Genomic DNA, 57,671 nt, shown 5'->3' with positions numbered 1-57,671 from the left:
GCACGGGCCCGCAGGCCGCGCAGGACGGTGGCGAGGAGCGTGCTCATCGCGCCGCCTCCTCGCGCAGGATCGCGGGGCGGCTGCGCTCGACCGGGGCCGAGCGGCCGCGGCCGGCGACGACCAGCACGACCGCGGCGACGACCAGGCCGGCGAGGACGAGCGGCAGCGCGGCGAGGCCGCTGGTCAGGGGCACCGCGTGCTCGGGGACGTCGACGAGGGCGAGGTGGGCGAGCAGGAGCCGTACGGCGAGGACCGCGCCGACCACCGTGGCGAGGACCGCCGCCGCGGCCAGCCAGGCCGCCTCGGCCAGCCCCGCGGTGCGCAGGCGCGCGGCGGGGAGCCCGACGACGCGCAGCGCGGCCACGTCGCGCAGCCACCCGGCGCGCTCGCGCGCCACCGCGGTGACCAGGACGAGCACCGCGACACCGAGCGAGAAGCCGGCGACCAGGGCGTAGACGAGCGCCTGCGCGGAGCCGCTCTCCTCGGCCACCGCGTCGCGGACCCCGGCCAGCGTCCGGACCTCGGCGGGTCCGGAGGGATCGGCGTCGCGCAGCGCCGCGACGCGGTCGGCCGGGGCGTCCGGGCCGACCAGCACCATGACCTCCGCGGCCGGCACCGTCGGCGGGCTGCCCACCGCCGCCCGGGGCAGGTCGGCCAGCACGCCGTCGGCCTCGACCAGCGGCAGCGCGGCGTACCGCTCCAGCACCTCGGCGGGCCGCTCGTCGCCGCCGACGGAGTCCAGCAGCGGCGGCCCGTCGGGCCAGGTGGCGGTCGTGGTCGCCAGCACCGGGGTGGTGGGCGCCTCGGTGGTCCGGACGGCGACCTGCGGCCGGTCGGCCGTCCGCGCGAGCAGGCCGAGGTCGACCGGCAGCGCCCCGCCGGGCCGGCCGAACCGGTCGCGCCCCTCGGGCGCCCAACCTCCGTCGAGCAGGTCGAGGTCCGTGCGGCCCGCACCTGTGACCTCCAGGCCGGAGAGGACGTACGGCAGCGGGCTGGTGCCCGGCGTCCGGTCGAGGACGACCCGCTCGACGAGGCAGCCGCCGGTGCAGCCGGTCAGCGGCCGCTCGACGGTCACCGGCGACCCGTCGAGCGGTACCTCGGCGAAGGCCGGGACGAACCGCTCCTCGCCGCCCGCGTCGCGCAGCTCCAGGGTCACCAGCGGCCGCAGGACGCCCGCCCCGCGCCGGCTGACGCCCTGCACCGTCACCGACAGCGTGCCGCCGGTGACGACGCCCGCGCCGGTGCCGCCGAGCTCGGAGACGCGGTCGGCCACGCCGGCGGCGGGGGTCCCGGCGAGGAGGTCGCCGGCCACGGCGGCGTACCGCTCGGTGTCGAGGAAGACCCGCCGCGCCGGCACGCTGCCACCGCCCGGGACCACGACCGCGCCCATCAGCCACCGACCCTCGGGGTCGAGCTCGTGGCTCACCCGGAGCACCCCGGCGGCGTCGAGCTCGGGGAAGCCGACCGCAAGGGGTGCGCCGGCCCGCAGGCGCGCGGTCTGCTCGGTCCAGTCGTCGACCTCGCTGGCGCCGGTGCCGGCGACCGCGGCGACGACCGCGGCCGCGACCAGCACGCGCAGCGCGTCGCCGGCGTCGCCGGACCGGGCGAGGCGCCGGGACGCGAGGAACCCGGCGAGGGAGCCGCCGCCCCGCGCGACCACCAGCCGGGCGCCGAGCCGGACCAGCAGGACGGCGGCGAGGCCCACGGCCAGGCCGATGAGGGCCGGCCCGGCGAGGACGAGAAGGTCGGGGTCCTCGGCGGGGGCGGTGCCGGTGCCGGTGGAGGCGCGGTACGCCGCCACGACGGCCGCCACCACGACCAGCACGTCGACGAACGTCGCCACCAGCCCGCGCCGGCGCGGCCGCGCCGCCGGGGTCACCTGCTCGCCCAGCGGCCCGCGCAGCGCGCCCGCCATCCCGGCCAGCACGCCCACCAGCCCCGCGAGGACGACCGCGGCCGCAGCCAGCACGCCACCCGGGGTGTACGCCGCCGGCTCGGCGTCGGTCCACGCCGACGTCGCGACCCATGCGCCGAGGGTGCCGAGCAGCCAGCCGGCCACGCCACCGACGACGAGCACCAGCAGCGGCTCGAGCGCGAGGAGCACCTGCAGCGCCCGGCCCTCCAGGCCCCGCAGCCGCGCCAGCGCGACCTCGCCGCGACGGGCGGCGGCCAGCTCGCGGCCGCTGGCGGGCACCGCGACCGCGCCCAGCACGACCAGCGGCACGGCCAGCGCCGCCGACGTGCCCGCGGCCGCCGCGACGCCGAGCACCGTCACGCAGCCCGCGGTCACCACCACGGTCAGCAGCAGGAGCGGGAGGAGCGTGCTGCGGCGCGACCAGGCGCCGCGGAGGGTCCGCCTCACGCGGGTCCCGTCGGGTCGTCCGGGCGCCGGAAGAGTGCGTGGTCCACGTCGGCTGTCCGCGGCGCCGCCGGCTCCTCGGCCGGCTGGGCGGCGGTCTGTTCCGCGGGCTGCTCCGGCCGGCGTGGGTCGCCGAGATCGACGCGGGCCAGCCGGCCCTCGTCGAGGGCGACGTGGTCGTCGCAGGCCTCGACGACGGCGGGGTCGTGGGTGGCGACGACGACGACCGCGCCGCGCTCGGCCTCGCGCCGCAGCTCGACCAGCACCAGGCCGCGGTTGCCCTCGTCGAGCTCGGAGGTCGGCTCGTCGGCGAGCAGCACCTCGGCCCCGACGCAGAGGCCGCGGGCGAGCGCGACGCGCTGCATCTGGCCGCCGGAGAGCTCCTCGACCTGCCGGTCGCCGAGGTCGGCGATGGAAAACCGGGCCAGCGCGGCCTCGGCCCGCTCGTCGGCCTCGGTCGGCTCGACGCCCCGGGCGCGCAGGGCGACCGAGACGTTCTCGCGGGCCGAGAGGATCGGGACCAGGCCGTAGACCTGCAGCACGAACGCGACCTCGGGCCGCGGGTCGCCCGTGCCGAGCCACATCGGCCCGCCGGCGTACGTCGCCGTGCCGGTGGTCGGCTCGAGGAGCCCGCCGGCGATCGACAGCAGCGTGGTCTTGCCCGAGCCGCTCGGCCCGGACAGGGCCGTCATCCGGCCGGCGCGGAGCTCCAGGTCGATGCCCTCCAGGAGCGGGCGGCCGACGACGTGGGAGACGCCGGCCAGGCGCAGCGCGCTCATGCCGGTCCCTCCTGCTCCGAGCGCGAGACGACGAGCCGGCTGGCGTCCTCCGGCTCGATCCGCACCAGCGTGCCGGGCGGCCACTGCTCGGCCAGGTGGGTGGGCAGGTGCACCACGCCCTCGGCGCCGATGACGACGTACTCCGCCCCGTCGCGGCCCTCCGAGCCGACCCGCCCGCCCTTCATGGTCACGGTGCGCGGGAAGGTCGCGGCGACCTCCGGCTGGTGGGTGACGACCACGACGGTGGTGCCGAGGTCGTCGCCGAGGGAGTGGATGAGCGCGATGACGTGGTCGCGGTCCTCGTGGGAGAGCTGGCTGGTCGGCTCGTCGGCGAGCAGCAGCTGGGGCCCGGTGGAGACCGCGCAGGCGAGCGCGAGCCGCTGGCGCTGGCCGCCGGACATCGTCGAGACCACCTGGTCGGCCTGCTGCTCGAGCCCGACCCGGCCGAGCAGCTCCGCCTCGGGCAGGGCCGCCCGGCGCTCGTCGGCGGAGAGGGCGAGCCTGGCGAAGGCGATGTTCTGCCGGGCGGTCGCGTAGGCCAGCAGGTTGCGGGTCGAGCCCTGCAGCATCGTGCTGACCCGGCGGGCACGGACGCGGGCCAGGTAGCGCTCGCCCATCCGCGAGACCTCCTCGTCACCGAGGAAGATCCGGCCGGCGCTGGGCTTCTGGATCCCGCCGAGGAGGGTCAGCAGCGTCGACTTGCCCGAGCCGCTCGGCCCCAGGAACGCCACCCGCTCGCCCGCGGCGATGGTCAGGTCGACGCCCTGCAGCGCGACGACGTCGTGGCCCTCGAAGGTCCGGTAGAGGTGCACCACGCCCTCGCACCGCACCCGCAGCCCGCCCGGCCGCTCCACCACCGCTGTCGTCACGCCCCGCCCCTCGCTGCCCGTCACTACCGCCGTCGGTCCCCGGCTCCTCCTCGCCGCGAGGGACAGGACACCGTAGAGCGTCCGGTCGCGGCAATCGACCGGGCGGGTTCGTCACCGATTCGTGGCCGGGCGTAGGTTTCCGCCCCGTGGCTGGGACGCAGCGGTCCGCGGGGCGGATCCGGGGGATGCTCGCCGACACCCGCCCGCTGCGCGACGAGCACTTCCGGCGGCTGTGGGTCGCCAACATCATCACCGTCATCGGCGCGCAGCTCACGGTGGTCGCCGTGCCGGCGCAGATCTACGCGCAGACCGGCTCCTCGGCGTACGTCGGGCTGACCGGCCTCTTCGGCCTCGTCCCCCTCGTCGTCTTCGGGTTGTACGGCGGCGCGCTGGCCGACGTCTTCGACCGCCGGACGATCCTCGTCGTCACGACGGTCGGACTCATCGTCACCAGCGCGTTGTTCTGGGCCCAGGCGGCGATCGGCGGCATCGACGTGTGGCTGCTGCTCAGCCTGTTCGCGGTGCAGCAGGCGTTCTTCGCCGTCAACCAGCCCACGCGCAGCGCGCTCCTCCCGCCGCTGCTGCCGCCCGAGCTGCTGCCCGCGGCCAACTCGCTGAACATGACCGTCTTCCAGGCCGGCGCCATCGCCGGGCCGCTGGTGGCCGGCGCGCTGATCCCGGTCCTGGGCTTCGAGTGGCTCTACCTCATCGACACCTTCACGCTGCTCGCGACGCTGAGCGCGGTCGTCCGGCTGCCGGCGCTCCCCGTGCTCGGCGCGGTGGCGGGCGCGCCGGGCCTGCGGTCGGTCGTGGAGGGGCTGACCTACCTGCGCGGCCACCCGGTCCTGCTGATGTCGTTCGTCGTCGACATCATCGCGATGGTCTTCGGCATGCCCCGGGCGCTCTTCCCCGAGATCGCCCACCTCGACTTCGGCGGCCCGGACGAGGGCGGACTGGTCTTCGCCGCGCTGTTCGCGGCCATCCCGGCCGGGGCCGTCGTCGGCGGCGTCCTCAGCGGCTGGGTCTCCCGCGTCGAGCGGCAGGGCCGGGCGGTCATCTGGTGCATCCTCGTGTGGGGCGCGGCCATGGCCGGCTTCGGTCTCGCGGTGGGGCTCGCCGACCGGTGGCGCGAGCCGATGCTCGTGGCCGCCCTGCTGATGCTCGTCGTCGGCGGCGCCGCCGACATGGCGTCCGCGGCGTTCCGCACCTCCATGTTGCAGGCCGCCGCGACCGACTCGGTCCGCGGCCGGCTCCAGGGCGTCTTCATCGTCGTCGTCGCCGGCGGGCCACGCGTCGCCGACGTCGCGCACGGGGCGGCGGCGGCCGTCGTCGGCACGGGCGCTGCCGCGGCGGGCGGCGGCGTCCTCGTCGTCGTCGGGACGGTCGTCGCGGCGCTCGCGGTGCCCTCCTTCGTGCGCTACCGCGTCACGCGCCCAGCAACCCCCTGACGTACGCCGCCTGGCCGACGTGCTGGGTGTCGTCGTCGAGGACGCTCACCAGCCGCGCGCCGAGCGTGACCGGCGGGTCCCAGTCCTCGTCGACGACCCGGTCGAGGTCCTCGGCGGTGACGGTGTCGAGGAACGCGACGGTCTGCTCGTGCACCGCGCGGAGGTACGCCGCGAGCAGCTCCGCCGACGCGCGGACCCGGCCCACCGCCTCGGCGTCCTGGCCGTAGCCGGTTGCACCCTCGTCGAACGGCAGGTCGAACCGCTCGGCGTACCCCTGGGCCGTCCACACCGGCTCCCGGCCCGCCACGTCGGCGACGTGGTCGTCCTGCACGCGCGCGAGGTGCCAGACCAGCCACACGATCGAGTTGGCGTCCGGCGCCGGCCGCGCGGCCAGCTGCTCCTCGGTCAGGCCGTCCACGACCGCCGTGCCGCTCTCCACGACGCGACCGAACGCGTCCACCATCAGCTCTGCGGGAGTCATGCCTACCGACGGTACGTCGGATCCGGGGGTACCGGCGCTGCCATGAGGCTCCCGTCCGTCCCCGGCCCCCGCGACGTCCGTTGGTTGGTCGAGCAGGCGCTCGCCGTCGCCCCGCGCGCGGCGAGCCTGCTCGGCGGGGCGGAGGACCTGCTCGCGCAGGCGTCCGGGCTGCTCGGCCGGGTCCAGGCGCTGGTGGTCCGCGTGGAGTCGATCGTGGACGGCATCGACGAGGTCCGGGTCCGCGCGAACGCCTCGATCGACGGGGTCGACGAGATCCGCGGCAAGGCCGACCGCGTGATCGGCGGGGTCGACGACGTGCGCGCCGAGGCCGTGGACGTCGTCGCCCAGGCGCAGCGGATCGCCGACAAGGGCGAGCGTGCGATGGGCGGCCTCGACGACGTCCGGGCCCGGGCCGACGTGCTGCTGCGCCGGGTCGAGGAGGGCGCGGTCGGCCGGATGCTCGACCTCGCCGAGCGGCTCGAGCCGACGCTGCGCCAGCTCGAGCCGGTGGTCGTCCGGCTCGGCGAGACCACCTCTCCGGAGGAGGTCGACGCCGTCGTCGGGCTCGTCGACAAGGTGCCGGCCGTCGAGGCCGCGCTGCGCGAGGAGGTGATGCCGCTGCTGCGCCGGCTCGACAGCGTCGCGCCGGACATGCACGCGATGCTCGAGGTCACCCAGGAGCTCAGCGAGCTGGTGCTCAACCTGCCCGGCATGGGCCGGATCAAGAAGAAGGTCGAGGACCAGCAGGACTGAGCGCGGTCACCCACGCCGGGGTGGGTACCGATCCGGCATGACGCGCTTCGGCTACACCCTCATGACCGAGCAGAGCGGACCGCGGGAGCTGGTGAAGTACGCCGTCGCCGCGGAGACCGCGGGCTTCGACTTCGAGGTCTCCAGCGACCACTACTCGCCGTGGCTGACCGAGCAGGGCCACGCGCCGTACGCCTGGACGACCCTGGGCGCCGTCGCCCAGGCCACCGAGCGGGTCGACCTGATGACCTACGTGACGTGCCCGACGCTGCGCTACCACCCCGCCGTCGTCGCGCAGAAGGCCGCGACCCTGCAGATCCTCGCCGAGGGCCGCTTCACCCTCGGCCTCGGCAGCGGCGAGAACCTCAACGAGCACGTCGTGGGCGCCGGCTGGCCCGCGATCGGCCCGCGCCAGGAGATGCTCGTCGAGGCGATCGAGATCATCCGGGCGCTCCACACCGGTGAGCTGGTCGACTACCGCGGCCAGCACTTCGACGTCGAGTCCGCCCGCGTCTGGGACATCCCCGAGCAGGGCGTCGACATCGGCGTCGCCGTCGCCGGCGAGCGCGGGCTCCAGCAGCTCGCCCCGCTCGCCGACCACCTCATCGCCACCGAGCCGCGGCCCGACCTGATCGAGGGATGGAACGCCGTCGACGGTGCGCCGAAGGTCGGCTCCGGCGGCACGCGCGCCGTCGGGCAGATCCCGATCTGCTGGGGCCCGGACGAGGAGGCCGCGGTCGCGCTCGCCCACGAGCAGTTCCGCTGGTTCGCCGGCGGCTGGAAGGTCAACTCCGACCTCCCCACCCCCGCCGGCTTCGCCGGTGCCACCCAGTTCGTCCGGCCCGAGGACGTCGCGGACTCCATCCCCTGCGGCCCCGACCTGGACAAGATCGTCGAGTCCGTCTCCGCCTTCTGGGAGGCCGGCTTCACCGACATCGCCCTCGTCCAGGTCGGCGACGCCCTCCAGGAGCAGTTCCTCACCGACGCGGCGCTGCCGCTGCTCGAGAAGCTCCGCGCGGCTGCTCCCTCGTCCTGACCTCTCCTGCCGCCTCCCGCCGGTTGAGCAGGCGAGCCCGCGCCGGTCAGCCGCGGAGCTTGTCCAGCCGCTGGCGGAGGAGGCCGGCGCGGTGGGCGTTGCCGTGGAGGTCGACGTACCGCTCACCGAAGACGGCGAGGAGGGCGTCGTCGAGGCGGCGGACGGCGCCCGGCGGGTAGCGGTAGTCCATCCGCTCGTTGAGCGCCATGGCCGCGGTCGGGCGGACCACGTCGCCGAGCTCGTCGAGGGACGTGATGCCGAGCTCGAGGAGCAGGCCGGAGATCCAGGCGTAGTGGTCGGTCCGCGACCAGCCGGCGTCGGCGTACTGGCCGGCCAGGAACGCCGCGAGCTCGCGGGGGTCCAGGCGGGGGTCGTCGTCGGCGACCGGGGCGGGCGCTGTGGGCTCGGCGCGCAGCCGTTCGCGGATGGTGGAGAACTCCCGGTCGGCCAGCTCGAGCAGCCCGGCGGCGAGGGTGAAGCGGCGGTCGAAGTCGGAGGCGTGCTCCTCGGGCACCGATCCCTTGTAGCGGATGTCGTGCTCGAACTCCGCCCACGCGTGCTGCAGCACGGTGCGGACCTGCACCTGCGCGACCCGCCCGCGCAGCCCGGCGTACGCCGCCTGGGACTCGCGCGCGGCGTCGAGGGCGACCAGCAGGTGGCGCGAGGCGTACCCCCACCGTCCCTCGCGGGCGGTCTCGCGGCCCATGTCGCGGTCGTCGTGGACGACGACCTGGTCGGCCAGCAGCCCGGCGACCGCCTCGACGTCGTCCTGGACGTAGGTGATCACCCGGATGCCGAGCTGGTCGGTGATGTCGGTCAGCGGGTCGGGGTAGAGGGCCTGGCCGTCGCGCATCCGCCCCGCCTTCTCCGCGAACGACACGACCGACTTGGTCCGTCCGGTGACGGTCAGGTAGTTGATGCCGGCCTCGTCGAGGATCGAGGTGACCAGCGCGACCGCCTGCTCGCCGGCCGCGGAGAGCTCGGCGTGCTGGGCGGCGTACGCCTGAATCGCCGAGCGGATCGCGGTGCTCTCGTCGGGCAGGGACGGGGTGACGATGTACCCCTCGGCGAGGTCGCCGTAGACGGTGGTGCGGTCGGGGTGGAGGTCGGCGAAGCGGCCGACGTAGGCGCAGACCACCGCGTCGACCTGGTCCTCCACGACCCGCAGCTGGCTCTTGCGGGTCGCGGTCTCGACCGCGCGGCGCAGTGCTGCCCAGGCGCTGTCGGACCCGTCCGGACCCTCGGTGCGCACGACCGCCTCGACGTGCGTCATCAGCGTCAGCAGCTCACCGCGGAGCAGCTCGACGTCGCGGCCGCGCTTGTCCTTGTACTTCAGCGTCCGCTCGAGCCCGAACAGCACGATCGTCGCCGGGTGCGGGTAGACCTCGATCGCCCGGCGCGCCCGGCCCGAGCGCGGGTCCAGGTCGAGCCCCAGCCGCTTGCAGACCCGGGCGCCGCGGGGCCCGTCGCGGAACTCCGGCTTCGACAGGTTCGAGGGGTGGCAGCCGGCCTCGAACCGCCGGAAGTCCTTGGTCAGCGCCTTCTCCGCCGGCCGCGACCCCGTCTCGTTGCGCACGACCAGTGGGGCGTCGATCGCGACCAGGCACGGCCCCTCGACGTACGCCGCCAGCCGCTCGGCGATCTCCTCGTCGGTGCGCACCGCGGAGACGTGCACCAGCACGCCGTCCTCGTCGAGCACGGCGAGCCCGGTGGGCTGGCGCTCGCCCCAGGCGAGGTCGATCCCGATGTGGTGCACGCGGGTCAGCCTGTCAGACCGGCCTGGTCAGCCCAGCGCATCCGCCAGCTCGTCGAGCGAGGCGACGGTCCGTCCCGGGGCGAGGAGGTACGCCGGGTAGCGCTCGCCCGCGCGGTCGACCCAGACCGAACCGAGCCCCGCGCGGGCCGCGCCGTCGGTGTCCCACGGGTGCACCGCGACGAGCGCCGCCTCGACCGGGTCGACGCCCAGCCGTCCGACGGCCCAGCGGTAGCTGCTCGGGTGCGGCTTCCAGACACCGGCGTCCTCCACCGACAGGCAGGCCTCGACGTGCTCGCGGACCCCGGCCCGCTCCAGCAGGTCCTCCGCGACCGACGCGGAGCCGTTGCTCAGGGTGGCCACGCGCACCCCGGTGTCGGCGAGCCGCCGCAGGCCGGTCCGCACGTCGGGGTGCACGTCGAGCGCGAGGAACGCCTCGAGCAGCTCCTCGGCCCGCTCCGGACCGGCGAGCCGGCCGAGGTGGTGACGGGCGAGCTCCGCGAACGGCGCGCTCGCGCCGGCCGCGGCCAGCGCGAACCCGTCGCGCAGCACCGAGGCGAACCACGCGCCGGCCAGCTGTGGCGCCGCTCCCGCGCGCGCGAACGCGTCGGCCATCGCGGCCGTGTCGGACAGGGTCTCGTTGACGTCGAGCAGGAGCAGGCGGGGGCGCACGGGCGACCGGTACCCGCCGGGCTCAGGACCTGCCGACCGGGCCCGGCACCGTCCAGACCGCGATCGCGGTGGTGATCGGCACCGCGAGCACCAGGCCGGTGCTGCTGACCAGCGTGCGGACCGCCTCCTGGCCGATCTCCTCGGTGGCCAGCAGGTCGCCGAGCGGGAGGCCGTAGAGCGAGAGCACCATGAGCAGCACCAGCGCGGTGCCGGCGTAGGCGAAGACGATCGTGTAGATCGTCGAGGCGATGTGGTCCCGGCCGATCCGCATGCCGCTGAGGAACAGCTGCCGCCGGCTCATCCCCGGCGCCGCGCCGCGCAGCTCCCACACCGCGGAGGACTGCGTGATCGTGACGTCGTTGAGCACGCCGAGCCCCGCGACGACCAGCGCGCAGGTGAAGACGTCCTGCAGGTCCAGCCCGGCGACGTACGTCGTCAGGAGGCCCGCGGCCTCGTCGCCGAACCCGGTCAGCCGCGACGCGCGGGTGGCCACCAGGCCCAGGAGGGCGGTGACCACGAGGCCGGCGAGCGTGCCGGCGAGCGCGGCGCTGGTGCGCACCGAGAAGCCGTGGGTCGTGTAGAGGACGACCACCATGATCAGCGTGGAGCCGACCAGGCCCACCGCGAGGCCGGGCTCGCCCGTGAGCAACGCCGGCAGCACGAACCCGAGCAGCACCAGCCCGGCGAAGCCCAGGCCGAGCAGCGCCAGGAGCCCGCGCCACCGCGCGACGAGGAGCACCACCAGCACGAACAGGCCGGCCAGCACCCACAGCGGCCCGTCGCGGTCGGTGCCGAAGTAGACGTAGGTGCGCTCGCCGCCGTCGACCGGCGGCGGCGACTGCAGGCGCAGCGTGTCGCCCTCCTCGAGCCCGGAGGCGGCCACCTCGGGCGGGAGGTCGACGGTGCGCCGGGCGCCGGCGTCGGGCCCCTCGGCGATGCTGACCGAGGCCCGCCCGTCCGCGACCGACCCGATCGTCGCGTCGACGAGCAGGACGCCGGGTGCCTGGAACGACACCTCCTCCTGCAGCGCCGCGGCCGCCGACCGGTCCGGCCACAACCACACCAGCCCGACGAGCGCGACGACGCCGGCCAGCGCCAGCGCGCCGAGCAGCGCCGTGCGCGCGCCGCGACGTACGTCGACCTCCGCCGAGACCTGCCCGTGCCCGTGTCCGTGTCCGTGCCCGGCCGCCGGCCCGGCGGCGTGCCGTCCGCCCACTCCCGCGCCCGGCTCAGGCGAGCAGGTCGCGGGTGATGCCCGCGAGGTCGGTGACCCCGCTGAGCGCCATGGTCAGGTCCAGCTCGGCCATGAGGTGCTCCATGACCGCGCGGACCCCGTCCTCCCCGGCGAGCGCCAGCCCGTAGACCCAGGGCCGGCCGACGAGCACCGCCTGCGCGCCGAGGGCGAGCGCGGTGAAGGCGTCGGCGCCGCTGCGCACCCCGCTGTCGAAGAGCACCGGCACCCGGCCGCCGACGGTGTCGACCACGGCGGGCAGCGCGTCCAACGAGGCGATCGCGCCGTCGACCTGCCGACCGCCGTGGTTGGACACCACGATCCCGTCGACGCCGTGCTCGAGCGCGAGCTGGGCGTCGCGCGGGTCCTGGATGCCCTTGAGCACGATCGGCAGCGAGGTGCGGTCGCGCAGGTAGGACAGGTCCTCCCACGTCAGCGAGGAGCGCGAGAACACGTCGAGGAACGTCTCCACCGCCGCCCGCGGCAGCGGCGAGCGCAGGTTGTCGAGGAACCGGCCGGGGTAGTGCCGCGTCATCGACAGCAGCGCCCGCACGGCCGCCGGCGTCGGCCGGGGCTGGGGGCCCTCGACGGCCGGCGGGTTCGCGGCGCGGTGCTCGACGAGCGAGCGGAAGTGCGGGTCGCTGAGGTACTGGGCGATCCCCTCGGCCCGGGCGAAGGGCAGGTAGGCCAGGTCGAGGTCGCGGGTGCGCCAGCCCAGGACGTGGGTGTCGAGGGTGACGACCAGCGCGTCGCTGCCGATCTCCTCCGCGCGCCGCACGAACGAGTCCACGACGCCGTCGTCCTTGGACCAGTACAGCTGGTACCACCGCGGCGAGTCGCCGAGGTCGCGCGCCACCTCCTCCATCGGCACCGACGCCTGCGTGGAGAGCACCATCGGCACGCCGAGCGAGCGGGCGGCCCGCGCGACGGCGTGCTCGGCCTCGCGGTGGGCCATCTCGAGGACGCCGATCGGGGCGAGGAGGTACGGCGAGGGCAGCCGCCGACCGAACAGCTCGACCGACTGGTCGCGCTCCTCGACGTCGACCAGCATGCGCGGCACGATCCGGTGGCGGTCGAACGCCTCGGTGTTCGCGCGGACGGTCCGCTGCTGGCCGGCGCCCCCGGCGACGTACGACCACGCCTCGGGGCTCATCCGGCGCCGGGCCGCGGCCTCGAGCGCGGCCGGCTCGACCGGCACGACCGGTCGCCGCCCGAAGACGCCCTCGCGGTAGATCCGCGCCTGCACCTCGCGACCCACGCTCGTCGCGGCCTCGACCGCGCGCTCGGCCATCCGGCCCACCCGGGCCACCTGTCCCACCGTCTCGCTCACGGCACTCAGTGTGCCGTGACGTCCCCCACGAGGGCTCGTTGGACGTCGCATGCGGTCCCGCCTGCTCGCGCTCGCCTGCCTGTGCCTGGTCCTCCCGCTGATGGCCCTGCTGCCGCGACCGGCCGCCGACGCGGTGCCGCCCGCGCCGCAGCCGCGGCCGCTCGTGGTGGAGGTGCTGTCCAACCGCGCCGACCTGGTCTCCGGCGGCGACGTGCTCGTCGCGGTCCGGCTGCCGCGCGGCGTGCGCGAGCGGGAGGTGCGCGTGCTCGCGGGCCGGCGCGACGTGACGCGGCGCTTCGCGGTGCGCCGCGACGGGCGGTACGTCGGCCTGGTCACCGGCCTGAGCACCGGGCGGACCACGCTGCGGGTGACGGCCCCGGGCTGGCGCGGCTCCGCGGTCGTCACCAACCACCCCGCGGGCGGGCCGGTGCTGTCCGGGCCGCGCAGCCCCCACTACGCCTGCCAGGAGACCGCGCGGAACGCCCGCTGCGAGGAGCCGGTCCGCTACTCCTACCTCTACCGGTCGACCGATCCGCTGCAGGCGGGCCTCCAGCCCTACGACCCGGCCGACCCGCCGGCCGACGTCGCGACGACCACGACCGACCGCGGGGTGCGGGTGCCGTTCGTGGTGCGCCGGGAGGACGGCTACCAGGACCGCGACCGGTACACGATCCTCACGCTCTTCCGCCCCGGGCGCCCGTGGACCGCGTGGGCGCCGCAGCGCCAGTGGAACCGCAAGCTGCTCGTCACCCACGGCGGCGGCTGCGGCGCGTCGTACACCCCCGACGAGCCGCCCCTGGACGACTACTCCGGCACGATCCCGGCCGTCCCGGGCGTCGAGCCGTCCTACGTCGCCGCCCTGGGCCGCGGCTTCGCGGTGATGTCGACGGCGCTGGCCGACACCGGGCACAACTGCAGCGTCGCGATGAACGCCGAGTCGCTGATGATGGCCAAGGAGCGGCTGGTCGAGCGGTACGGCGAGCTGCGCTACACCATCGGCACCGGCTGCTCCGGCGGCTCGATCGCCCAGCACACCGTCGCGAACGCCTACCCGGGGATCTACCAGGGCCTGGTCACCACCTGCTCCTACCCCGACGTGCTGACCGCGGGGGCGCAGTTCGCGGACTACCACCTGATGCGCCTCTACTTCGAGGACCCGTCCCGCTGGTCCCCCGGCGTGGTGTGGTCGCCGACGCAGATGGCCCAGGTCGAGGGGCACCTCTCCCACCTCAACGCGGTCGTCGCCGACGAGGGGCTGTTCAAGGCGGCCCTGGACCCCGAGCACGCCTGCCCCGGCACCCGCGCGCCCGTCGCCGGCGACCCGGCCACCCGCTACGACTCCGAGACCAACCCCGGCGGCGTGCGCTGCTCGGTGCTGGACCTGATGGTCAACCTCCTCGGCCGCCGGCCGCGCGAGGCGTGGGGCCCGCAGGAGCGTGCGCTCGGGCGCGGGTTCGCGGGCATCCCGTTCGCCAACTCCGGCGTGCAGTACGGCCTCGAGGCGCTCCGCGCCGGGGCGATCACCCCCGCCCAGTTCGTCGACCTCAACGCCGCGATCGGCGGGCTCGACGTCGACTCGGTGCGCACCGACGCCCGCACCACCGGCGACCCCGCGTCGGTGCGCCGCGCCTACCGCACCGGCCTGGTCAACGAGGCGAACCACCTCGACGAGGTCGCGATGATCAACCACGGCGGCCCCGACCCGGGCATCGCCCACGACTACAGCCACGCCTGGTGGACCGAGGAGCGGCTGCTGGCCGACCAGGGCCACACCGACAACCGGGTGATGTGGTTCGGCGCCGTGCCGCTCATCGGGGACCTCGGCTGGGCGACCGAGGCGCTGCTCGCCATGGACCGCTGGCTGGCCCGTGTCGAGCAGGACCGGTCGGCCCGACCGCTCGCCGCGAAGGTCGTCGCCGGGCGGCCCGCGGACGTCACCGACCGCTGCCTGGTCACCGGGCTGGACCCCGTCTGCACCGCGCGCGAGCTCGACGTCCTTCAGACCCGGCTCTCCACCCCGCGCCAGGAGGCCGGCGGGCCCAGCGCCAACGACACCCTGGCCTGCCGGTTGCGCCCGCTGCGCCGCGCCGACCACACCGGCCTCGCCGGTCTCCCGGTGCCGTTCACCGACACCGAGTGGTCGCGGCTGGAGCGCACCTTCCCCGACGGCGTCTGCGACTGGAGCCGCCCGGGGCTCGGGCAGGGACCGGCGCGGACCTGGCTGCGGTACGACGCCCGCGACGGCCGCGGGGCGGCGTACGGCGGTCGCGAGCTGCCGCGTCCGCCCGCCCACTCCGGCGGCGGGTGGGCGAGCCCGGCCTTCGCCGCGCTGCTGCGTCAGTGACGCGGACGGCCCGACGTAGGCTCGGCGCCATGCCGCTCGCCCGCACCGCCGCCCGTGTCGCCCTCGGCTCGATCATGGTCGGCGCGGGGGTGCTGCACCTGACCACGCAGCGCCAGGAGTTCCAGGCGCAGGTCCCCGACTGGTTCCCGGTCGACGAGGACCTCACCGTGCTGGGCTCCGGCGTCGTCGAGATCGGCCTCGGCGCGGCGTTCGTCGCGCTGCCGCGCCACCAGCGGCTCGTCGGCGCGCTGCTCGCGGCGTTCTACGTCGTCATCTTCCCCGGCAACATCGCGCAGTACGTCGAGGGCACCGGCGCGTTCGGCCTCGACACCGACACCAAGCGGTTCGTCCGCCTGTTCTTCCAGCCCCTGCTGGTCCTGTGGGCGCTGTGGGGCGGCGGGCTCCTGGGGCGCCGCTCCCGTGGCTGAGCCCGGGACGCCCCCCGTCGACCTCGCCGCCGTCGCCTGGCCCCGCCCCACCGAACGGCTGCTGCTGCGCCGGGTCACCCCCGCCGACGCCGAGGCGGTCTGGGAGCTGCGCCACCACCCCTCCAGCCACGAGTGGCTCACCTCCGGGCCGCCGGACCGCGCGACGTACGTCGCGGAGTTCGACCGCCCCGAGCGGCTCGACCACCTGCTCGTCGTCGAGCGCGACGGCGTGCTCGTCGCCGACCTGATGCTGCGGATCACCGACGCCTGGGCGCAGGCGGAGGTGGCCGAGCGCGGGCTGGCCGTCCAGGCCGAGCTCGGCTGGGTCGTGCACCCCGAGCACACCGGCCGGGGCTACGCCACCGAGGCGGCCGCGGAGATGCTGCGGATCTGCTTCGAGGACCTCGGCCTGCGGCGGGTCACCGCCGCCTGCTTCGCCGAGAACACCGCGTCCTGGCGGATCATGGAGCGGCTCGGCATGCGCCGCGAGACCCACGCCGTCGCCGACGCCCTGCACCGCTCCGGCCGGTGGCTGGACAGCTACGCCGACGCGATCCTCGCCGAGGAGTGGCGCGCCGCTCGCGGCTGACGAACCCCGGGCGGGCCCGGCCGGGCCGGGCTTCGGGTCAGAGGCTCGGGCGGACGTCGGCGAGGAACGCCAGGACGGCCGACCGGACACGACCGGCGCGGGCCTCGAGCGGCAGCGCGCTGCCGGCGCCCGCGAACGTGCGGGCGGTGACCCGCTCGCTGCGGGCGAAGAGGGACTCCGCGGCCGACTGCCCCAGCGGGCGGACGCGGGCGTCGCGCGCGCCGGACAGCGCCAGCACCGGCGCCTCGACGGCGCGCGCCGTCAACGTGGCGGTGCCGACCCCGGCGAGCAGGCTCGACACGTCACCGCACGGGGTCGGGTTGCGCCGGGCGGTCGCCAGGCGACGTACCCGCTCCGAGGCGCTGGCGAAGAGCAGCGAGCGGTACTCCGCAGCCGTCGCGCCGTACGCCGAGTACCCGTCGCCGCCGAGGCAGCGGCCCAGCTGCTCGGTCACGACGGCGAGCGCCTCGGTGGTGGGCGTCGCCGTCGGCGCCGACATCAGCACGAGGCCGGCGACGTCGTCGAACTCCGCGGCCTCCAGCTGCGCGACCGTCGCGCCCGTGCCGTGGCCGTGGACCACGACGTGGGTGGCGTGCGGCGGGCGACCGGCGCCCGCGCCGCCGTCGGTGAACCGGTAAAGGCCGGCGTAGAGGTGCTGGATGACCTGGTGGAGCATCGAGGCCTGCGCGCCGAGGCAGGTGGCGGTGCCGTCGGCCAGCGGGCTGCGGTCGTACCCGAGGCGGTCCAGCACCAGCGAGGTCTCGCCGCGGCGGGCCAGGTGCCGGGCGTAGTCGACGCCGGGGGCCTGTCGGAGGTTCCAGAACCAGGCGCCGGTGCCGGCGTCGTGCACCAGCACGTTGACGCGCAGGACCGGGGAGGCCCCGGAGAGCGCGCGCCGCGGGCCGACGAGGCGCCCGCGCAGCTCGTAGGCCTCGCCGTCGGAGCTGCAGAGCGCGGTCGTCGTGTTGGCGTTGCTGACCTCGAAGGCGACCTCGCGGCTCCCGACGCGCCTCCCCGCCTGCTTGCCCGCCTGCTCGCCCGCCTGCTTGCCGGCCGGAGCTGCAGCGGTGCGGGCGGGCTGACCCTCCGCTGCCTGGGCCGGGACGGCGAGCGGGCTCGCCGCGAGCGCGAGCCCGGCGATCCCGGCGAGGGCGGAGACGAGGCGCGGGCGCATGCTGTTGAACGTAGTTCAATTGCCTCGGTGTCGGACAGACCGCCGGTATGTGACCTTGCGGACAACCCGGCGCGGTCCGCCCCGGGCGCCGGTCAGCCCTGGCAGGCGGTGACGTCGGCGGCGTACTCCGGGTCCTGCGCGATCCCCCCGCCGCCCGAGTCGCTGATCTCGCCGTCGAGGCGGGCCCAGAAGCGGTCGCGGTACGCCGCCAAGCCGGCGCCGTCCACGCACTGCAGGACCATCCCGGGGTCGATGCCGCCACCGGGCTCCTTGCAGCCGGCGTAGTCCGCGGGCAGCGTCTCCCCCGCCACCCACACCTCGGCGCACCCCGGCAGGCTCGCCACCAGCTCGGCGATGTCGGTGGTGCTCGGCGACGGCGAGCCGTCCGGTCGGGCCGTCGACCCGCTCGACGCGGTCGGCGAGCCGCTGGTGCTGGGTGCGGCCGCCGGCTCGTCACCCCCGTCGTCGGAGCACCCGACGAGGGCGAGCAGGAGCACGGCGGTGACGGCGGGGGCAGCGGGTCCGCGACGCATGGCCCGCAGGGTAGTGCGGCTCGCCGGCGCCCGGGACCTATCCGACCAGGGGCACGGGCCGCTGCTCCGGCACCACGGTCACCGGAAGCCCGAGCGCGTCGGTGAGGTCGGCCTCGAGGGCGGCGCGGTCGGCGATCGGCGGCACCATGCCCACGACCAGCCCGGATCCGTCACCGCACGGCGAGGCGGAGGACCAGTCCTCGCGCAGGCCGCGCTCCACCAGCACGACCTCGAGCCGGCGCTGCGCCTGACGGATGTCGTCCCGGGAATGGGCGACCTCCTCCACGAGCACCTCCACGCCATCGGGGCGCACCCCGGCGAGCGCCTGCACCTGCGGTGGCGCGGGGCGCTTCCACCGGACCACCACCGCGCCGACCTCCGGCGCGACCACCGGGCCCGCGTCGCCCGGGAGGTCCCGGGTCGCGCGGCGCACGTCGGCCAGCGCCGGGCCGAGCAGCCACTGCAGGACCTGGCGGACCTGCCCGTCGGCGTCCACGCCCGTCCCCGCGGCCGCCGGGTCCCACTCGTACACGTGGGCCGCCCCCGCCGTCCGGAGCCGCTCCACGACCTCGGGGTCGGCGAAGTGGTCCAGGTCGCCGCCGTCGTCGACCACGAGGGCCACCACGCCGAGCGGGGTGGGCGCGGCATGGCGGACCTGCACCGAGCTCATCTCCAGCAGCCGCCGCACGACCCGCTGCTGCTCGGCGAGGTCCGCGAGGGTCGTGCTCCGCCGGGGCGCAGCGACCTCGGTCGAGCACCCGGCGCCCGCCACCGCCGACGGCGAGGACGACGGCGAGGACGACGGCGAGGAGGCCGCGACGTCCGGCTCCGTCGTGCGCCGGTCGCCGCCGGCACCGCTCCCGGCCAGCGCGGAACCCGCCACGGCGACGGCGGCCACCAGGCCCGCCGTGCCGACGACCGCACCGGCCGTACGCCGCCGGCGGGACCGTCGTACGCCGGCGTGGACCGTGCCCGCGGCCCGTGCCGTCGGCCGCACGGCCCGCGACATCCGTTCCATCTCCTCGCGAAGCCGGTCCTCGTGGGGGTCGCTCATCGCTGCTCTCCGATCTGCTCGGGGGTCTCCTCGCGGGCGGCCGCCCGCTCGCGCATCCGGGACAGGCCCCGGGAGAGGTGGCTGCGCGCGGTGCCGACCGAGCAGCCGAGCCGCTCGGCGATGCCGGCGTGGTCGAGGTCCTCGAGCACCCGGAGCACGACCGCCGCCCGCTGCTGCGGCGTCAGCGTGCCGAGCGCCTCGACGAGCCAGGGCTCCACCTCGTCGACGACCTCCACCGGAACCTCGCGCTGCGGCACCGCCCCCGGCAGCAGCTCGCGCCGCAACCGGCGGGTCCGGTCGACGTCGAGGCGGACCAGCACGGTCCGCGCGTAGCCACCGGGGTTCTCCGACCGCAGCCGCCGCCAGCGCACGCCCACCCGGGTGAGCGACTCCTGGACCAGGTCCCACGCGTCGTGCGGGTTGCCGGTCAGGGCATGCGCGAGCCCGAGCAGCCGAGGCGTCTCCGCCTCGACGAACTCCTCGAACGACCCGTGCACGCCGGCTCCCCTCTCGCGTCCTGCCCCCCTTCAACGGACGGTGGGGTCAGAACGTTGAGACGCGTCCGGCGCTCTCGCCGCTCCCCTGGCGCGAGGAGGCGCCGGTCAGCTCGATCGCATCAGTGCGCCATGTCGACGAAGCGCGAGTAGTGGCCCTGGAAGGCGACGGTGATGTCGCGGGTGGGGCCGTTGCGGTGCTTGGCGACGATGAGGTCGGCCTCGCCGGGGCGGGTCGACTCCTTCTCGTAGACGTCGTCGCGGTGCAGCAGCACGACCATGTCGGCGTCCTGCTCGATCGAGCCGGACTCACGCAGGTCGCTCATCATGGGGCGCTTGTCGCCGCGCTGCTCGGGGCCACGGTTGAGCTGGGAGAGCGCGATGATCGGGATCTCCAGCTCCTTGGCCAGCAGCTTGATCTGGCGGGAGAACTCCGAGACCTCCAGCTGGCGCGACTCGACCTTGCGGCCCGAGGTCATCAGCTGGAGGTAGTCGATCACCATCAGCTTCAGGTCGTGGCGCTGCTTGAGGCGCCGCGCCTTCGCCCGGATCTCCATCATCGTCATGTTCGGGCTGTCGTCGATGAAGATCGGCGCCGAGGAGACCTCGCCCATCTTGCGGGCCAGCTTCGCCCAGTCGTCGTCGTTCATGTTGCCGTTGCGGATGTGGTTGAGCGGCACCTTCGCCTCGGCCGACAGCAGGCGCATGGTGATCTCCGAGCGCGTCATCTCCAGGCTGAAGAAGACGCTCGTGAGGTTGTTGTGGATCGACGCGGCCCGGCAGAAGTCCAGCGCCAGGGTCGACTTGCCCATGGCGGGACGCGCCGCGACGATGATCATCTGGCCCGAGTGCAGACCGTTGGTCAGGTCGTCGAGGTCCGCGAAGCCGGTGGGCACGCCGTACAGCCCCGCCTCGCGGTTGCTGATCGCCTCGATCTCGTCGAGGACGCCGTCCATGATGTCGGCGAGCGGGACGTAGTCCTCGCTCGAGCGGCGGTCGGTGATCTGGTAGATCTCCGCCTGCGCCCGGTCGACCACGTCGTCGACGTGGCCCTCACCGGCGTACCCGATCTGCACGATCTTCGTCCCCGCGTCGACCAGCCGCCGCAGGATCGCCTTCTCGCGCACGATCTCGGCGTAGTACGCCGCGTTCGCAGCGATCGGGACGTTGGCCGAGAGCGTGTGGAGGTACGGCGCGCCGCCGATCCGCTGGAGCTCGCCGCGCCGCTGCAGCTCGGCCGCGACCGTGATCATGTCGACCGGCTCGCCGCGGCCGAACAGGTCGATGACCGCGTCGTAGATCGTCTCGTGGGAGGGCCGGTAGAAGTCCGGGCCGCGCAGCACCTCGGTGACGTCGGCGATCGCGTCCTTGGAGATGAGCATCGAGCCGAGCACCGACTGCTCGGCCGCCATGTCCTGCGGCGGCGTGCGGTCGCCGGGCGCGGAGGGCCGCTCGCCGGGCGCGTACGGCGCGGGGCCGTCGCCCCACTCCTCGAACGGCGGCTCCGGGACCCCTCGCGTGTCCGACTCGGCGATGCTCACTGGTCCCCTCCTGCGCGCTCGTGACCGGTCCTGCGGTGCCGGCGCCCGACGGTCCGGCCGGCTCCCCCGCACGGTAGGGAGGAGCACCGACATCGGTCCGCGACCCCCGGACCGTACGTGGCCGGACGGCACCGGCGACACCACCTTGTCCACAGGTCCTGGGGATAACCGGGGAGAACCCGTGGAGGACACGCGACGGACTGTGCACAGCATGGGGACCGCCCTGTGGAGACAGCGCCCCGTCCACGCGGTCGCACCGCGCTGACCTGCGGAAACGAATCGCGGACGATGTGGAGTGAAATCAGTCGGCCACCAATTCGGTTCACCTCCCGACCACCCGTCGGTCACCGGGTGGTTTGTCGACAAAGCGGCCCGGCCCCGGGGTATCCACAGACAACCCGGGGTTTTCCACCGCTTCCTGCGGACTACCCGCGTAGGGGTCAGTGGCGGATCATGGCCCTTACCAGGACTACCCTGTCCGGGTGCGCCGACCCGAGGACGTGGCCCTGGACCACGAGATCCTGCGGCTGGCCCTCCCCGCGTTCCTCGCCCTCGTGGCCGAGCCGATGTTCCTCCTGGCCGACGCCGCGGTCGTCGGGCACCTCGGGACGCCCGAGCTCGCCGGCCTCGGCGTCGCCGGGGTGGTCCTCCAGACGGCCGTCGGGCTGTGCGTGTTCCTCGCCTACGGGACGACCGCCGCGGTGGCGCGCCACCTCGGCGCGGGCGACACCCGCGGTGCGCTGGCCCAGGGCATCGACGGGGTCTGGCTCGCGGTCGTCCTCGGCGTGGTGGTGACGGCGATCGGCGTGGTGCTGACCGACCCGCTGGTCGCGCTGTTCGACCCGAGCCCGGCCGTGGCCGAGCACGCGACGACGTACCTGCGCATCGCCTTCCTGGGCACCACCCCGCTGCTGGTCATGCTCGCCACGACCGGCGTGCTGCGTGGGCTGCAGGACACCCGGACCCCGCTCGTCGTCGCCGTCGCCGGCAACGCGCTCAACATCGTCCTCAACGTGGTCCTCGTGTACGGCCTCGGCGGCTGGGACGGGCTCGGGCTGGCCGGCTCGGCGATCGGGTCGGTGCTGGCCCAGGTGGCCAGCGCGGCCGCGCTGCTGGCCGTGGTGGTCCGCGGCGCCCGCCGCGAGGGCGCCGGCCTCGCGCCCGACTGGCGCGGCATCCGGGCCGCGGGCCGCGCCGGCGTCGCGCTGGTCGTGCGCACGCTGACCCTGCGCGCCGCGCTGCTCGTCACGACGTACGCCGTCACGATCGGCGCGACCGGGCGGGACCAGGAGGTCGACCTCGCCACCCACCAGCTGGCGATGACGCTGTGGACGTTCCTCGCCTTCGTGCTCGACGCGATCGCGATCGCCGCGCAGGCCATCACCGGCCGCCACCTCGGGGCCGGCGACGTCGCCGCCACCCGCGCCGTCACCGACCGGATGGTCCGGTGGGGCATCATCAGCGGCGTCGTCACCGGGCTGCTGCTCGCGGCGGCCAGCCCGGTCCTCGGTCGCCTGTTCACCGGCGACGCCGCCGTGCAGGACCTGCTGGTGCCCGTCCTCGTCGTCGCCGCGCTCGGCCAGCCGGTCGCCGGCGTGGTGTTCGTCCTCGACGGTGTGCTGATCGGCGCCGGCGACGGTCCCTACCTGGCCCGCGCAGGCCTGCTCGTGCTGGTCCTGCACGCGCCTGCGGTGCTGGCCGCGACGCTGCTGGACGGTGGCCTCGTCGTGGTGTGGGCGGTGTTCGCCGCGGTCTTCATGGGCGCCCGCCTCGTCGTGCTCCTCCACCGCGCCCGGGGCGACGCCTGGCTGGTCACCGGCGTCCGTAGCCTGACCCCGTGAAGCCGCTGCAGTCCGTCGCCATGGGACTGCTGGTGGTCGGGCTGACCGCCTCCTTCGGGGAGTACGACGCGTTGCCGGACCCGCTGGGCTGGGTGCTCGTGCTGGTGGGCCTCGTCCGATTCCCGGCCGGCCTGGAGCTGCGGCCGGTCCTGCTGGGGCTCGCCGCGCTGGCCGGCGCGGTCGCGGTGCCGCTGTGGGTCCCGTCCGTCGGCGAGGCGCTCGAGGAGGTCGACGACTCCGTGGCCTGGGCGCTGACCCTGCCGCAGCTGGGCCTGGTCGCGCTCCTGTGCCACGTCCTCGCCCGTCGCGCGACGGCGGCCGCGGACCTCCCGGCCGCCCGGCGGCTGCGGCTCGCGGTGACGCTGACGGTGGCCGTCGCCGCCCTGCCGGTCCTGGTGCTCGGCGTCGGTGTCGCCGCGCTCGCCGCGCCGACGGGCGCCCTCGCGGTGCTCACGCTGCTGTTCGTCATCTGGCAGCTGTTCGCCTGCTCTGGGCGGGCCTGGGCCGGGGCGCCGCCCGCGGCCGGCCGATCCGGCGAAAGCCCAGCGGCCGAGCGGTCTGGACCATAGCCTCGAGGACCCCCATCCGTTGTCCTCCGCAGGAGAGAGAGGGAGTCCCCCCATGCCCACACCCCGACGTCTGCGAGGACTCGTCGCCCTGCCCGCGGCGGCACTGCTCGCGTCGCTCGTCACCCTCGCCGGCCCGGCCGCCGCGCCGGCGCTCGCCGAGCCCGGCTGCCTGAGCGAGGCGCCAAGCAACCAGACCCGCTGCGACGACACGGTGCCGCCCGAGACGGTCCTCGGCGGGGTCGCACCCGCGCCCCAGACCGACCAGGCCTGGGTGAGCTCGGACCGGGTCCAGCTCACCTTTGGCGGGCGGCACACCGACGGCGACACGGACCCCATCGCTTTCGAGTGCCAGTTCTACCCGACCCGCACGGCGCCGGCGGCCTGGACGGCGTGCTCCAGCCCTGCGACGTACGCCGTCCCCGACGAGACCGGGCCGGACCTGGTGCCCTACACCTTCCGAGTCCGCGCCGTCGACGCCGCCGACCACGGCCTCGACGCCACCTCACTCTCGGGCTTCGACTGCCTGCCGATCGTCTGCCAGCGCCCGACCGCCGACCTGGAGGACAGCGACCAGTCCCCGGCCTCGGTCCAGGTCCGCGTCGACCGGACCGCGCCCTCCGGCTCGGCCCGGGTCAACGGCCTGGCCGACGAGGAGAACCCGGAGTGGCCGATGATCACCTCCCGGACGCTCCAGGTCGTCCTCGGCGCCAGCGGCAGCCAGGACCGCAGCCCGGTCGGCTTCTCCTGCACGCTGAACCAGGCGCCCGTGCCGTGCGCCGCCGGCACCACCGACCTGCGCAACCTGCCCCCGGGCGACCAGCGCTTCGAGGCCGTCGCCCGCGACGCCGCCGGCAACGTCGACCCCAGCCCGGCGGTCGTCAAGTTCTCGGTCCCCCGCAACCTGACCGCGCGCAAGAACAGCGGCTGGAAGGTCGTCCGCCAGGGCGGCTACTTCGGCGAGGACTTCCTGCAGACCACGAAGGTCGGCGCCCTCGTCTCCGCCCCCGGCACGAACGTCCGCGAGCTGCGGCTGATCGCGCCCCGCGGGCCGAAGCTCGGCAAGGTCGAGGTCAAGATCGGCCAGAGCATCTGGCGGACCGTCAACCTCAAGGGCGCGACGTACGAGCGGTTCCACGTCTACCAGGTCCGCGACCAGTTCGACCCGCTGGTCAGCGGCACCATCCAGGTCCGCGCCAAGAAGATCGGCCGCGGCGAGTCCGTCCGCATCGACGCGGTCCTCGCGCACTGAGCCCGGGCCCGGGCTCGGCGCGGGGGCTCGACCTCGGCGCGGGCGCTGCGGGTGGACGCGCTGTCCAGGCACAGCTACCCCGCCGACCCACCGGCGCGACAGCCGCACCGACCCGACGACGACAGGGGCCGTCCCTCCTCGCGGAGGGACGGCCCCTGGTCGTGGTGCAGGTGCTGCCGAGGCGGCAGCGGGGGATCAGGCCGGGATGACGTTGAGGGCCACCGTGGCGGACACCTCGTCGTGCAGCCGGACCGAGATCTCGTGGTTGCCGAGCGCCTTGATCGGGTTCTTGATCGCGATCGTGCGCTTGTCGACGGCCTCGCCGGAGCTGGCCTGGAGGGCCTCGGCGATCTCGGCGGTGGTGACGGCGCCGAAGAGGCGGCCGCCGGCACCGGCGCGGACCTTGACGGCCACGCTGTTCGCCTCGAGCTTAGTCTTGATCTCCTCGGCGTGGCCGAGGTCGCGGACCGCGCGGGTGGCGCGGGCAGCCTTGATCGACTCGACCGTCTTCTCGGCGCCGCGCGTCCAACGGATCGCGACACCACGGGGGACGAGGTAGTTGCGGCCGTAACCGTCCTTCACCTCGACGACGTCACCGGGGCCACCGAGACCGGTGACCTCCTGGGTCAGGATGAGCTTCATCGTTCCCGCTCCTCTCAGCGACCGGTCGAGGTGTAGGGCAGCAGGGCGACCTCACGGGCGTTCTTGACGGCCGTGGCCACGTCGCGCTGGTGCTGGACGCAGTTGCCGGTCACCCGACGGGCGCGGATCTTGCCGCGGTCCGAGATGAACTTGCGGAGGAGCGTGGTGTCCTTGTAGTCGACACCGGTCGCCTTCTCCTTGCAGAACTGGCAAACCTTCTTCTTGGGCTTGCGCATCACTGCCTTGGCCATTGTGGTGCTTCCTTCCTAGAAGCCCGACCCGGCGCCGCCGTGAGGCGGGCAGGGGCGGAATGGTTGAGGGATGTGCATGAGTGGGTGGTGCTGGACCAGCCGGTGGGCCTCAGCGGCCCGCGGTGCGGAGGATCAGAACGGGGGCTCGTCGGAGCCCACGCCCGGTGCGCCCCAAGGGTCGTTCGCGGGAGCGCCGCCACCCTGGGGTGCGCCGCCTCCGTAACCGCCCTGGCCGCCACCGGGAGCGCCGCCGCCGTACCCGCCGCCGCCCTGGCCGCCGCCCTGGGAGGGCGCCGGGGTGGCCCACGGGTCGTCCCCGCCGGAGGAGGCGCCGCCGCCACCGCCGGAGAACCCGCCACCGCCGCCGCCACCGCCGGAGCGCTGGGCCCGGGTGACCTTGGCCGTGGCGTACTTCAGCGACGGACCGACCTCTTCGACCTCGATCTCGAAGACGGTCCGCTTCTCGCCCTCACGGGTCTCGTACTGCCGGGACTTCAGGCGGCCCTGCACGACGACACGCATGCCGCGCTGCAGGGACTCGGCGACGTTCTCCGCGGCCTGCCGCCAGACCGAGCAGGAGAGGAACAGCGCGTCGCCGTCCTTCCACTCGTTGGACTGCCGGTCGAAGGTGCGCGGCGTCGACGCGATCCGGAAGTTCGCCACGGCCGCACCCGAGGGGGTGAAGCGCAGCTCCGGGTCGTCGACGAGGTTGCCGACCACCGTGATGACGGTCTCGCCTGCCATGAGGGTCTCCTTGGCTTCGTGCTGGTCAGAGTCGTGTGTGCGTCCCGCTCATCGTTGCCGTTGGCACCGACGTCGGGAAGGGGTCATCCACAGGGACGACGCCCAGGGAGCTCCGGGGAGCTCACTTGGCGTCGGGGCGGATGACCTTCGTGCGCAGGATGGACTCGTTGAGCGTGAGCTGACGGTCGAACTCCTTGACCGTCGCCGGCTCGGCGTTGATCGAGATCACCGCGTAGATGCCCTCGGCGTTCTTCTTCACCTCGTAGGCGAGGCGACGACGGCCCCACACGTCGACGGACTCGACCGAGCCGCCGTCGTTGCGGATGACGTTGAGGTAGCGGTCGAGCGAGGGCTGCACGGTGCGCTCGTCGAGGCTGGGGTCGAGGATGACCATGACTTCGTAGGCACGCAAAGCGGTCTCCACCTCCTGTGGACTTCGGCGGCCACGGTCTCTCCGTGGCAGGAGGGCTTGCGTCCCGCCGGCGACCGGGGCCGGACGGCGGGTGTCCCCGGCTCCCGGACCCGTCGGTGGGCGGTCACGCGAGGACAGGACAAGGTACCAGCGCACGCCGACCGCCCCGAAATCCCGTCGGTGACCCCTCGTAGGGTGACGCGCATGGCCTCGCAGACCCCTCCCGACCTCGCGATCGGCGCCCACGTCGACCAGACCGACCCGATCGCCGAGGCGCAGGCCCGGCAGGCGCCGCTCGTGCAGTTCTTCCTCGGGGACCCGCAGGACTACAAGGGCCCCCAGGTGCGGTACGCCGGCGGCGCGGCCGCCCTGAAGGAGGCGGCCGAGGCCGCGGGGATCGACCTGTACGTCCACGCGCCGTACGTCATCAACGTCGCCACCACGAACAACCGGATCCGCATCCCGAGCCGCAAGCTGCTCCAGCAGCACATGGACGCCGCGGCCGAGGTCGGCGCCCGGGGCCTGATCGTCCACGGGGGCCACGTGAACAAGGCCGACGACCCCGAGAAGGGGTTCGACAACTGGCGCAAGGCGATCGAGGCGACCGACATCAAGGTGCCGCTGCTGATCGAGAACACCGCCGGCGGCGACAACGCGATGGCCCGCCACCTGGAGCGGATCGGCCGGGTCTGGGACGCGATCTCCACCGCCGAGGGCTTCGACCGGGTCGGCTTCTGCCTCGACACCTGCCACGCCCACGCCGGCGGCAACGCCCTGGAGACGGTCGTCGACGACGTACGCCGCATCACCGGGCGGATCGACCTGGTGCACTGCAACGACAGCCGCGACGACTTCGACTCCGGCGCCGACCGGCACACCAACTTCGGCGCCGGCCGGATCGACCCCGACCTGCTGGCCGGGATCGTCCGCGACGCCGGCGCCCCGGTGGTCTGCGAGACGCCCGGCGACGCCGAGCAGCACCGGGCCGACTTCGCCTGGCTCCGCGAGCGGGTGTGAGGCCCGGCCCGGCGCCCAGTAGCCTCGATCCGTGCTGACCGTCCGCGAGATCTCCGAGACCGAGCACCTCGCCTTCGTGCGGGCGCAGCGCTCCGCGTCGTTCCTGCAGACCCCGGCCTGGGGCCGGGTGAAGCCGGAGTGGCGCCGCCAGTCGATCGGCTGGTTCCGCGACGGGCAGGACGCCCCGGTCGGGGCGGCGCTGGTGCTCTACCGCCAGCTGCCCAAGGTGCGCCGCTACCTGGCCTACCTGCCCGAGGGCCCGCTCATCGACTGGGCCGACGAGGACCTCGCCGCCTGGCTCGCGCCGATGGCCGCCCACGTCAGGGGCCGCGGCGCGTTCGGCGTCCGGATCGGCCCGCCCGTGGTGACGCGCCGCTGGGACGCGGCGACGATCAAGGAGGGCATCGCCGACGACGGCGTACGTCGCCTCGGCGAGCTGGCCCCGACCGACCGCGACGGCGCCGGGGCGCGCGTGGTCTCTCAGCTGCGCGAGCTCGGCTGGCGCTCGCAGGCGGTGGCCGGCGGCTTCGCGGCCGGGCAGCCCCAGCACGTCTTCCAGGTGCCGCTGGCCGGGCGGTCGGAGGAGGACGTCCTGGCCGGCATGAACCAGCAGTGGCGCCGCAACATCAAGAAGGCCGCCAAGGCCGGTGTCGAGGTGAGCTCCACCAGCAGCGCCGAGGGTTTCGGCGCGGAGCTCAAGGCCTTCCACGACCTCTACGTCCACACCGCCGAGCGCGACGGGTTCACGCCGCGCCCGCTGGCGTACTTCCGCACCATGGTCGAGGCGCTCTCCGCCGAGGAGCCGGACCGGATCACCCTCCACCTCGCGCGGCACGACGGCGACCTGGTCGCCGCGACGATCGCGATCCGGGTCGGCACGCACGCGTGGTACTCCTACGGCGCCTCCTCCACCGAGAAGCGGGAGGTCCGTGGCTCGAACGCCGTCCAGTGGGCGATGATGCGCGCCGCGATCGCGGCCGGCGCCGACGTCTACGACCTGCGCGGTATCACCGAGACCCTCGACCCCGACGACCCGCACGTCGGGCTGATCCAGTTCAAGGTCGGCACCGGCGGCGAGGCCGTCGAGTACGCCGGCGAGTGGGACCTCCCGCTCAACCGCCCGCTGTACCGGGCCTTCGACCTCTACATGAAGCGCCGCGGCTGAGCATGGGAGCAGCGCGATGAGCCTCGTCCTCCACGTCGCCGGCGACCGGTGGCGCACCCACCTGCGCTCGGTCGCCGACGGTCACCCCGGCCTGGTGCCGGTGTGCAAGGGCAACGGCTACGGGTTCACGCTCGGCCGGCTGGCCCGCAAGAGCCAGTGGCTCGGCGTCGACACGATCGCGGTCGGCACCTACGACGAGCTGCCGCACGTGGCCACCCGGTTCGACGGCAGCCTCCTGGTGCTCACCCCCTGGCGGCCCTTCGGCGCCGCGCTCGAGGTCGACCCGGCCCTCGCCGACCGGGTGGTGCACACCCTGAGCCGTCCCCAGGACGTCGATGACCTGCTGCGCCGGCAGCCCGACGCCCGGTTCGTCCTGGAGCGGATGACCAGCATGCAGCGCCACGGGCACAGCGCCCGCGAGCTGTGGGCGGCCGCGCGGACCCTCGCGGACCACCGCAGCGCCCGGCTCGAGGGGGTGGCGCTCCACCTTCCGCTCGCCCAGGGCTCCCACCTCGGCGAGGTGGAGCGGCTGCTCACCGACGTCGTCGCGGCCGAGCTCGACACCCGCACGATCTGGGTCAGCCACCTCACCGACGCCGAGCTCGCGACCCTGCGCGCGTCGTACGCCGACTACGACATCCGCCCGCGCACCGGCACCGCCCTGTGGCTGGGCGACCGCGGCGCGCTGCGCGTGACCGCGACCGTGCTCGACGTGCACCCGGTCGAGCGGGGCGACTCCTTCGGCTACCGCGGCCGGACCGCGCCGAAGTCCGGTCACCTGCTCGTCGTCAGCGGCGGCACCGCCCACGGCATCGGCCTCGAGGCACCCACCGGCGACTCCGGCCTCAAGGCGCGGGCCGCCACGCTGGCCCGCGGTGGCCTGGACGCGGTCGGCTTCGTCCGCTCGCCGTTCTCCATCGACGGCAAGCAGCGGCTCTTCGCCGAGCCGCCGCACATGCAGGCCTCGATGCTCTTCCTGCCCTCCGGCTCGCGGGTGCCCGACGTCGGCGACGAGGTCGACGTGCGCGTGCGGTTCACCGCCACCGCCTTCGACCGGGTGGTCGTCGAGTAGGTCGCTCGGCTCGGGGTGCTCAGCTCCTCGGGCGTCAACTATCGTTCAATTGAGCGATTGCGACGGGTGGAACCGCTCCCACCGCGACATTTCGGCGCAATTGAACGACTGTGTTCGCGCCCGAGCCCGACCGAGCCCGACCGAGCCCCGAGGCTCACCCAGCAGCAGGCGCCGGCGCGCGCGAGGGCGGCGGCGCGGCGACGACCGCCTCCCGGACGGGGTCGTGGCGCGGGCGGAGCACGTCGCGGACCACGATGCCGACGAGGTAGAGCTCGCACGCCATGCGCAGGAGGATCGCGACCCAGTAGAACCCGGCGTCGCCGCCGCCGGCGGGGGCGAGGTACTCCCCGAGGTACCACCACACCGACGCGAAGTAGAGGACCTCGCCGGCCTGCCAGACCAGCTGGTCGCGCCAGCGGGGCCGGGCCAGGACGGCCAGCGGCAGCAGCCACAGGACGTACTGCGGCGAGTAGACCTTGTTGACCAGCAGGAACCCCGCGACGACGAGGAACGCCAGCTGCGCCAGCCGGGGTGTCTCCGGCGCGCGCAGACCGAGCACCAGCACGCCCAGGCACCAGGCGCCGAAGAACAGCCAGGAGGCGACGTTGATCGTGTGCGCGCTGATCGCGGTGTCCGTCGCCTGCTGGACCACCAGCCAGATCGAGCCGAGGTCGGCGGCCCGCTCGGAGTTGAACGACCAGAACACCCGCCACTGCTCGGGCCCGGAGAGGTACGCCGGCAGGTCGGCCGCCACCCACGCGGCGGCCGCGGCCGCGGCGGCGAGCAGGAAGTCGCGCAGCCGCTTGTCGCGCAGGCACACGACGAGCACGCCCCCGAGCAGGAACAGCGGGTAGAGCTTGGTGGCCGTGCCGAGGCCGATGAGCACGCCGGTCAGCACCGGCTTGTCGCGCGACCACGCCCAGGTCGCGGCCGCGACGAGCACCACGGCGAGCAGGTCCCAGTTGACCAGCGCCGTCAGCGCGAGCGCCGGCGAGGCGGCGTACGCCATCGCGTCCCAGGGCCGCCGCCGGTGGGTCCGGGCGAGGAACCACGCGGTGAGCAGCGCGACGGCGGCGAGGCCGAGCGCGTTGACGACGACGTACCAGCGGATCTCCGACTGCACCTCCGGGGTGCCGAAGAGGGAGTCGACCGGCTGCTGCGCGCGCTCGGTGAGGTCAGGCAGCCCGAGGTGGTCGGCCGCCTGCGCGACCCACGCGGTGCCCCAGGCCCAGTAGGAGATCCCGACGGGGTACTCCATCACCTCGTAGCGGTCGCGGACCTCCTCGTCCTGGGTGTAGGGCCACGCGCGCTCGACCATGCCGCGGCCGGTGTAGAGGTAGGGCAGGTCGGAGTAGCACATGTGCGCGTAGCGCTGCTGCCCGTCGCCCCAGGTGTCCTCGAAGCAGCTCTGCTTCTGCACCATCCCGAGCGCGAAGCACACCGCCGTCACGAGCAGGACGACCCGCACCGGCGTCCACCAGCGGTGGCCCGCGCCGCGGGTGCCCATCGGCCCGCCGACGCCCTCGCTGAGCGCGCGGACGACGGCGTCCTCCTGCGTGGGGTGGACGTGCTCCCCGCCCGGCCTCACCGGGAGGTCACTCGCGGCCGCGGGGGCCGGCGGCGCGGGAGGGGCCCGCGCCCGGGGTCGGGGAGCCGCTCGGCTCCGACGGCGGGGACGGCGGGGGCGAGCTCGGCGGCGGCGAGCTGGGCTCCCCGCACCCGAGGATGTCGCAGCTCGGGCTCGGCTCCTGCGTCGGGCTCGGCTCCTGCGTCGGGCTCGGCTCCTGGCTGGGGCTGGGCTCCTGGGTCTCGATGTCGGTGCTCGGCTGCGGCTGCTGGGGCTGCTGCGGCTGCTGCTGGGTCGGCGAGGGCGGCGGGACGTACGGCGCGTGGCCGTCGGTCGGGGCGTCGCCGTCGACGTACACCGGCTCGGGGAACTCCTCGACCGGCAGGCCCTCCATGATCGTCTGCATCGCGTTCGTCCACGTCCGCGCCGGGTAGGCGCCGCCGAAGTACTCGGGCAGCCAGCCCATCAGCTGCTCGTTGCCCTTGCCGCGCACGTACATCACGGCGGTCGCCATCTGCGGGGTGTAGCCCGCGAACCAGGCCGAGGACACCTCGTCGCGGCCGTTGGTCGCGGTGCCGGTCTTGCCGGCGGCCGGTCGGCCGAGCTCGAGCGCCGCGGTGCCCGAGCCGCCGCTGACGTTCTGCTGCAGCGCGTAGGAGACGTCGGCGGCGATGTCGGCGTCGAGCACCCGCTTGGGCTCCGGGCCCTCCTCGGCGTGGGAGTAGCGGGTCTCGCCGCCGCGGTCGACGACCTTCTCGATGATGAACGGCTCGGCGTAGACGCCCTCGTTGGCGATCGTGGCGTAACCGTTGGCCATGTTGATCGGGCTGACCGTGGCGCTTCCGAGGGCGACGGTGGCGACCGGCTCGAGGCCGCCGGAGGTGCTGGGGAAGCCCGCGGCACGTCGGCCGGCCTCCTCCGGCGGGATGCCCATCGCGTTCATCGTCTCCACGACCTTCTCCGGGCCGTCGTCCATCGCCATGGTCATGTCGACGAAGGCGGAGTTCGCGGACTTCTGGGTCGCGTAGATCATGTTGATCGCCGAGCCGTAGCTGGCGTCGCCCTGGTTGGTGACCTCGGTGCCGTCGGGCAGGACGTACGGCGAGTTGCCGTCGAAGGTGTCGTTGAGGGAGAAGCCCTGCTCGATCGCCGCGGCCAGCGCGAACGGCTTGAGCGTGGAGCCGGCCTGGCCGCCGGAGACCGCCCAGTTGATCTGGGACTGGAGGTAGTCCTGGCCGCCGTAGAAGCCGCGCACCGCTCCGGTGCCGGGCTCGACGCTGGCGACGCCGACGTGCAGCTCCTTGTCCTTGAAGCCCTCGGGCCGCTCCTCGACGACCGCCTGCTTGGCCGCGGCCATCGCCTTGGGGGTGAACGTCGTGGTGACGCGCAGCCCGCCGCCCTGGATCTCCTCGGGGTCGAAGCCGAGCCGCTCGAGCTCGGCGCGGACCATCGTCAGCATGTGGCCCTTCTGGTCGCCGTAGGTGCTCTCGGCCTCCTCGGGCGGGAACTTCGGCAGCCGGCGCTCGGCCTTCTCGGCCTCCTCGTCGGTGATCATGTCGAGCGTCGCCATCCGGCCCAGGGTGTAGCGGTAGCGCTCGAGCAGGTCCTCGCGGGCGTCGTCGCCGTTGGCCGGGTCGAAGCGGCCGGGGTTGTTGAGCACGCTGGCCAGGACCGCGCTCTGGCGCAGGTCGAGGTTCTTCGCGGGGCGGCGGAAGTAGGCCTGCGTCGCCGCCTCGACGCCGTACGCGCCGCGGCCGAAGTAGATGGTGTTGAGGTAGCCCTCGAGGATCCGCGACTTGCTCTGCTCGCGCTGGACCTTCAGCGAGAGGATCGCTTCCTTGATCTTGCGCTGGTAGCTCTGCTCCTGGGACAGGTAGAGGACCTTGACGTACTGCTGGGTGATCGTCGACGCGCCCTGGCGGGAGCCGCCCCGGGCGTTGTTGAAGGCCGCGCGGACGATGCCCACCGGGTCGATGCCGCTGTCGGTCCAGAAGGAGTCGTTCTCGGCGGCGACCACCGCGTCCTTGAGCGACTGCGGCATCTGCTCGAGGTCGATCGAGACGCGGTTCTGGGTGGCGAGGCGGCCCAGCTCGGTCTTGCCGTCGTCGAAGTAGACGAAGGTCGTCTGGGTCTCGAAGTCCTCGTTGGGGTCCGGGATGTCGATGGTCTGGTAGAGCACGACGAACGCCGCGCCCACGAGCAGCGCACCCACGAGGCCGAGGGCGAGCAGCCACCGGGCGACCCGCCACACCTTCTGCTTGCGGGTGCGGGGGGCCCGGCTCGGCGACTTCTTCACCGCGGGGCCAGCGGCCCGGCGCTTGCCATCTCTCACGCTGGTCCTTCTCCTGATCTGCGGCACGACGGTCGGCGCACCACGGGTGACCCCGGGCGCGACCCAGGACAGGGTACGCATCCGGGCGCCGACACCGCCCGGCTCGACCTGCGGCGAAGTCTGCGGGGACGCCTGCGGGGACGCCGCCGCGCGCCGCGCGATAGGTCGGTGGTTCGCAACCGGCGGATATATCGCTACGATAGGTCGCGTGGCACGTCGTGGAGAGACCATCGAGCTGGCAGTCCTCGGGCTGCTGCACGAGGGACCCATGCACGGCTACGAGCTGCGCAAGCGGCTCAACCTGATGCTCGGGTGGGGCCGCGTGCTGTCGTACGGCTCGCTCTACCCGACGCTGAAGAAGATGCTGCGGGGCAACCTCATCGAGGAGTCCACGAGCACCGCGGTCACCGTCAGCCGCCGACCCCGGATCGTCTACCAGGTCACCGAGGCCGGCACCCACGAGTTCGAGCGCCTCATGTCCGAGGTCGGCCCGGCCGCGTGGGAGGACGACAACTTCGACATCCGGTTCGCGTTCTTCGGGCGCACCGACATGGAGATCCGGCTGCGCGTGCTCGAGGGCCGCCGCATCCGCCTCCAGGAGCGGCTCGACCGGGTGCAGCGCGAGCTGTCGATGACCGAGAAGGAGGTCGACCGCTATGCGGCCGAGCTCCAGCGGCACGGCGTGGAGTCGGTCGAGCGGGAGGTCCGGTGGCTCTCGGACCTGATCAACGCCGAGCGGAGCCTGGGCCAGCACGGCGCCCCGGGCGCGCCGCCGGACACGACCGCAGCACCCCAGACCTAGCCAGACCTCAGCAAGCGCAGCGCGCACAGACCTCCGTACAGGTTCAAGGAAGGAAGACCCGATGGGTTCGGTTCGAGTGGCAATCGTGGGAGTGGGCAACTGCGCCACCTCCCTGGTGCAGGGTGTCGAGTACTACAAGGACGCCGACCCCGCGGGCACGGTGCCCGGCCTGATGCACGTGGCGTTCGGCGACTACCACGTCAAGGACGTGGAGTTCGTGGCCGCGTTCGACGTGGACGACAAGAAGGTCGGCAAGGACCTGTCCGAGGCGATCAACGCCTCGGAGAACAACACGATCAAGATCTGCGACGTGCCGACCCTCGGCGTCGAGGTCCAGCGCGGCCCGACCCTCGACGGCCTCGGCAAGTACTACCGCCAGACCATCGAGGAGTCCGGCGCGGACCCCGTCGACGTCGTCGCCGTCCTCAAGGACCGCGAGGTCGACGTGATGGTGTCCTACCTCCCGGTGGGCTCCGAGGAGGCCGACAAGTTCTACGCCCAGTGCGCGATCGACGCCGGCGTGGCCTTCGTCAACGCCCTCCCCGTCTTCATCGCCTCCGACCCCGAGTGGGCCAAGAAGTTCGAGGACGCCGGCGTCCCGATCGTCGGCGACGACATCAAGTCGCAGGTCGGCGCCACCATCACCCACCGCGTGATGGCGAAGCTGTTCGAGGACCGCGGCGTGACGCTGGACCGCACCTACCAGCTCAACGTCGGCGGCAACATGGACTTCAAGAACATGCTCGAGCGCGAGCGCCTGGAGTCCAAGAAGGTCTCCAAGACCCAGGCCGTCACCTCGAACCTCACCGGTTCGCTGTCGGGCAAGGTCCACGACAAGAACGTCCACATCGGTCCCTCGGACTACGTCGCGTGGCTCGACGACCGCAAGTGGGCCTACGTCCGCCTCGAGGGCCGCGCGTTCGGTGACGTCCCGCTGAACCTGGAGTACAAGCTCGAGGTCTGGGACTCCCCGAACTCCGCCGGCATCATCATCGACGCGATCCGCGCCGCGAAGATCGCCAAGGACCGCGGCATCGGTGGCCCGATCATCTCGGCGTCGTCCTACCTGATGAAGTCCCCGCCGGTGCAGCTCCCCGACGACGAGGGCCGCCGCCGCGTCGAGGCCTTCATCGCCGGCGAGGAGTGACCTCCCCGCGCACCACCCCGCACCACTGACGCGCCTGCGCTGAGCCAGCGCGTACGGCGGCCCGCCCGGTCTCCCGGGCGGGCCGTCGGCCATTTCAGGAGCCGTCTTGGTCGTAACCACCGTCCGTGCGGTGTCGTTCGCACGGCATGACCCCGCCCCGCCTGCGCGCCGCCGCGGCCACCGCCGCCCTCGCCGCCGCGCTCGTGCTGCCGCTGCTGCCCCCGACGAGCGCCACGGCGACCGGCCCGCTGGCCGGCTCGCTGGTCGACACCCCCACCCGCGGCGAGCAGGCCGAGCTGCTCAGCGCGGCGGGCCGCCGGCTGCTGACCGTCGACTTCGACGGCCAGGACGCGACCGTCGTCCGCGGCGCGCAGCTCACGGTCTCGGGCCGGGTCGCCACGGTCGCCCAGACCGCCGGCTCGCGGGTCGCCCGCGCCGACGAGGGCGTCCCCGCCTCCTTCACGGTCGCCGTGACCGGTCCCGACGGCGCGGTGCTGGCCACCCAGGACGTCACCGCCGCCGACGACGGGTCGTTCTCGACCACGGTCCCCGCCTCGGTCACCCGCGACCTGCCGGGCACCGACGAGACCGTCCTGGGCGTGCGGGCGCTCGACGCGACGTACGACGGGTTCTCGGCGGAGGACGCCGGCGCCACCGCCGTCGAGGTGCTGCCGCGGGCGACCCGGCTGCGCCTGGAGAACAGCTTCGTCTCCTCCGTCGGCTGGGTGAAGCCCGGCGAGCGCTACCCGTCGCGGGTCATCGTCCGCAACCCCGGCCGCGCCGCGGTCGCCGGCGGCACCGTGACGGTCCGGGCGCCGCGCGGCACGACGTTCCGCGCCGCCGCCGGGCCCGGCAGCCGCACCCTGCGCGCCACCACGATCACCTGGCGCCCCGGCCGGGTGCCGGCCCGCGGGAGCCGCACCCTGGTCCTCGAGGCCCGCGCCGCGACGACGAAGCAGCTCCCGACGGTCGTGTGGCGTGACCTGTCCACGACGGCGCGCCTGGCCGGCCCGGGCGGCTCCGGCACCGCCGTGAGCCACGGCCCGAAGGTCATCCCGCCCGCGGAGTCCTACGACACCGCCCGCTACGGCGACCGGCCGTTCCCCGTCGTGCCGGTGCAGTACGTCGACCGCACGTACGCCGCCGGGCACTCCGGCCAGGCGCTCGAGCGGGTCATCAACAGCCCCCGCCTCGCCGGGTCGACCTTCAACCTGTTCCAGGAGATGTCGCTGGGTCAGCTGTTCCCGCACGGCACCGTGCCGTCGGCGGGCATCGCGACCGCGGACTTCGACTACGCCCCGGGCTTCCCCTTCACCCGCACCGACCCGGCCACGCTGTCGACGTGCACCGGCGTCACCTTCGCCGACCTGCCCCTCGACGTGGTCGGCTCCCCGCTCTACCCCGAGCGGATCACCGACGGCGTGTACAACCTGCCCGGCACCACGCAGTACTACGGCGCCGACGGCAACGGCTCGGCGGTCATCGGCTCGCTGACCGGCGTCGCGGCGCTGCAGCAGATCGACAGCGGCTGCGGGCCCACCGGGAAGATCGTCGCCGACGCCGTCGCGCTCGCCGACCCCGAGATCGACTACTCCGACTTCGACACCGACAAGGACGGGGTCGTCGACTTCTTCATGGGCGTCTTCGCCGGCTGCGGCGGCAACGGCGCCTCCCAGCTCGCCGCCTGCTCCGAGGCGCCCTCGGACGCGCTGCCCTACGACAACATCTGGCCGCACAGCTCCTCGCTGGAGTACTACCTCACCGACCCCGAGACCGGCCTGGCCGGCTTCACCACCGACGACCAGCTGCGCGACCTCGAGGGCCGGCCGCTCTACTGGCGCGACGGGCGCTACGACGCGATGACCACGAAGAAGACGCCGCGCAAGGTCTTCGTCCGCGTCGGCCCCTACAACCTCAATCCCGAGACCGCGCTCGACAAGGCGTCGGTGATCTCCCACGAGTACGGCCACTCCCTCGGCCTGCCCGACTTCTACTCCACCGGCGGCCGCGAGACCTACGGCGACTGGAACCTGATGGCGACCGACAAGTCCCAGCACATGGACGCCTTCGCCCGCCAGGAGCTCGGCTGGGTCGTGCCGCGGCTGCTGCCGCGCGGCCGGACGACGGTCCGCGGGTTCACCGACTCCAAGCAGGACGTGGGCGCCATCCACTGGCGCACGCCGCAAGGCCGGCCCTACGTGCTGCGGCAGGGCCGCGACGGGCGCGTCCACAACTCGCTGATGTACGTCGCCAAGCTGCCGGGCCGCCAGCTGCTGAGCCCCCGCAAGTTCGGCACCGGCGTCGGCGCCACGAAGAAGCACGCCTGGTTCAGCGGGGCCGGCAACGACTTCGGCTGCGCCAGCGACGGCGGCGGGCGCAACCTCGACCTGTCGATCCCGGCGCTGTCGAAGCTGCCCGAGGGCTCCACCGTCACGCTGACGTTCAAGTCGCTGTTCGACATCGAGTGGGACTACGACCACGGCTTCGTGCTGACCTCGACCGACGGCGGGAAGAGCTTCACGTCGAACGAGTCCGAGCGGGAGGTGCCGACCACCACCACGGGCAACCCGAACCAGAACGGCTGCCAGGCGACGTACTCGAACGGCATCACGGGTTCCAGCGCCTCCTACACCGACCCGCTCACCGTCGCGACCGACCGGGCGCTCGGCAACACCCCGCCGTCGGTGTTCATCGCCGACCGGTTCGACGTCTCCGAGCTGGCCGGGGCCCGGACGCCGGTGCTGCGCTTCTCCTACGCCACCGACCCCGGGCTCGCCCGGCCCGGCTGGTTCATCGACGACGTGCGCGTCACCGCGACCACCCCGTCGGGGGAGAAGGTGCTGTTCCGCACCGACTTCGAGTCCTCCGGTGGGCCTCGCGACCCGCACGTCTTCAACGGCGGCTGCCGCCCCGACGGGCCCGGCGGTGACTGCACGAAGGGCTGGCAGTACGTCAAGGCCGGCGCGGAGGCGGACTTCGACCACGCCTACTACCTCGAGATGCGCGACCGCTCCGGCTTCGACCTCGCCGGCCGCGGCCAGGTCGACCGCGACCCGATCTCCTTCCGGCCCGGGCTGTACCTCGCCTACACCGACGAGGCGCACGGCTACGGCAACGCCGGCACCGACGACCCGCCGGCGCAGACGCCCATCGACGCGGTCCCGGAGCCCGGCTCCGCCACCCCGGACCTCTCCGACGCCGCCTTCATCGCGGCGAAGGGTCGCTCGTCGTACTCCGACTCCGGCGTCGGGCACACCGACAACTACACCGACCCCTCCCAGACCCTCGAGGACCCGCGGTACGCCGGCGTCGCGAACCCGTGGCGCTTCCGCTACCGCTGCCTGTCCTTCGACGTGCTCTCCATGCGGGGCGGTGGCATCGGTCCGGTCCGCGCCGACGGCGACCTCACCGGCACGGTGCGGTTCCGCATCGGCGGCGGCTGCGGGCGGTTCGACTGGGGCTACTGACTCGGTCGCTGCGGCGTCGCGGGCTCGGGCTTGGGCTTGGGCTTGGGCTTGGGCTCGGGCTCGGGCTCGGGCGTCAACATTCGTTCAATTGCGCGGATTTGTCGCGTTCTCCGCTGATCGAGGCGCTAGAACCGTTCAATTGAACGATCGTTGACGCGGGCTCGCGGCCTCCGCCCACGGCCTGTGGATGACGCCCGGCACCCGGGCCGACCCAGTGCCAGGGTCGCGTCATGGACCAGCGACGACCTTTCACCCGAGCCGATGCCGTGGCGGCCGGCGTGAGCGACCGCGTTCTGCGTACCTCCCGCTACCGGCGTATCTTCCGAGGCGTCTACATCAGCGCGGAGGTCGACCCCACCGAGGAGGAGCGCGTCGTCGGTGCCTTGGCGCTGCACCCGGAGGGCGCCTGGGCCAGCCACCGCACCGCAGCCGCGTGGTGTGGGATCGCCGTGCCGCATTCGGCCTTCGTCCACGTCAGCGTGACCGACCCGAAGGACCGGCGCTGGCAACCGGGGCTCAAGGCGCACGTCGCACCTCCGGGCACCCGTACGCGCACCTGGCGCGGCGTCCCCGTGTCGGAGCCGGTCCGGATGTTCGTCGAGCTTGCCTCGATGCTCGACCTGGTCGACCTCGTCGTCGCGGGCGACAGCATGGTCCGCGTGCTCGGCATGACGGCCGCTGACCTCCGCGCCGGTCTGGAGCGGACGAGCGACTACTGGTCTCCGGCAGCGAGGTACGCCGCCGGGTTCGTGCGCGACGGCGTCCGCTCGCCGATGGAGACCCGCGTGCGTCTCCTCCTGGTCCTGGCCGGACTGCCGGAGCCGGCGGTCGCGCACCGGGTCCGCGCCGCCAACGGCGACGTGCTGCTCGAGCTCGACCTGGCCTACGTCGAGCACCGGCTCGCGATCGAGTACCACGGCACCCACCATCGGGACGACAGTCGGACCTGGCAGCGCGACCTACGTCGTTCGGAGCTGGTCGACCGTCTCGACTGGCACGTCGTCAACGTGACCGGCCCGGACATCTACTCCACACCTGGCGCGACCCTCGAGCGAGTCCGACACGCTGCGCGGGCCGTCGGTCTTCTTCTACCCCGCCCGCAGGCCGGTTGGGAGGCGCACTTCCTCGTGGCCGGTCGCGCCGGGTGAAGGCGTCAAGTTCCGTTCAATTGAACGGTTGTGCACGTCTTTCGGCGCAGTCCAGCGACACAACCGCACAATTGAACGGATGTTGACGGCCCGGGCGACCCGGGCGACCCGGGCGACCCCGGCCACCCACCACCGACCGACGCTCAGGCAGATGCCTCGGCGGCGGCCTTGACCTTCGCGAGCGTCTCCTGCATGCCCTCGCGCAGCTCGGCGGTGAACCTGTCGACGCCGCCGAGCGCGACGCGGGTCATCACCAGCGAGAGCGCCGAGATGCCCTCGGACGTCTCGCGGCGGTTGGTGAGGCGGGTGCCGCCGTCGGCGGTCGGCTCGAGGGTGAAGGACCAGGTGGTGCGGTTCTCGGCGACGCGGAACGCGAAGCGCACGTGCGGGTCGAAGGAGGTGACCTTGGCGGTCGTGGGCCACACGAGCGGGCCGCGGTGGTTGAGGTTGAGGAAGGTCGTCCCCTCCTGGACCGGTCGGCCCCGGACGAACGTGCGGAGGACCTGCGGGCTCCACTCGCGCGCGCGGGTCGGGTCGGCGACGAGCGACCACACGGTCGCGGGCGGCGCGGCGATCTCGACGGTCGCCTCGAGGTCCTGGGCGGTCTGGGAGCTGGCCATGCCCGCACCCTAGTGGCCGCCCCGGCGGGCCCGGCCGGCGTTTCCGGACGCTGGGCGACGGGTAGACCCCGCCCATGGAGGGGCCCGAGGCGATGTACGCCGCGATGACGTCGGGGGACCCCGGCGCGGTCGCCGCGCTCGAGTCCGACGTACGCCGGTCGATGGACGACGCGGGCGACGAGATCCGTCTGGTCCGGTACGCCGAGGACACCCCGGACTGGGACAGCCCCTCGGCGCGCACCCGGTTCAACATGCGCGCGTGGGCCACCCGGGCGGCGGCCGAGGTCGCCTTCATCCGGCTCAACCGGGCGGCGCTCGCGCTGCGGGCGGTCGAGGACAGCTACCGGACCATGGCCGAGGACGCCGGCGAGATGATCGAGCTGTGGCGCCGGGAGAAGGCCGAGGCGACCGACGCCGCCTCCCTGCTGATCGTCCGCGCAGGGGTGATGCTGGCCCTCTCGGTGATCCGCAGGGCCCACGGCACCCGGGTCGCGGAGGCCACGACGTTCATGGTCGACGACCCGCTGACCGCCGAGCAGGAGGAGTGGCTGGAGAACGGCCTGCTCCGCTCGCTGCGCCACGACCTCGAGCACCCCACCGACCTCGGCCCGATCATCCCCGGCACGCTGGCCACCGGCGACGACGAGGGCGGCATCCCGCAGGGGCTCGGCTACGACCCGGTCTCGGGCTACCTCCTCCAGACGACGTACGCCGCCGACGGCTCTGCCCAGCTCTCGCTGGTCGACCCGGAGACCGGCGAGCTGGTGCAGACCGTCGACCTCGGCCGCGGCGGGGCCGGCGACACCGCACCCGACCACGCGGGTGGCGTCGCGGTGCACGACGGCACCGTCTACGTCACCTCCTCCGACAAGCCGCCCCGGCTGTTCGCCTACGACCTCGCCGCCGTCGAGGGGGCACGCCCGGGCGAGACGGTGCCGGTGCTGGACACACCGGTCGAGGTCGCAGCCGGGGCCTACTCCACGATCGTCGGCGACACCCTCTACGTCGGCACCCACAACGAGGACGGCCCGGGCAGCCTGACCACCTACACCTGGGACCGCGCCACCCACAGCTGGGAGGAGTCCGGCGGACCCTACGAGACCCCACCGAAGGTGCAAGGCATCGCGGTCCGCGGCAACGAGGTGGTCTTCAGCAGCTCCCTGGGCCGCGGCAACGGCAGCACGCTGGCCAGCTACAACCTCGGCGACGTGCTCTCCGGGGGCCCGCTCGGCGACCCGGTGCGCAGCGTGGAGCTGCCGAACATGTCCGAGGGGATCGTGGCGATGCCCGACGGCCTGCTGACGACGTACGAGTCCGGGGCGGAGAAGTACTCCTCGCCCGGCAGCACCTCGCTCGAGGACCTGTGGGCGGCGATGAACATGACGGTCACGCCGTACTCCGAGCTCGGGATGGCCGGCGGCACCATCGACGTGCAGCCGGTGACGCTGACCCAGGCCGGCCGGCTCTTCTCGCAGGTCCAGGCCGGGCTCGACGCGGTCGAGCGCGCGGTCGCCCGGATGGACCTCGCCGCCGGCGTCCTCGGCGACGTCCCGGAGGGGCCGCTGTTCGCCACCGCCACGACCACCCACCTCGACGAGACCGCGCAGTGGCTCGGCGAGGGTCGGATCTCGGCCGAGGTCACCGCGAGCGGCCTGGTGACCACCGCGTTGTCCTACGAGGAGAGCGACGCCGGGAGCGGTGGCTTCCTCGACCGGTTGAGGTCGGTCCTCGGGTGACCCCGCGCCGCACGAGAGGATCCGCCATGCGCACCTCCCGCCCCCTGCCGACGGTCACCGCCCTCGCCGTCGCGGCGCTGCTCGCGCTCGGCGGCTGCGGCGAGGACGGTCCGGCCGAGGAGGAGCCGCCGGCCGGCGCGCGCTGGACGGGCGCGGGGGACCCCGTGGACCCCTCCGGCCTGGTCTGGGCCGCCGGCGGCACGGTCCACCTCGGCGACGGAACGGTGATCGAGACCGACCAGGAGATCGAGGCGTACGTCGTGGCCGGCGACGGCGCGTACGTCGTGCCGGCCGGCGACCGCGAGGGCCCGGGCGCCGACCTGCTGCTCGCGACGGGCGACCGGGTCGAGCAGACCGGTGCCGTCGTCGACCCCGACACCCTGCGCACCTCGCCCGACGGGCGCTACCTCGCGTTCATCGACCCCGCCACCGGGGAGCAGGACGAATACGGCACGCCGGTCGCCACCGCCGTGGTCGTCGACCTCGTCGCGGGCGAGGAGGTGGTCCGCAGCGCCGCGGGGATGGGCGACACCGGCTCCGACGACCTGGCCGACCTCTACGAGGACGCCGAGTCACCCGCCGTCCTGGGGCTCACCCACACCACGGCGTACGTCGCCGGGCCGGACGGCGTCCTCGCCTACGACCTCCCCTCCGGGGACCGGGACGAGCTGGCCGACTCGACCTCGGACGTCTACGACGACGACTGGTTCACAGCCCTGCGCGGCGAGGACGCCCTGCTCAGCCCCTCCGGCACCTGGCGGATCGTCGACCCGACCGACGGCAGCCCGGTGCGGCTGGTCCCGGAGGACGGCGGGAAGGCCGTGGTGACCCGGGCGCCGTACGACGTCTACGAGCTCGACTCGTGGCTCGACGAGACCACCGCGGTGGGCGGGGCGCTGGAGGGCGAGTCCGACGTGCTGCTCGCCTGCACGCTGCCGACCGGCGCGTGCGGACCGCTGCCCGGGGTCCCGGCCGGCGCGCTGCTGCCCGTCGACCGCAGCGGGCCGGGCCTGCCGACCGTGCGCCGCTGAGCCGGCCGACGGGGCAGACCCGGGCGGTTCCGCGCGGTCAACAGTCGTTCAATTGCGCCGTTTTCACCCTGCGCAAGCGCTTGCACACGTCTACAACCGCGCAATTGAACGATCGTTGACGCCGGTCCGCCCCGCCACACCAGCTCCGCGACACCAGCCGCGCGGAACCACAGGTCAGGACGAGCGCGCCGCCCACCACGCGAGCAGCTCCTCGCGGGCGCGGTCCTCGCCGAGCGGCCCGTGGTCCATCCGCAGCTCGAGCAGGTGGTGGTAGGCCTGACCGACCTCGCGACCCGGGCCGATGCCGAGGATCCCCATGATCTGGTTGCCGTCGAGGTCGGGCCGGATCGAGGCCAGCTCCTCCTCCTCGGAGAGCCGCTCGATCCGCTCCTCGAGCTCGTCGTAGGTCCGGGCGAGCCGCGCGGCCTTGCGCTGGTTGCGGGTCGTGCAGTCCGCGCGGGTCAGCACGTGCAACCGCTGCAGCTGGTCGCCGGCGTCGCGGACGTAGCGCCGCACCGCCGAGTCGGTCCACTCCCCCGAGCCGTAGCCGTGGAAGCGCAGGTGCAGCTCGACCAGCTTCGTCACCGCGTCGATCTCGTCGTTGGAGAACCGCAGGGCCTGCATCCGCTTGCGGGTGATCTTCGCCCCGACCACGTCGTGGTGGTGGAACGTGACCGTCCCGTCCTCGACGAACCGGCGGGTGCGCGGCTTGCCGACGTCGTGCATGAGCGCGGCGAAGCGCGAGACGAAGTCCGGCTCGCCGCCGAGGCGGTCCTCGAGGTCGATCGCCTGCTCCAGGACGGTCAGGGTGTGCTCGTAGACGTCCTTGTGCCGGTGGTGCTCGTCGCGCTCGAGCATCAGCGCCGGCAGCTCCGGCAGCACCAGCGCTGCGAGGCCGGTCTCGACGAGGAGGGTCAGGCCCAGGCGGGGGTGGGGTGCGCACACCAGCTTCACCAGCTCGTCGCGGACCCGCTCGGCGGAGATGATCGAGATCCGCTCGGCCATCGCGGTCATCGCCTCGCGGACGCCGTCGTCGACGCTGAAGCCCAGCTGCGCGGCGAACCGCGCGGCCCGCATCATCCGCAGCGGGTCGTCGGAGAAGGAGTCCTCGGGCCGGCCCGGCGTCCGCAGCACCCGGTGCGCGAGGTCGACCACGCCGCCGTACGGGTCCTCGACCTGCCGGCCCGGCAGCCGCACCGCCATCGCGTTGACCGTGAAGTCGCGGCGCCCCAGGTCACCGTCCAGGCTGTCGCCGAAGTCGACGTCGGGCTTGCGCGAGGTGGGGTCGTAGGACTCCGAGCGGTACGTCGTGATCTCGACCTGCCACTCGCCGCGGCGGCAGCCGATCGTCCCGAACGCCCGGCCCATGTCCCACACCGCGTCGGCCCAGCCCTTGAGCAGCCGCTCGGTCTGCTCCGGGCGGGCGGAGGTGGTGAAGTCCAGGTCGTTGTGGTGCCGGCCCAGCATCGCGTCGCGCACCGGCCCGCCGACGAGGGCGAGCTCGTGGCCGGCGTCGGCGAAGCGGCGGCCGAGCTCGTCGATCACCGGCGCGATGCGGTCCAGCTCCTCGGCCACCGACCGCTGGACGTCGGCGAGCTGCAGGTGGGGAAGGGGAGCGTCGGGCACGGGGGACGATTCTAGGTGCGGCCGGACGGATAGTGTCGTCCGCATGCTTCGCCCCCGGTCGCTGCGGCCTGCCCTCGCGGCCGCGGCCCTCGCGCTGGCGGGCACGGCCACCGGTCTGGCGGTCCCGCCGGCCCCCGCCGCCCCGCTCGCGGCCGCGCCCGTGGCCACGCGTGCGCCGGCCGCCGCCGAGGCCGCCGACGCGGCCCCGCTGGGCGTGACCATCGAGTCGCTGACGCCCGGGGCCATCCCGCGCCGGGGCCCGATCCGGGTGGCCGGCTCGGTGACCAACCGCAGCGAGGAGACCTGGTCGGCGATCAAGCTGTACCCCTTCCTCGGCTCCTCCCCGCTGACGTCCACCGCCGAGCTCGCGGCCGCGTCCGAGGTGCCCGTCGACCAGGAGGTCGGGAACCGGATCCTCGAGGTCTCCGACGTCGTCGACGAGCTGGCCCCCGGCGAGTCGGCCCCGTTCCGGCTGACCCTCCCCGCCTCCCGGGTCACCGTGGACGCCGCCGGCGTCTACTGGTTCGGCGTGCACGCGCTGGGCGAGTCCTCCGCCGGCCGCGTCGACGGCGCCGACGGCAAGGCGCGGACGTTCCTCCCGCTCGTCCCCCGCTCGACCCGCGGGGAGGTCCCCACCACGGTCGTCGTCCCGCTGCGCCGCTCGCTGGCCCGGGAGTCCGACGGCTCGCTCGCCGACGTCGGCGGCTGGACGCGGACGCTCGGTCCGGAGGGATCGCTCCGCTCGCTGGTCGACTTGGGCGCCTCCGCGGGAGACCACCCGGTGACCTGGCTCGTCGACCCCGCCCTCGTCGACGCCGTACGCCGCCTGGCGGACGGCAACCCGCCGCGCTCGCTCGCGCCGTCGGACACCGCCGACCCGGTCGCGCCCTCCGACGGGATCGACGGGCCCGACGCCGCGTTCTCCCCCGGCCCGAGCGAGTCCGACGACGGCGAGGGTGACGGTGACGACGGCGACGGGGAGTCCCCCGAGGACGGGCGCGACGACGGCCACGAGCCGACGCCGGAGGAGCAGGCCGCCGCGGAGGCCGCGTCCGCCTGGCTGGGCCGGCTGAGCCAGGCGATGGCCGGCGACGAGGTGCTCGCGCTGCCGTACGGCGACCTCGACGTGGCCGGCGCGGTCGCCGCCGACCCCGACCTGCTCCCCCGCGCCCGCACGCGCAGCGGGGAGAGCACCGGCTCCTGGGAGGTCCCGACCTCCCCGGCCCTCGGGTCCCCGACCGGCTACCTCGACCCGGCCGTGATCCGCGCTGTCCCCCCGGGCGAGACGCTCCTGGTGACCGACCGGATGCTCGGCGAGGACGCGCCGGGCGTGGCCACGGTGGCCGGACGACGGCTGGTCGTGACCTCCTCCGGCGCGGCCGCGGGCGGGCCCGGCCCCGACGACCCGCTCGCGGCCGTCGCGCTGCGCCAGCGGGTGCTCGCCGAGGCAGCGGTGCGGCTGCTGTCGCCCGGGCGCAAGCCGCTCGTCGTCCAGCTGCCCACCGGCTGGTCGCCCGACTCCACCAGCGGGTTCTTCGACGCCCTCGACGAGGACTGGGTCGACCTCGGCACCGTGGCCGACGCCGCGGACCGGACCGGGACGCCGGTCGACCTGGCCGACCTCGCCTACCCCGAGCGGCAGTCCGCCCGGCGCCTGGACCGCGAGACCTTCGAGACCGCGACCGGCCTGATCGGCGCCGGCCAGGTGCTCCAGCACGTGCTGCGCGACAACACCGACGTCGCGGGCGAGGTGGCCGACGAGGCGCTCGGCGCGCTGTCGTACTCCTCGCGCGGCCGCACGACCACCACCCGCCTCTCGCTGCTCGGCTCGCGCCGCTGGATCGACGACAAGCTCGACGGCGTGACGATCGAGGCGCCCCGCGGGGTCGCGCTCTCCAGCGCGGACGGCCGGTTCGCCGCCACCGTCGCCAACGCGCTGGACCAGCCGGTCGAGGTGAGCATCCAGGCCGTCACCGACGACCCCGCCGCCCTGTCCATCGAGGGCCCGCAGACCGTCGAGGTGGGCGCGGGCCAGCGGGTCTCGGTGCTGCTCGACGCCAGCACCCGCGAGCCGGGCGTGCACAAGGTCCGGCTCGTGCTCACCGACCAGACCGAGGACCCCGACGACACCCACACGCCCCTCGGCTCCTCCGAGGAGGTCTCGATCCGGTCGATCCGCGCCAGCGCGGTGATCTGGGTCATCCTCGGCGCCGGGGCCCTGCTGCTGTTCAGCGCGATCGCCGTCCGGCTCGTGCGCCGCCTGCGCCGCGCCCGTCGCGAGGAGACCACCGGATGACCCGCACCGACGACCCCCGCGACCAGCAGGCGCACCCGGAGCAGGACCAGCGCGACGACCAGCGCTCGATCCTGTCCAGCAGCGCGGTCATGGCGGCCGGCACGATCGTCAGCCGGCTCAGCGGCTACGTCCGGACGCTGCTGCTGGCGGCGGCCCTGGGCAACCTGCTGCACGCCGACGTGTTCAACATCGCGAACACGATCCCGAACATGCTCTACATCCTGCTCGCGGGCGGCGTCTTCAACGCCGTGCTCGTCCCGCAGCTGGTGCGCGCCGCCTCGAACGACGCCGACCGCGGCGAGGCCTACACCAGCCGCGTCGTCACCCTGGCCGCGCTGTTCCTCGGCGTCGTCACGGTGGTGCTGGTGCTCGCCGCACCCTGGGTGATGGACCTGTACGTCGACCCCGACGTGCCCCCGGACGCCCGCGAGTCCGTGGTGGACTTCGCCCGCTGGTGCCTGCCGCAGGTCTTCTTCTACGGCATGTTCGTGCTCGTCGGGCAGATCCTCAACGCCCGCGGCCGGTTCGGCCCGATGATGTGGGCGCCGATCGCGAACAACGTGATCTCGGTCGGCGTGCTGCTGCTCTACCTCGTGCTGTTCGGCACCGCGTCGGAGGCCGAGCGCTCGGCCGGCTTCTCCGCCGACCAGGAGCTGGTGCTCGGCCTCGGCTCCACCCTCGGCATCGCCGCCCAGCTGCTGATCCTCCTGCCCTACCTGCGGGCCGCCGGGTTCCGCTACCGCCCCCGCTTCGACTTCCGCGGCACGGGGCTGGGGCACACCCTGCGGCTCGGCGTCTGGACGGTCCTGTTCGTCATCGTCAACCAGGTGGCGTACACCGTCGTGGTCCGGCTCGCCTCCAGCGGCACCGCCGACGGGGCCTCGGACAGCACGGGCTACTCGGTCTACTCCGCGGCGTTCCTCATCATCATGGTCCCGCACTCGGTGATCACGGTGTCCCTGGCGACCGCGATCCTGCCGGCGCTCTCCCGCCGCGCCGCCGACCAGGACCTCGGCGGGCTCTCCCGCACCCTGTCCTCGACGCTGCGGACCGCCCTGGCCGTGGTCCTGCCGTTCGCGGCGCTGCTGCCGGTCATCGCCCCCGAGCTGGCCCGCGTCATCTCCCTCGGCGCGGCCGCCCCGACCTACGAGAACTACATCGGCACGCTCGCGGCCTTCGGCCCCGGCCTGGTGCTCTTCACCGTCCACTACCTGATGCTGCGCGGCTTCTACGCGCTGGAGCAGACCCGCACGGTCTTCCACATCCAGTGCGCCGTCGGGCTCGCCAACATCCTGGCCGCCCTGGTGCTGGTCCGCCTCACCGACGACGCCGCGACCGCGCCCTCCCTCGCCCTCGCGTACGCCGCGGCGTACCTCGTCGGCGCCGTGCTGTCCTACCTCGTGCTGCGCTCCCGGCTCGGCGGGCTCCGCACGCCGACCCTGGTGCGGTTCCTCGTCCGGATGGTGCTGGCCGTCGCGCTCTCGACCGGGGCCGCCTGGCTCGCCTCGCGGCTGCTCGACCTCGTCGGCGAGGAGCCGTCGTACCCGGTCGCCGTCCTCCGCGCGGTCGTGGTGGTCCTCGTCGACGTCGCGGTCTTCGTGGCCGCGGCCCGCGCGCTGCGCCTGAACGAGGTCACCTCGGTGCTCGAGACGCTCACCCGGCGGCTTCCGCTGCCCCGGCGTCGCTGACGGTCCTACGATGGCCGGGCCCGCGGCCGGTCGACCCGGCGTGGGGGCTCGACGTCGAAGGGGATGAGGAGGCAGTGCCGCAGACCGCACGGCCAGGCGATGTCCTCGCCGACCGCTACCGCCTCGTCGACCTGCTGTCGGAGAGCCGGGGCGGCCGCTTCTGGCGGGCCCACGACCGCGTCCTGGAGCGGCACGTCGCACTGCACGTCATCGACGCCGGCGACGAGCGCGCCCCCGGCCTGATCGACGCCGCCCGCCGCTCGGCCACCGTGCTCGACCGGCGCGTGCTGCGCGTGCTGGACGCCGAGCGCCTCGACGGCGTCTGCTACGTGGTCAACGAGTGGGGCTCGGGTGCCTCGCTGGACATCCTGCTCGCGACCGGCGGCCCGCTGAGCCCCCGCAGGGCGGCCTGGCTGGTCGCCGAGGTCGCCGACTCCGTCGCCACCTCCCACGCCGCCGGGGTCGCCCACGGGCGGCTGGTCCCCGAGAACGTCCTCGTCGAGCGCACCGGCCAGGTCAAGGTCATCGGCCTCTGCGTCGACGCCGCCCTCCACGGCCTGCCCGTCGACGGCACCGCCACCGACGTCAGCGACCTCGCCGGCCTGCTGTACGCCGCGCTCACCGGCCGGTGGGCCGGCGTCTCGCCCTCGGCGGTCCCGCCCGCACCGCAGGAGCACGGCCACGTGCTGCGGCCACGGCAGGTCCGCGCCGGCGTCCCCCGGCCGCTCGACGCGCTCTGCGAGGCGCTGCTCAACCCCTTCGCGGCCCGCCGGGACCTGCTCGACGTCACCACCGCACGGGGCGTCGCGGCCTACCTCGAGGAGTTCGTCGGCGACCCCTCCGGCATGCCCGAGGCACTGGCCGCCGCCACCCCCCAGCTGCACCGCCCGACCACCATCGTGCTCCCCGCCGTGCCCGACGTGCTGCCGCACGAGCGCGAGCCGGACCCGGCACCCGTCCCGGACTCGGCCCCCGGCGAGACCCCGGACCCGGCGCCCGCTCCGGATCCGACGCCCGAGCTCGCCCCCGAACCGGCGCCGCGGCCCGCCCCCGCGCAGGCCGAGCTGCCGACCGAGGCGGGCCTGCCGATCTTCGACGACGAGGCCGACGACGTCTCCTGGCTGGAGCGCCGCACCGACCCGGTGCCGCCCCCACCCCCGTTCGAGGAGCCCCCGAGCCGGCCGCTGTTCGCCCCCGATCCCACCGACGGCGCCCCCGCCCGGCGGCCGCGGTCCGGGGCGGTCCACGGCGACGCCGGCCCGCACGCGTTCCCCGGCGGGCCCGGCGGGCCTGGCGGGCCCGGCGGCCCGGGCGACCCGGCGTACTGGCCTTGGGACACCGGCCACGGCCCCGGCACGGGCACGGGCACCGTCCTCACTCCCGTCGGCGACGAGACCGGCCCCCTGCCGCGGGTCCCGGGCCGTCGGTGGATGCGGCTCGCGATCGCCCTCGCCCTGTGCGCGGTGGTGCTGGTCGTGACGGTCGTGGCGGTCAACCTCGGCCGCGGCCGCGGACCGCTCGGCACCGACTCCGCGGACCCCACCGAGGACCCGACCCCGACCGCCCGGGCGCTCGCCACGGTACCGGTGCGGGCCGTGACCGACCTCGACCCGCAGGGCGGTGACGGCGCGGAGAACCCCGAGCTCGCGCCGCTGGCGACCGACGGCGACCCGGCCACCGCCTGGAGCACCGCGACCTACGAGCAGCAGCTCGGCCCCGTCGGCCTCAAGACCGGCGTCGGGCTCGTCCTCGACCTCGGCTCGCCCCAGGAGGTCGCCGAGGTCGGCCTGACCCTCGCCGGCGCCCCGACGGAGGTCTCGGTCTACCTCACCGACACCGAGCCCACCGCGGTCCGCGACCTCACCGTCGCGGGGGCCGACACGCTCGAGGAGCGCGGGCGCGTCGAGCTGGCGGAGCCCGCGACCGGCCGTTACGTCGTGGTCTGGCTGACCTCGCTGCCCGCCGTCGACGGGGGCTTCCGCGCCGAGGTCGCCGAGGTCGTGGTCCGGGGGTGAGTACCGACCCGCACGCCGACCCCCGCACCGACGCCGAGGTGCTCGCCGCCCACGTCGCCGGCGACCGCGACGCCTTCGGCGTGCTGGTGGCCCGGCACCGCGACCGGCTCTGGGCGGTGGCGCTGCGGACCACCGGGAACCGTGAGGACGCCGCCGACGGCCTCCAGGACGGCCTCGTGGCGGCGTACCGCCGCGCGGCGTCGTTCCGCGGCGACGCCGCCGTGACCACCTGGCTGCACCGGGTGGTCGTCAACGCCTGCCTCGACCGGCTGCGTGCTGCGCGGGTCCGCCGCACCGAGGCCCTCCCCGACGACCTGGAGGAGTACGGCGACCGGGGCGCGCGCTCCTCGGCGACCCCGGAGGTCGAGGACCCCGCGGAGGCCAGCGTGCGCGACGAGCGGCGCCGCACGGTCCTGACCGCGCTGGCCACGCTGCCGGCCGAGCAGCGGGCAGCGCTGGTCCTGGTCGACATGGAGGGGTACTCCGTCGCCGAGGCCGCCGCGGTCCTGGAGTGCGCGGTGGGCACGGTGAAGTCCCGCTGCTCCCGTGGCCGGGCCCGCCTGGCCGACCTGCTCGAGATCGAGCGCCCGGTGCGTCCCGGGTCACCCTCGCGGAACCCCGCGGCCGCCCGGCACGTCGGAGGACAGGCCGGGCTGACAGGATCGGCCGCCGTCCCCGCTCCCCACGAGCCCCGCGAAGGAGGTGCACCGTGAGCCGACCCGTCACCGGGCGCGAGCCCCTGCCCGACCCCCGTGAGGACGAGGTGCGCCGACGCCTCGCCGACGCCCGGCACGTCGAGCCGGTCCCCGTCGACGTGGCCGCGCGGCTCGACCGCGTCCTCGCCCAGCTCGCCGAGGGGGACGACGTGCCGTCCTCGGGCGACGAGCTCGCCCGGCGCCGCCGGCGCCGGGCCGCCGGTCTGCTCGCCGCGGCGGCGGTCGTGACCGTCGCGGGTCTCGGTCTCGCGCAGGTCCTGCCCGGGTCGGTCGACGACAACGGTGCCTCGGCCGGCTCGAGCGCCCCGCGGGACGTGGCGGCCAGCGGGCCGGTCGCGGAGCTGGAGGAGCGGCGCGACGGCCTGGTGGAGGACTCGGCGGGTCGCACGGCCGCGGAGGTCCCGGAGAGCACAGACTCGTTGTCCGCCTACGACGCCTCCCCCTCGCCGCGGCGCCTGCGCCCCGACCACTTCGCCGCGGACGCCCTCCGGGCGCGCGAGCTGGTGGACGGAGTCGGTGACCGCCGGCAGCCGGCACCGGCGCCGCTGAGCTCCGACCCCGACTCGAGCACGGACAAGGCCCCCGACTCCTTCTTCGAGTGCACCCCGGCCGACTGGGGCTCGGGCGTCGCGGTGCCCGTGCTCTACGACGGCGAGCCGCACGTCCTGGTCTTCCGCGCACCGGCCGGCGACAGCCAGGTCGCGGACCTCCTGCAGTGCGGCACCGGCGAGATCCTGCGCTCCACCACCCTGCCTGCGGGCTGAGCGCGGAACATTCCTCACCTACGATCGGTTGGACACCGCAGGACCACCCCGGCGCGAGCGAGCGCCGGCAGCCACCGCATCGCGAGGAGACGTCGACGTCCATGTCCGACACCGCACCCCGTCAGGTCATCATCATCGGCTCCGGCCCCTCCGGCTACACCGCCGCGGTGTACGCCGCCCGGGCCAACCTCCAGCCGCTCGTCTTCGAGGGCTCGGTGACCGCCGGCGGCGCGCTGATGAACACCACCGAGGTCGAGAACTTCCCGGGGTTCCGTGACGGCATCATGGGCCCGGCCCTGATGGACGAGATGCGCGCCCAGGCCGAGCGCTTCGGCGCCGAGCTGGTGCCCGACGACGTCGTCGAGGTCGACCTCACCGGCGACGTCAAGGTCGTCAAGACGGCCACCGCCACCCACACCGCGCGCGCCGTGATCCTGGCGACCGGCTCGGGCTACCGCAAGCTCGGCCTGCCCCGCGAGGACGAGCTGTCGGGCCGCGGCGTGTCCTGGTGCGCGACCTGCGACGGGTTCTTCTTCCGCGAGCAGCACATCGCCGTGGTCGGTGGCGGCGACTCCGCCATCGAGGAGGCGACGTTCCTGACCCGCTTCGGCTCCAAGGTCTCCCTCATCGTGCGCCGCGACGAGCTGCGCGCCTCGAAGATCATGCAGGACCGCGCGTTCGCCGACCCCAAGCTCGAGATCGAGTGGAACAGCGTCGTCGAGGAGATCCACGGCAGCGACCGGCTCGAGGGCATCACGCTCAAGGACACCGTCACGGGCGAGACCCGCCGCATGGAGGCCACCGGCCTGTTCATCGCCATCGGCCACGACCCCCGCTCGGAGCTGCTGGCCGGCCAGGTCGACCTCGACCCCAACGGGTACGTCGTCGTCGAGCACCCCTCGACCGGCACGAACCTCGCGGGCGTGTTCGCCGCGGGTGACCTCGTCGACCACCACTACCGACAGGCGATCACGGCCGCCGGCACCGGCTGCGCCGCGGCGCTGGACGCCGAGCGCTACCTCGCCGCGCTCGACACCGTCTCCGCCACCCCGGCCGAGGCCCAGGCCCGCATCGACGCCGAGGTCGCGGCCGAGACCGTGCAGACCGCCGGCGCCTGACGGCGCTCACTCACCGGGGGTGGAACAACCGCCCCCGCCCCGGTGTTCACCCAGCACAGACCGAGCAGCACCCGCACCACCCCCGCACCGCACTCCAGGGAAGGAACCCTCACGTGGGCAACATCGCAGCCGTGACCGACGCCGAGTTCGAGGCCCAGGTCCTCAAGTCCGACAAGCCGGTCCTCGTGGACTTCTGGGCGGAGTGGTGCGGCCCGTGCCGCCAGGTCGCCCCGATCCTCGACGAGATCGCCGGCTCGCACGGCGACAAGATCACCTTCTTGAAGATGAACGTCGACGAGAACCCGGTCACCCCCTCGTCCTACCGGGTCACCGGCATCCCGACGATCAACGTCTACCAGGGCGGCGAGGTCGTCAAGACGATCGTCGGCGCCCGCCCGAAGGCGACGCTGCTCAACGAGCTCTCGGAGTTCATCAGCGCCTGACCGGCCGGCACGCGCTCGCGGCCCTCGACACCGTCCCGCGGGACGGCGTCGGGGGCCGCACCGCTTTCGGCGCCGGACGGACGGCCCCGACCAGCCGCTCCAGGGCCGCCTCGACCTCGTCCTTCCAGGTCGACGTGGAGCGCAGCTCCATCCGCATCCGCGGGTTGGTGGGGTGCGCCCGCTGCGTGCCGAAGCCGACCGCGGAGAGGAACCCCGCCGGCACCAGGCACGGCGCGACGGCGCCGGGCAGCGTGGTGCCGAACGCCTCGACCGCGCGGATCCCACCGCGCCGCACGAGGTCGCGCGCCATCCCCTGCACGAGCATCCGGCCCAGCCCGCCGCCGACGTGCCGCGGGTCGACGTACACCGCCGTCAGCACGACGGCGTCCGCGCCCACCGGGGCGGTCGGGATGCCCGCTGCGCCGGGGGCGTAGGCCGGCGGGACGTAGACCAGGTGGCCCACCGGCTCGCCGTCGACGAGGACGACCTGGCCGCACGAGCCCCACTCCCGCAGGACCTCCGAGAGCCACGCGCGCTTCTCCGCCGCGGCGTCGTCCACCCTCCGCCGGGTGACGGGGTCCAGCTCCCAGAACAGGCAGCTGCGGCACGGCGCCGACGAGGCGTCGAGGTGGTCGAGCGTCAGGCGGACGACCTTGCGGGACACGGCGGCACCTCCTGGCCCTCCATGCTAGGCGGGGGCCTGCGAGGATGGGGGTCGTGCGCCAGATCCGCCAGAGCCGCAAGCTCCGCAACGTCCGCTACGACGTCCGTGGTCCGATCCTCGTCGAGGCCCAGCGCCTCGAGAGCGAGGGCCACCGGATCCTGAAGCTGAACATCGGCAACACCGCGCCGTTCGGCTTCGAGGCGCCCGCTGCGATCGTGGCCGACATGGTGCACCACCTGCCCGACTCCCAGGGGTACGCCGACTCGCGCGGCATCTACGAGGCCCGCACCGCGGTCATGAACTACTACCAGTCCCGCGGCCTGCGCGACGTGCGCGTCGACGACGTCTTCATCGGCAACGGCGTCTCGGAGCTGATCTCGATGGTCCTCCAGGCCTTCGTCGACGACGGCAACGAGATCCTCGTCCCCGCGCCGGACTACCCGCTGTGGACCGGCGCGATCACCCTCGCCGGCGGCACCGCGGTGCACTACCGCTGCGACGAGGACGACGACTGGAACCCCGACCTCGCCGACATCGAGGCCAAGATCACCGAGAACACCCACGCCTTGGTGATCATCAACCCCAACAACCCCACCGGCGCGGTCTACAGCGAGGAGACCGTCAAGGGCCTCGTCGACATCGCCCGGCGCCACGACCTGGTCGTGATGGCCGACGAGATCTACGAGAAGATCCTCTTCGAGGACGCGGTGCACCACCACGCCGCGACGTACGCCGGCAGCGACGTGCTCTGCCTGACCTTCAGCGGCCTCTCCAAGGCCTACCGCGTCTGCGGCTACCGCGCCGGCTGGGTGATGATCTCCGGGCCCAAGGAGCTGGCCGCCGACTTCATCGAGGGGCTGACCCTCATCGCCAACATGCGCATGTGCGCCAACGTGCCGGCCCAGCACGCGATCCAGACGGCGCTCGGCGGCTACCAGTCCGTCGAGGAGCTCATCGGCCCGGGCGGCCGCTACTACGAGCAGGCCATGCTCGCCCACCGCCTGCTCAACGAGATCCCCGGCGTCAGCAGCGTCAAGCCGCGTGGTGCGCTGTACTGCTTCCCGCGGCTGGACCCCGAGGTCTACCCGATCGAGGACGACGAGGCGTTCGTCATCGACCTGCTGCGCGCCAAGAAGCTGCTCGTCACCCACGGCACCGGCTTCAACTGGCCCGACCCCGACCACTTCCGGCTCGTCACGCTGCCCGCGGTCGACGTGCTGGAGGAGGCCATCGGCCGGATCGCGGACTTCCTCGCCGTACGTCGCTGACGACCGCCGCGCGGGCGTCGCCGGCCTGCCCCTACGCTCACCGCATGCGCGACATCAGCTACCCGCCCATCATCTGGTCGGCCAAGACCGCCTTCCGCCTCCTCGGCCAGCGGTTCCAGCTGAGCGGGACCGAGCACGTCCCGCGCGAGGGTGGCGTCCTGCTCGCCTACAACCACGTCGGGTACCTCGACTTCATCTACGGCGGACTCGCCGCGAACCCGTCCGGCCGCCTGGTGCGGTTCATGGCGAAGAAGGAGATCTTCGACAACGCCGTCGGCGGCCCGGTCATGCGCTCGATGCACCACATCGAGGTCGACCGCGGCGAGGGCCTGGCCTCCTTCAACACCGCGATCGACTACCTGCGGGCCGGTGAGGCGGTCGGGATCTTCCCGGAGGCGACGATCTCCCGCTCCTTCGAGGTCAAGGAGATCAAGACCGGCGCCGTGCGCATCGCCGCCGCGGCCGGCGTGCCGCTGCTCCCGGTCGCCCTGTGGGGGACCCAGCGGATGTTCACCAAGGACCACCCCCGCGACTTCTCGCGCGGCAAGACCATCGCCATCCGTGTCGGTGCCCCGTTGCAGCCCACCGGTGCCGACCCGGTCGCCGAGACCGCCGAGCTGCACGCCGCGATGGCCTCGCTCCTCGACGAGACCATCCGCGAGTACCCCGCGGACGAGCAGCCCCCGGGCTCGTGGTGGCTGCCGGCCCGCCTCGGCGGGTCCGCCCCCACCCCGGAGGAGGCGCTGCGCCTCGACGCCGAGGAGAAGCGGGCCCGCGCCGAGCGGCGTGCCGCCAAGCGCGCGGAGGGCTGACCTCCGCGGCCGACACTTCCGCGCAATTGCGCGGTTCTGTACCGGTGGGAGCGCTCCCACCGGTACAGAACCGTTCAATTGAGCGATCGTCAACGTTGAGTATCGGGCGGATTGATCGTTTTGTCGACAAAGAGACACGTCGACAAGACGTTAGATCACCCGGTCGTTACGGTTCCGCGGGTCCATGATGTCCGCGATCCGGCGCAGGTCGTCCACCGACGCGAACTCGACCGTGATCTTCCCCTTGCTCCGGCCCACGTCGATCTTCACGCGGGTCTCGAAGCGGTCCGAGAGCCGCTCCACCAGGTCGTCGACGTCGGCGGCGGTGGCGCGAGCCGCCCGCGCGGGCCGTTTCGGCGCACCGGTGTCGCCCACCGCGACGATCTCCTCGAGACCGCGGACGCTGATGCCTTCCGCGACGACCCGCTGGGCGAGGCGGTCCTGCAGGTCTGCGTCCTCCACGGCGAGCAGCGAGCGTGCATGGCCGGCGGACAGCACGCCCGCGGCAACCCGGCGCTGCACGGCGGGGCTGAGCCGCATGAGACGCAGGGTGTTGCTGATCTGCGGGCGCGAGCGGCCGATCC

General features: G+C 74.2%; 51 protein-coding genes (2 of these 51 running past the window's edge). 27 read left to right on the top strand and 24 right to left on the bottom strand.

Going from position 1 to position 57,671, the window contains the following annotated elements; translation table 11 throughout:
• The 4 genes in view from QWY28_RS05200 to QWY28_RS05185 are tightly spaced (each overlapping or abutting the next) and all read right to left on the bottom strand, a layout consistent with a single transcriptional unit that may run on beyond the window.
• On the bottom strand, positions 1-47 hold the 5' portion of the coding sequence (locus tag QWY28_RS05200) for an FtsX-like permease family protein (protein ID WP_300951224.1). 2,998 nt of this gene lie to the left of the window's left edge; 47 of the gene's 3,045 nt are visible here — the first part of the coding sequence; it begins with the start codon at positions 45-47; its stop codon lies beyond the left edge, outside the window.
• Positions 44-2,362 (bottom strand): FtsX-like permease family protein, encoded by a 2,319-nt coding sequence (locus tag QWY28_RS05195; protein WP_300951223.1) that lies wholly within the window; start codon positions 2,360-2,362, stop codon positions 44-46. The genes QWY28_RS05200 and QWY28_RS05195 overlap by 4 nt, the downstream gene beginning before the upstream one ends.
• A complete protein-coding gene (locus QWY28_RS05190; RefSeq protein ID WP_300951222.1) occupies positions 2,359-3,138 on the bottom strand; it encodes an ABC transporter ATP-binding protein in 780 nt (259 codons plus the stop codon). The genes QWY28_RS05195 and QWY28_RS05190 overlap by 4 nt, the downstream gene beginning before the upstream one ends.
• On the bottom strand, positions 3,135-4,007 hold the full coding sequence (locus QWY28_RS05185) for an ABC transporter ATP-binding protein (RefSeq protein ID WP_300951221.1): 873 nt from the start codon (positions 4,005-4,007) through the stop codon (positions 3,135-3,137). The genes QWY28_RS05190 and QWY28_RS05185 overlap by 4 nt, the downstream gene beginning before the upstream one ends.
• A 146-nt stretch (positions 4,008-4,153) precedes the next feature.
• Between QWY28_RS05185 and QWY28_RS05180 the strand changes: the two genes are divergently transcribed.
• Entirely contained in the window at positions 4,154-5,455 is a 1,302-nt protein-coding gene (locus tag QWY28_RS05180; protein ID WP_300951219.1) for an MFS transporter, read from the top strand.
• Here the strand turns inward: QWY28_RS05180 and QWY28_RS05175 are convergent.
• Positions 5,433-5,936: a mycothiol transferase gene (locus QWY28_RS05175; protein WP_300951218.1), complete on the bottom strand. Its 504-nt coding sequence runs from the start codon at positions 5,934-5,936 to the stop codon at positions 5,433-5,435. The two genes, QWY28_RS05180 and QWY28_RS05175, sit on opposite strands and share 23 nt — an antisense overlap.
• A gap of 42 nt (positions 5,937-5,978) precedes the next feature.
• Here QWY28_RS05175 and QWY28_RS05170 point away from each other — a divergent pair, with 42 nt between their 5' ends.
• Both QWY28_RS05170 and QWY28_RS05165 read left to right on the top strand, forming a co-directional pair.
• Positions 5,979-6,689, top strand: coding sequence for a hypothetical protein (locus QWY28_RS05170; protein ID WP_300951217.1), 711 nt, complete (start codon positions 5,979-5,981; stop codon positions 6,687-6,689).
• Positions 6,690-6,726: 37 nt separating this feature from the next.
• Positions 6,727-7,722 (top strand): LLM class F420-dependent oxidoreductase, encoded by a 996-nt coding sequence (locus tag QWY28_RS05165; protein WP_300951216.1) that lies wholly within the window; start codon positions 6,727-6,729, stop codon positions 7,720-7,722.
• Between the two features lie 46 nt (positions 7,723-7,768).
• Here the strand turns inward: QWY28_RS05165 and QWY28_RS05160 are convergent, their stop codons facing one another.
• The 4 genes from QWY28_RS05160 to QWY28_RS05145 are packed head-to-tail and all read right to left on the bottom strand — an operon-like array spanning position 7,769 to position 12,708.
• Positions 7,769-9,478, bottom strand: coding sequence for a DUF429 domain-containing protein (locus QWY28_RS05160; RefSeq protein WP_300951215.1), 1,710 nt, complete (start codon positions 9,476-9,478; stop codon positions 7,769-7,771).
• A gap of 27 nt (positions 9,479-9,505) precedes the next feature.
• Positions 9,506-10,147, bottom strand: coding sequence for a haloacid dehalogenase type II (locus QWY28_RS05155; RefSeq protein WP_300951214.1), 642 nt, complete (start codon positions 10,145-10,147; stop codon positions 9,506-9,508).
• Between the two features lie 22 nt (positions 10,148-10,169).
• Positions 10,170-11,363 (bottom strand): YibE/F family protein, encoded by a 1,194-nt coding sequence (locus QWY28_RS05150; RefSeq protein WP_300951213.1) that lies wholly within the window; start codon positions 11,361-11,363, stop codon positions 10,170-10,172.
• Between the two features lie 13 nt (positions 11,364-11,376).
• Positions 11,377-12,708 carry a lactate 2-monooxygenase gene (locus tag QWY28_RS05145; protein ID WP_300951212.1) on the bottom strand — a complete coding sequence of 444 codons (1,332 nt, stop codon included), beginning with the start codon at positions 12,706-12,708 and terminating at the stop codon, positions 11,377-11,379.
• Positions 12,709-12,757: 49 nt separating this feature from the next.
• On the opposite strand from QWY28_RS05145, the gene QWY28_RS05140 reads away from it, so the two are divergent.
• The 3 genes from QWY28_RS05140 to QWY28_RS05130 are packed head-to-tail and all read left to right on the top strand — an operon-like array spanning position 12,758 to position 16,069.
• Positions 12,758-15,052, top strand: a complete 2,295-nt coding sequence (locus QWY28_RS05140) for a DUF6351 family protein (protein ID WP_300951211.1) — start codon at positions 12,758-12,760, stop codon at positions 15,050-15,052.
• A gap of 29 nt (positions 15,053-15,081) precedes the next feature.
• Positions 15,082-15,480, top strand: a complete 399-nt coding sequence (locus QWY28_RS05135) for a DoxX family protein (RefSeq protein ID WP_300951210.1) — start codon at positions 15,082-15,084, stop codon at positions 15,478-15,480.
• Positions 15,473-16,069, top strand: coding sequence for a GNAT family N-acetyltransferase (locus QWY28_RS05130; protein ID WP_300951209.1), 597 nt, complete (start codon positions 15,473-15,475; stop codon positions 16,067-16,069). The genes QWY28_RS05135 and QWY28_RS05130 overlap by 8 nt, the downstream gene beginning before the upstream one ends.
• 37 nt (positions 16,070-16,106) lie before the next feature.
• On the opposite strand, the gene QWY28_RS05125 is transcribed toward QWY28_RS05130, so the two are convergent.
• From QWY28_RS05125 to dnaB, 5 genes are all read right to left on the bottom strand, one after another.
• Positions 16,107-17,243, bottom strand: coding sequence for an alpha/beta hydrolase (locus QWY28_RS05125; protein WP_300951208.1), 1,137 nt, complete (start codon positions 17,241-17,243; stop codon positions 16,107-16,109).
• A gap of 92 nt (positions 17,244-17,335) precedes the next feature.
• Positions 17,336-17,776 (bottom strand): hypothetical protein, encoded by a 441-nt coding sequence (locus QWY28_RS05120; RefSeq protein ID WP_300951207.1) that lies wholly within the window; start codon positions 17,774-17,776, stop codon positions 17,336-17,338.
• A gap of 37 nt (positions 17,777-17,813) precedes the next feature.
• Positions 17,814-18,830: a hypothetical protein gene (locus QWY28_RS05115; protein ID WP_300951206.1), complete on the bottom strand. Its 1,017-nt coding sequence runs from the start codon at positions 18,828-18,830 to the stop codon at positions 17,814-17,816.
• Positions 18,827-19,327: a SigE family RNA polymerase sigma factor gene (locus QWY28_RS05110; RefSeq protein WP_300951205.1), complete on the bottom strand. Its 501-nt coding sequence runs from the start codon at positions 19,325-19,327 to the stop codon at positions 18,827-18,829. Before QWY28_RS05110 ends, QWY28_RS05115 begins: the two co-directional genes overlap by 4 nt.
• A gap of 119 nt (positions 19,328-19,446) precedes the next feature.
• On the bottom strand, positions 19,447-20,865 hold the full coding sequence (gene dnaB, locus QWY28_RS05105) for a replicative DNA helicase (protein ID WP_300951204.1): 1,419 nt from the start codon (positions 20,863-20,865) through the stop codon (positions 19,447-19,449).
• Positions 20,866-21,347: 482 nt separating this feature from the next.
• Between dnaB and QWY28_RS05100 the strand changes: the two genes are divergently transcribed.
• Genes QWY28_RS05100 through QWY28_RS05090 form a run of 3 tightly spaced genes read left to right on the top strand, consistent with a single transcriptional unit; the run spans position 21,348 to position 24,524 of the window.
• Entirely contained in the window at positions 21,348-22,706 is a 1,359-nt protein-coding gene (locus tag QWY28_RS05100; protein ID WP_300951203.1) for an MATE family efflux transporter, read from the top strand.
• Positions 22,703-23,275, top strand: a complete 573-nt coding sequence (locus QWY28_RS05095) for a hypothetical protein (protein WP_300951202.1) — start codon at positions 22,703-22,705, stop codon at positions 23,273-23,275. Before QWY28_RS05100 ends, QWY28_RS05095 begins: the two co-directional genes overlap by 4 nt.
• Positions 23,276-23,327: 52 nt before the next feature.
• On the top strand, positions 23,328-24,524 hold the full coding sequence (locus QWY28_RS05090; RefSeq protein ID WP_300951201.1) for a hypothetical protein: 1,197 nt from the start codon (positions 23,328-23,330) through the stop codon (positions 24,522-24,524).
• Between the two features lie 195 nt (positions 24,525-24,719).
• Here QWY28_RS05090 and rplI read toward each other — a convergent pair whose 3' ends face one another.
• From rplI to rpsF, 4 genes are all read right to left on the bottom strand, one after another.
• Positions 24,720-25,166, bottom strand: coding sequence for a 50S ribosomal protein L9 (rplI, locus tag QWY28_RS05085; RefSeq protein WP_300951200.1), 447 nt, complete (start codon positions 25,164-25,166; stop codon positions 24,720-24,722).
• 14 nt (positions 25,167-25,180) lie between these two features.
• Complete coding sequence (rpsR, locus tag QWY28_RS05080) at positions 25,181-25,417, bottom strand: 30S ribosomal protein S18 (protein WP_154612378.1); 237 nt, start codon at positions 25,415-25,417, stop codon at positions 25,181-25,183.
• 132 nt (positions 25,418-25,549) lie between these two features.
• Positions 25,550-26,161, bottom strand: coding sequence for a single-stranded DNA-binding protein (locus QWY28_RS05075; protein ID WP_300951199.1), 612 nt, complete (start codon positions 26,159-26,161; stop codon positions 25,550-25,552).
• A 121-nt stretch (positions 26,162-26,282) separates the two neighbouring features.
• On the bottom strand, positions 26,283-26,573 hold the full coding sequence (gene rpsF / locus QWY28_RS05070) for a 30S ribosomal protein S6 (RefSeq protein ID WP_300951198.1): 291 nt from the start codon (positions 26,571-26,573) through the stop codon (positions 26,283-26,285).
• A gap of 204 nt (positions 26,574-26,777) precedes the next feature.
• Between rpsF and QWY28_RS05065 the strand changes: the two genes are divergently transcribed.
• Genes QWY28_RS05065 through QWY28_RS05055 form a run of 3 tightly spaced genes read left to right on the top strand, consistent with a single transcriptional unit; the run spans position 26,778 to position 29,827 of the window.
• Complete coding sequence (locus QWY28_RS05065; protein WP_300951197.1) at positions 26,778-27,590, top strand: deoxyribonuclease IV; 813 nt, start codon at positions 26,778-26,780, stop codon at positions 27,588-27,590.
• A gap of 31 nt (positions 27,591-27,621) precedes the next feature.
• On the top strand, positions 27,622-28,755 hold the full coding sequence (locus QWY28_RS05060; RefSeq protein ID WP_336622403.1) for a lipid II:glycine glycyltransferase FemX: 1,134 nt from the start codon (positions 27,622-27,624) through the stop codon (positions 28,753-28,755).
• A gap of 16 nt (positions 28,756-28,771) precedes the next feature.
• Positions 28,772-29,827, top strand: coding sequence for an alanine racemase (locus tag QWY28_RS05055; RefSeq protein ID WP_300951196.1), 1,056 nt, complete (start codon positions 28,772-28,774; stop codon positions 29,825-29,827).
• Between the two features lie 154 nt (positions 29,828-29,981).
• Here QWY28_RS05055 and QWY28_RS05050 read toward each other — a convergent pair whose 3' ends face one another.
• Positions 29,982-31,415, bottom strand: coding sequence for a glycosyltransferase family 87 protein (locus QWY28_RS05050; protein ID WP_300951195.1), 1,434 nt, complete (start codon positions 31,413-31,415; stop codon positions 29,982-29,984).
• 7 nt (positions 31,416-31,422) lie between these two features.
• The gene (locus QWY28_RS05045) at positions 31,423-33,726 is read right to left on the bottom strand and encodes a transglycosylase domain-containing protein (RefSeq protein ID WP_300951194.1); all 2,304 of its coding nucleotides are present in this window, start codon (positions 33,724-33,726) and stop codon (positions 31,423-31,425) included.
• Between the two features lie 208 nt (positions 33,727-33,934).
• Between QWY28_RS05045 and QWY28_RS05040 the strand changes: the two genes are divergently transcribed.
• From QWY28_RS05040 to QWY28_RS05025, 4 genes are all read left to right on the top strand, one after another.
• Positions 33,935-34,528 (top strand): PadR family transcriptional regulator, encoded by a 594-nt coding sequence (locus tag QWY28_RS05040; protein WP_300951193.1) that lies wholly within the window; start codon positions 33,935-33,937, stop codon positions 34,526-34,528.
• A 61-nt stretch (positions 34,529-34,589) separates the two neighbouring features.
• Positions 34,590-35,675, top strand: coding sequence for an inositol-3-phosphate synthase (locus tag QWY28_RS05035; protein WP_300951192.1), 1,086 nt, complete (start codon positions 34,590-34,592; stop codon positions 35,673-35,675).
• Between the two features lie 146 nt (positions 35,676-35,821).
• On the top strand, positions 35,822-39,142 hold the full coding sequence (locus QWY28_RS05030) for an immune inhibitor A domain-containing protein (RefSeq protein ID WP_300951191.1): 3,321 nt from the start codon (positions 35,822-35,824) through the stop codon (positions 39,140-39,142).
• A gap of 278 nt (positions 39,143-39,420) precedes the next feature.
• Positions 39,421-40,290, top strand: a complete 870-nt coding sequence (locus QWY28_RS05025; RefSeq protein WP_300951189.1) for a putative endonuclease domain-containing protein — start codon at positions 39,421-39,423, stop codon at positions 40,288-40,290.
• Positions 40,291-40,433: 143 nt separating this feature from the next.
• Here QWY28_RS05025 and QWY28_RS05020 read toward each other — a convergent pair whose 3' ends face one another.
• Positions 40,434-40,910, bottom strand: a complete 477-nt coding sequence (locus QWY28_RS05020) for an SRPBCC family protein (protein WP_300951188.1) — start codon at positions 40,908-40,910, stop codon at positions 40,434-40,436.
• A 74-nt stretch (positions 40,911-40,984) separates the two neighbouring features.
• On the opposite strand from QWY28_RS05020, the gene QWY28_RS05015 reads away from it, so the two are divergent.
• Both QWY28_RS05015 and QWY28_RS05010 read left to right on the top strand, forming a co-directional pair.
• On the top strand, positions 40,985-42,646 hold the full coding sequence (locus QWY28_RS05015; protein WP_300951187.1) for a hypothetical protein: 1,662 nt from the start codon (positions 40,985-40,987) through the stop codon (positions 42,644-42,646).
• A 26-nt stretch (positions 42,647-42,672) separates the two neighbouring features.
• Entirely contained in the window at positions 42,673-43,677 is a 1,005-nt protein-coding gene (locus tag QWY28_RS05010; RefSeq protein WP_300951186.1) for a hypothetical protein, read from the top strand.
• A 174-nt stretch (positions 43,678-43,851) separates the two neighbouring features.
• Here QWY28_RS05010 and QWY28_RS05005 read toward each other — a convergent pair whose 3' ends face one another.
• Positions 43,852-45,348: a CCA tRNA nucleotidyltransferase gene (locus QWY28_RS05005; RefSeq protein ID WP_439117224.1), complete on the bottom strand. Its 1,497-nt coding sequence runs from the start codon at positions 45,346-45,348 to the stop codon at positions 43,852-43,854.
• Between QWY28_RS05005 and QWY28_RS05000 the strand changes: the two genes are divergently transcribed.
• The 7 genes from QWY28_RS05000 to trxA all read left to right on the top strand — a co-directional run bounded on the left by QWY28_RS05000 (position 45,347) and on the right by trxA (position 54,343).
• Positions 45,347-47,599, top strand: a complete 2,253-nt coding sequence (locus QWY28_RS05000; protein WP_300951184.1) for a DUF6049 family protein — start codon at positions 45,347-45,349, stop codon at positions 47,597-47,599. The two genes, QWY28_RS05005 and QWY28_RS05000, sit on opposite strands and share 2 nt — an antisense overlap.
• Positions 47,596-49,287, top strand: coding sequence for a murein biosynthesis integral membrane protein MurJ (murJ, locus tag QWY28_RS04995; RefSeq protein ID WP_300951183.1), 1,692 nt, complete (start codon positions 47,596-47,598; stop codon positions 49,285-49,287). Before QWY28_RS05000 ends, murJ begins: the two co-directional genes overlap by 4 nt.
• Positions 49,288-49,361: 74 nt before the next feature.
• Positions 49,362-51,302 carry a protein kinase family protein gene (locus tag QWY28_RS04990; RefSeq protein WP_300951182.1) on the top strand — a complete coding sequence of 647 codons (1,941 nt, stop codon included), beginning with the start codon at positions 49,362-49,364 and terminating at the stop codon, positions 51,300-51,302.
• Positions 51,299-52,015 (top strand): RNA polymerase sigma factor SigM, encoded by a 717-nt coding sequence (gene sigM / locus QWY28_RS04985; RefSeq protein WP_300951181.1) that lies wholly within the window; start codon positions 51,299-51,301, stop codon positions 52,013-52,015. The genes QWY28_RS04990 and sigM overlap by 4 nt, the downstream gene beginning before the upstream one ends.
• Complete coding sequence (locus QWY28_RS04980) at positions 52,012-52,782, top strand: hypothetical protein (RefSeq protein WP_300951180.1); 771 nt, start codon at positions 52,012-52,014, stop codon at positions 52,780-52,782. Before sigM ends, QWY28_RS04980 begins: the two co-directional genes overlap by 4 nt.
• A 101-nt stretch (positions 52,783-52,883) precedes the next feature.
• Positions 52,884-53,900: a thioredoxin-disulfide reductase gene (gene trxB / locus QWY28_RS04975; RefSeq protein WP_300951179.1), complete on the top strand. Its 1,017-nt coding sequence runs from the start codon at positions 52,884-52,886 to the stop codon at positions 53,898-53,900.
• A gap of 113 nt (positions 53,901-54,013) precedes the next feature.
• The gene (trxA, locus tag QWY28_RS04970; RefSeq protein ID WP_284438246.1) at positions 54,014-54,343 is read left to right on the top strand and encodes a thioredoxin; all 330 of its coding nucleotides are present in this window, start codon (positions 54,014-54,016) and stop codon (positions 54,341-54,343) included.
• On the opposite strand, the gene QWY28_RS04965 is transcribed toward trxA, so the two are convergent.
• Positions 54,333-55,007, bottom strand: coding sequence for a GNAT family N-acetyltransferase (locus QWY28_RS04965; protein ID WP_300951178.1), 675 nt, complete (start codon positions 55,005-55,007; stop codon positions 54,333-54,335). The two genes, trxA and QWY28_RS04965, sit on opposite strands and share 11 nt — an antisense overlap.
• Positions 55,008-55,060: 53 nt before the next feature.
• Here QWY28_RS04965 and QWY28_RS04960 point away from each other — a divergent pair, with 53 nt between their 5' ends.
• Both QWY28_RS04960 and QWY28_RS04955 read left to right on the top strand, forming a co-directional pair.
• Positions 55,061-56,275, top strand: a complete 1,215-nt coding sequence (locus QWY28_RS04960; protein ID WP_439117223.1) for a pyridoxal phosphate-dependent aminotransferase — start codon at positions 55,061-55,063, stop codon at positions 56,273-56,275.
• 44 nt (positions 56,276-56,319) lie between these two features.
• Positions 56,320-57,087 (top strand): lysophospholipid acyltransferase family protein, encoded by a 768-nt coding sequence (locus tag QWY28_RS04955; RefSeq protein WP_300951176.1) that lies wholly within the window; start codon positions 56,320-56,322, stop codon positions 57,085-57,087.
• A 150-nt stretch (positions 57,088-57,237) separates the two neighbouring features.
• Here the strand turns inward: QWY28_RS04955 and QWY28_RS04950 are convergent, their stop codons facing one another.
• A protein-coding gene (locus tag QWY28_RS04950; protein ID WP_300951175.1) for a ParB/RepB/Spo0J family partition protein crosses the window boundary here: on the bottom strand, positions 57,238-57,671 show its 3' end. It continues 610 nt past the right edge of the window; the window shows 434 of its 1,044 coding nt (coding positions 611-1,044); its start codon lies off the right edge, out of view — the gene reads right to left on this strand; its stop codon occupies positions 57,238-57,240.

The sequence above is a fragment of the Nocardioides oceani genome (genome assembly GCF_030412965.1).
Taxonomy (GTDB): Bacteria; Actinomycetota; Actinomycetes; order Propionibacteriales; family Nocardioidaceae; genus Nocardioides; species Nocardioides oceani.
This window is presented reverse-complemented; position numbering and strand designations above follow the sequence as displayed.

Bases quoted from the DNA above. Each gene is read 5' to 3' on its own strand.
- QWY28_RS05190 (WP_300951222.1), bottom strand. From the start codon at position 3,138: ATGAGCGCGCTGCGCCTGGCCGGCGTCTCCCACGTCGTCGGCCGCCCG.
- QWY28_RS05175 (WP_300951218.1), bottom strand. From the start codon at position 5,936: ATGACTCCCGCAGAGCTGATGGTGGACGCGTTCGGTCGCGTCGTGGAG.
- QWY28_RS05170 (WP_300951217.1), top strand. From the start codon at position 5,979: ATGAGGCTCCCGTCCGTCCCCGGCCCCCGCGACGTCCGTTGGTTGGTC.
- QWY28_RS05165 (WP_300951216.1), top strand. From the start codon at position 6,727: ATGACGCGCTTCGGCTACACCCTCATGACCGAGCAGAGCGGACCGCGG.
- QWY28_RS05140 (WP_300951211.1), top strand. From the start codon at position 12,758: ATGCGGTCCCGCCTGCTCGCGCTCGCCTGCCTGTGCCTGGTCCTCCCG.
- QWY28_RS05135 (WP_300951210.1), top strand. From the start codon at position 15,082: ATGCCGCTCGCCCGCACCGCCGCCCGTGTCGCCCTCGGCTCGATCATG.
- QWY28_RS05125 (WP_300951208.1), bottom strand. From the start codon at position 17,243: ATGCGCCCGCGCCTCGTCTCCGCCCTCGCCGGGATCGCCGGGCTCGCG.
- QWY28_RS05120 (WP_300951207.1), bottom strand. From the start codon at position 17,776: ATGCGTCGCGGACCCGCTGCCCCCGCCGTCACCGCCGTGCTCCTGCTC.
- QWY28_RS05115 (WP_300951206.1), bottom strand. From the start codon at position 18,830: ATGAGCGACCCCCACGAGGACCGGCTTCGCGAGGAGATGGAACGGATG.
- QWY28_RS05090 (WP_300951201.1), top strand. From the start codon at position 23,328: ATGCCCACACCCCGACGTCTGCGAGGACTCGTCGCCCTGCCCGCGGCG.
- rplI (WP_300951200.1), bottom strand. From the start codon at position 25,166: ATGAAGCTCATCCTGACCCAGGAGGTCACCGGTCTCGGTGGCCCCGGT.
- rpsR (WP_154612378.1), bottom strand. From the start codon at position 25,417: ATGGCCAAGGCAGTGATGCGCAAGCCCAAGAAGAAGGTTTGCCAGTTC.
- QWY28_RS05075 (WP_300951199.1), bottom strand. From the start codon at position 26,161: ATGGCAGGCGAGACCGTCATCACGGTGGTCGGCAACCTCGTCGACGAC.
- QWY28_RS05065 (WP_300951197.1), top strand. From the start codon at position 26,778: ATGGCCTCGCAGACCCCTCCCGACCTCGCGATCGGCGCCCACGTCGAC.
- QWY28_RS05055 (WP_300951196.1), top strand. From the start codon at position 28,772: ATGAGCCTCGTCCTCCACGTCGCCGGCGACCGGTGGCGCACCCACCTG.
- QWY28_RS05035 (WP_300951192.1), top strand. From the start codon at position 34,590: ATGGGTTCGGTTCGAGTGGCAATCGTGGGAGTGGGCAACTGCGCCACC.
- QWY28_RS05030 (WP_300951191.1), top strand. From the start codon at position 35,822: ATGACCCCGCCCCGCCTGCGCGCCGCCGCGGCCACCGCCGCCCTCGCC.
- QWY28_RS05020 (WP_300951188.1), bottom strand. From the start codon at position 40,910: ATGGCCAGCTCCCAGACCGCCCAGGACCTCGAGGCGACCGTCGAGATC.
- QWY28_RS05015 (WP_300951187.1), top strand. From the start codon at position 40,985: ATGGAGGGGCCCGAGGCGATGTACGCCGCGATGACGTCGGGGGACCCC.
- QWY28_RS05010 (WP_300951186.1), top strand. From the start codon at position 42,673: ATGCGCACCTCCCGCCCCCTGCCGACGGTCACCGCCCTCGCCGTCGCG.
- QWY28_RS05000 (WP_300951184.1), top strand. From the start codon at position 45,347: ATGCTTCGCCCCCGGTCGCTGCGGCCTGCCCTCGCGGCCGCGGCCCTC.
- QWY28_RS05005 (WP_439117224.1), bottom strand. From the start codon at position 45,348: ATGCGGACGACACTATCCGTCCGGCCGCACCTAGAATCGTCCCCCGTG.
- murJ (WP_300951183.1), top strand. From the start codon at position 47,596: ATGACCCGCACCGACGACCCCCGCGACCAGCAGGCGCACCCGGAGCAG.
- trxB (WP_300951179.1), top strand. From the start codon at position 52,884: ATGTCCGACACCGCACCCCGTCAGGTCATCATCATCGGCTCCGGCCCC.
- QWY28_RS04955 (WP_300951176.1), top strand. From the start codon at position 56,320: ATGCGCGACATCAGCTACCCGCCCATCATCTGGTCGGCCAAGACCGCC.